The organism is Microbacterium panaciterrae (genome assembly GCF_039541635.1).
Taxonomy (GTDB): domain Bacteria; phylum Actinomycetota; class Actinomycetes; order Actinomycetales; family Microbacteriaceae; genus Microbacterium; species Microbacterium panaciterrae.
The window spans coordinates 54,810-110,535 of sequence record NZ_BAABGP010000016.1 but is presented as its reverse complement, the minus strand read 5'-3'; the positions used below and the strand labels follow the sequence as shown (position 1 = coordinate 110,535).

The 55,726-nt window shown below is 71.2% G+C and carries 54 protein-coding genes and 2 tRNA genes (2 of these 56 only partly in view); 26 read left to right on the top strand and 30 right to left on the bottom strand.

Annotation, left to right across the window (positions count from 1 at the left end; all coding sequences use genetic code 11):
- From ABD882_RS11920 to ABD882_RS11910, 3 genes are all read left to right on the top strand, one after another.
- Positions 1-36, top strand: the final stretch of a protein-coding gene (locus ABD882_RS11920; protein WP_345187207.1) for a type II toxin-antitoxin system RelE/ParE family toxin. It extends 243 nt beyond the left edge of the window; only the last 36 of its 279 coding nucleotides appear in the window; its start codon lies beyond the left edge, outside the window; its stop codon occupies positions 34-36.
- Positions 36-341, top strand: coding sequence for a HigA family addiction module antitoxin (locus ABD882_RS11915; RefSeq protein WP_345187205.1), 306 nt, complete (start codon positions 36-38; stop codon positions 339-341). Before ABD882_RS11920 ends, ABD882_RS11915 begins: the two co-directional genes overlap by 1 nt.
- 87 nt (positions 342-428) lie before the next feature.
- A complete protein-coding gene (locus tag ABD882_RS11910; RefSeq protein WP_345187204.1) occupies positions 429-1,796 on the top strand; it encodes an aspartate aminotransferase family protein in 1,368 nt (455 codons plus the stop codon).
- 136 nt (positions 1,797-1,932) lie between these two features.
- On the opposite strand, the gene ABD882_RS11905 is transcribed toward ABD882_RS11910, so the two are convergent.
- The 7 genes from ABD882_RS11905 to ABD882_RS11875 all read right to left on the bottom strand — a co-directional run bounded on the left by ABD882_RS11905 (position 1,933) and on the right by ABD882_RS11875 (position 8,128).
- Positions 1,933-2,508 (bottom strand): dihydrofolate reductase family protein, encoded by a 576-nt coding sequence (locus ABD882_RS11905; RefSeq protein WP_345187202.1) that lies wholly within the window; start codon positions 2,506-2,508, stop codon positions 1,933-1,935.
- Positions 2,509-2,581: 73 nt separating this feature from the next.
- Entirely contained in the window at positions 2,582-3,532 is a 951-nt protein-coding gene (locus tag ABD882_RS11900) for an RNA polymerase subunit sigma-70 (RefSeq protein WP_345187200.1), read from the bottom strand.
- 22 nt (positions 3,533-3,554) lie between these two features.
- The gene (locus ABD882_RS11895) at positions 3,555-4,475 is read right to left on the bottom strand and encodes an ABC transporter permease (protein ID WP_345187199.1); all 921 of its coding nucleotides are present in this window, start codon (positions 4,473-4,475) and stop codon (positions 3,555-3,557) included.
- Positions 4,475-5,362 (bottom strand): ABC transporter permease, encoded by an 888-nt coding sequence (locus tag ABD882_RS11890; RefSeq protein WP_345187197.1) that lies wholly within the window; start codon positions 5,360-5,362, stop codon positions 4,475-4,477. Before ABD882_RS11890 ends, ABD882_RS11895 begins: the two co-directional genes overlap by 1 nt.
- Positions 5,355-6,527, bottom strand: a complete 1,173-nt coding sequence (locus tag ABD882_RS11885; RefSeq protein ID WP_345187196.1) for a polyamine ABC transporter substrate-binding protein — start codon at positions 6,525-6,527, stop codon at positions 5,355-5,357. Before ABD882_RS11885 ends, ABD882_RS11890 begins: the two co-directional genes overlap by 8 nt.
- Positions 6,527-7,696 (bottom strand): ABC transporter ATP-binding protein, encoded by a 1,170-nt coding sequence (locus tag ABD882_RS11880; RefSeq protein WP_345187195.1) that lies wholly within the window; start codon positions 7,694-7,696, stop codon positions 6,527-6,529. The genes ABD882_RS11885 and ABD882_RS11880 overlap by 1 nt, the downstream gene beginning before the upstream one ends.
- Positions 7,697-7,855: 159 nt before the next feature.
- A complete protein-coding gene (locus ABD882_RS11875; RefSeq protein WP_345187194.1) occupies positions 7,856-8,128 on the bottom strand; it encodes a metal-sensitive transcriptional regulator in 273 nt (90 codons plus the stop codon).
- Between the two features lie 83 nt (positions 8,129-8,211).
- Between ABD882_RS11875 and ABD882_RS11870 the strand changes: the two genes are divergently transcribed.
- The 3 genes from ABD882_RS11870 to ABD882_RS11860 all read left to right on the top strand — a co-directional run bounded on the left by ABD882_RS11870 (position 8,212) and on the right by ABD882_RS11860 (position 10,898).
- On the top strand, positions 8,212-9,486 hold the full coding sequence (locus ABD882_RS11870) for a DUF445 domain-containing protein (RefSeq protein ID WP_345187192.1): 1,275 nt from the start codon (positions 8,212-8,214) through the stop codon (positions 9,484-9,486).
- Positions 9,487-9,615: 129 nt separating this feature from the next.
- Positions 9,616-10,518, top strand: a complete 903-nt coding sequence (locus tag ABD882_RS11865; protein ID WP_345187191.1) for an agmatinase family protein — start codon at positions 9,616-9,618, stop codon at positions 10,516-10,518.
- The gene (locus ABD882_RS11860) at positions 10,515-10,898 is read left to right on the top strand and encodes a YrdB family protein (RefSeq protein WP_345187189.1); all 384 of its coding nucleotides are present in this window, start codon (positions 10,515-10,517) and stop codon (positions 10,896-10,898) included. Before ABD882_RS11865 ends, ABD882_RS11860 begins: the two co-directional genes overlap by 4 nt.
- 45 nt (positions 10,899-10,943) lie before the next feature.
- Here the strand turns inward: ABD882_RS11860 and ABD882_RS11855 are convergent, their stop codons facing one another.
- On the bottom strand, positions 10,944-11,591 hold the full coding sequence (locus ABD882_RS11855) for an SDR family oxidoreductase (protein WP_345187187.1): 648 nt from the start codon (positions 11,589-11,591) through the stop codon (positions 10,944-10,946).
- A 104-nt stretch (positions 11,592-11,695) separates the two neighbouring features.
- Between ABD882_RS11855 and ABD882_RS11850 the strand changes: the two genes are divergently transcribed.
- A complete protein-coding gene (locus ABD882_RS11850; RefSeq protein WP_345187185.1) occupies positions 11,696-12,457 on the top strand; it encodes a LamB/YcsF family protein in 762 nt (253 codons plus the stop codon).
- Positions 12,458-12,464: 7 nt separating this feature from the next.
- Complete coding sequence (locus ABD882_RS11845) at positions 12,465-14,033, top strand: 5-oxoprolinase subunit B/C family protein (RefSeq protein WP_345187183.1); 1,569 nt, start codon at positions 12,465-12,467, stop codon at positions 14,031-14,033.
- A 6-nt stretch (positions 14,034-14,039) separates the two neighbouring features.
- On the opposite strand, the gene hutI is transcribed toward ABD882_RS11845, so the two are convergent.
- The 3 genes from hutI to hutH all read right to left on the bottom strand — a co-directional run bounded on the left by hutI (position 14,040) and on the right by hutH (position 18,508).
- Entirely contained in the window at positions 14,040-15,203 is a 1,164-nt protein-coding gene (hutI, locus tag ABD882_RS11840; RefSeq protein ID WP_345187181.1) for an imidazolonepropionase, read from the bottom strand.
- Between the two features lie 100 nt (positions 15,204-15,303).
- Positions 15,304-16,974, bottom strand: coding sequence for a urocanate hydratase (gene hutU, locus ABD882_RS11835; protein WP_345187180.1), 1,671 nt, complete (start codon positions 16,972-16,974; stop codon positions 15,304-15,306).
- Positions 16,967-18,508: a histidine ammonia-lyase gene (gene hutH / locus ABD882_RS11830; protein ID WP_345187178.1), complete on the bottom strand. Its 1,542-nt coding sequence runs from the start codon at positions 18,506-18,508 to the stop codon at positions 16,967-16,969. The genes hutU and hutH overlap by 8 nt, the downstream gene beginning before the upstream one ends.
- 52 nt (positions 18,509-18,560) lie before the next feature.
- On the opposite strand from hutH, the gene ABD882_RS11825 reads away from it, so the two are divergent.
- From ABD882_RS11825 to ABD882_RS11815, 3 genes are all read left to right on the top strand, one after another.
- Positions 18,561-19,364, top strand: a complete 804-nt coding sequence (locus tag ABD882_RS11825) for an IclR family transcriptional regulator (protein ID WP_345187260.1) — start codon at positions 18,561-18,563, stop codon at positions 19,362-19,364.
- A 59-nt stretch (positions 19,365-19,423) separates the two neighbouring features.
- The gene (locus tag ABD882_RS11820) at positions 19,424-20,896 is read left to right on the top strand and encodes a glycosyltransferase family 39 protein (protein ID WP_345187177.1); all 1,473 of its coding nucleotides are present in this window, start codon (positions 19,424-19,426) and stop codon (positions 20,894-20,896) included.
- Between the two features lie 93 nt (positions 20,897-20,989).
- Complete coding sequence (locus ABD882_RS11815) at positions 20,990-22,342, top strand: HNH endonuclease signature motif containing protein (RefSeq protein ID WP_345187175.1); 1,353 nt, start codon at positions 20,990-20,992, stop codon at positions 22,340-22,342.
- Between the two features lie 19 nt (positions 22,343-22,361).
- Here the strand turns inward: ABD882_RS11815 and ABD882_RS11810 are convergent, their stop codons facing one another.
- Entirely contained in the window at positions 22,362-23,147 is a 786-nt protein-coding gene (locus ABD882_RS11810) for a helix-turn-helix transcriptional regulator (RefSeq protein WP_345187173.1), read from the bottom strand.
- 85 nt (positions 23,148-23,232) lie between these two features.
- Here ABD882_RS11810 and ilvD point away from each other — a divergent pair, with 85 nt between their 5' ends.
- On the top strand, positions 23,233-25,089 hold the full coding sequence (gene ilvD / locus ABD882_RS11805) for a dihydroxy-acid dehydratase (RefSeq protein WP_345187171.1): 1,857 nt from the start codon (positions 23,233-23,235) through the stop codon (positions 25,087-25,089).
- A gap of 154 nt (positions 25,090-25,243) precedes the next feature.
- Here the strand turns inward: ilvD and ABD882_RS11800 are convergent, their stop codons facing one another.
- Positions 25,244-26,818, bottom strand: a complete 1,575-nt coding sequence (locus ABD882_RS11800; RefSeq protein WP_345187170.1) for a glycosyltransferase family 39 protein — start codon at positions 26,816-26,818, stop codon at positions 25,244-25,246.
- 119 nt (positions 26,819-26,937) lie between these two features.
- Here ABD882_RS11800 and ABD882_RS11795 point away from each other — a divergent pair, with 119 nt between their 5' ends.
- Both ABD882_RS11795 and ABD882_RS11790 read left to right on the top strand, forming a co-directional pair.
- A complete protein-coding gene (locus ABD882_RS11795; RefSeq protein ID WP_345187168.1) occupies positions 26,938-29,460 on the top strand; it encodes a CDP-glycerol glycerophosphotransferase family protein in 2,523 nt (840 codons plus the stop codon).
- Between the two features lie 90 nt (positions 29,461-29,550).
- Positions 29,551-30,078, top strand: a complete 528-nt coding sequence (locus ABD882_RS11790) for an FHA domain-containing protein (RefSeq protein WP_345187166.1) — start codon at positions 29,551-29,553, stop codon at positions 30,076-30,078.
- Between the two features lie 30 nt (positions 30,079-30,108).
- Here ABD882_RS11790 and ABD882_RS11785 read toward each other — a convergent pair whose 3' ends face one another.
- From ABD882_RS11785 to ABD882_RS11760, 6 genes are all read right to left on the bottom strand, one after another.
- Positions 30,109-30,783 (bottom strand): histidine phosphatase family protein, encoded by a 675-nt coding sequence (locus ABD882_RS11785; protein WP_345187164.1) that lies wholly within the window; start codon positions 30,781-30,783, stop codon positions 30,109-30,111.
- 43 nt (positions 30,784-30,826) lie between these two features.
- Complete coding sequence (locus ABD882_RS11780; RefSeq protein ID WP_345187163.1) at positions 30,827-31,168, bottom strand: YidH family protein; 342 nt, start codon at positions 31,166-31,168, stop codon at positions 30,827-30,829.
- Positions 31,165-31,527, bottom strand: coding sequence for a YidH family protein (locus ABD882_RS11775; protein WP_345187161.1), 363 nt, complete (start codon positions 31,525-31,527; stop codon positions 31,165-31,167). Before ABD882_RS11775 ends, ABD882_RS11780 begins: the two co-directional genes overlap by 4 nt.
- Positions 31,524-32,522 carry a formylglycine-generating enzyme family protein gene (locus tag ABD882_RS11770; protein ID WP_345187159.1) on the bottom strand — a complete coding sequence of 333 codons (999 nt, stop codon included), beginning with the start codon at positions 32,520-32,522 and terminating at the stop codon, positions 31,524-31,526. The genes ABD882_RS11775 and ABD882_RS11770 overlap by 4 nt, the downstream gene beginning before the upstream one ends.
- A 118-nt stretch (positions 32,523-32,640) precedes the next feature.
- Positions 32,641-32,716, bottom strand: a tRNA-Ala gene (locus ABD882_RS11765).
- Between the two features lie 85 nt (positions 32,717-32,801).
- Complete coding sequence (locus tag ABD882_RS11760) at positions 32,802-33,668, bottom strand: hypothetical protein (protein ID WP_345187157.1); 867 nt, start codon at positions 33,666-33,668, stop codon at positions 32,802-32,804.
- Between the two features lie 129 nt (positions 33,669-33,797).
- Between ABD882_RS11760 and ABD882_RS11755 the strand changes: the two genes are divergently transcribed.
- Complete coding sequence (locus tag ABD882_RS11755; RefSeq protein WP_345187156.1) at positions 33,798-35,174, top strand: MFS transporter; 1,377 nt, start codon at positions 33,798-33,800, stop codon at positions 35,172-35,174.
- Positions 35,175-35,181: 7 nt separating this feature from the next.
- Here ABD882_RS11755 and ABD882_RS11750 read toward each other — a convergent pair whose 3' ends face one another.
- Positions 35,182-35,823: a GNAT family N-acetyltransferase gene (locus ABD882_RS11750; RefSeq protein ID WP_345187154.1), complete on the bottom strand. Its 642-nt coding sequence runs from the start codon at positions 35,821-35,823 to the stop codon at positions 35,182-35,184.
- Between the two features lie 17 nt (positions 35,824-35,840).
- Positions 35,841-36,728 (bottom strand): UTP--glucose-1-phosphate uridylyltransferase GalU, encoded by an 888-nt coding sequence (gene galU / locus ABD882_RS11745; RefSeq protein WP_345187152.1) that lies wholly within the window; start codon positions 36,726-36,728, stop codon positions 35,841-35,843.
- 97 nt (positions 36,729-36,825) lie between these two features.
- Between galU and ABD882_RS11740 the strand changes: the two genes are divergently transcribed.
- From ABD882_RS11740 to mscL, 3 genes are read left to right on the top strand one after another with little or no spacing between them, the layout of a single operon-like run.
- Positions 36,826-37,416, top strand: a complete 591-nt coding sequence (locus ABD882_RS11740; protein WP_345187151.1) for a 5-formyltetrahydrofolate cyclo-ligase — start codon at positions 36,826-36,828, stop codon at positions 37,414-37,416.
- 29 nt (positions 37,417-37,445) lie between these two features.
- Positions 37,446-37,721 (top strand): FmdB family zinc ribbon protein, encoded by a 276-nt coding sequence (locus tag ABD882_RS11735; protein ID WP_345187149.1) that lies wholly within the window; start codon positions 37,446-37,448, stop codon positions 37,719-37,721.
- 26 nt (positions 37,722-37,747) lie between these two features.
- Positions 37,748-38,128: a large conductance mechanosensitive channel protein MscL gene (mscL, locus tag ABD882_RS11730; protein ID WP_345187148.1), complete on the top strand. Its 381-nt coding sequence runs from the start codon at positions 37,748-37,750 to the stop codon at positions 38,126-38,128.
- A gap of 204 nt (positions 38,129-38,332) precedes the next feature.
- Here the strand turns inward: mscL and ABD882_RS11725 are convergent, their stop codons facing one another.
- Positions 38,333-38,533, bottom strand: coding sequence for a hypothetical protein (locus ABD882_RS11725; protein ID WP_345187147.1), 201 nt, complete (start codon positions 38,531-38,533; stop codon positions 38,333-38,335).
- A complete protein-coding gene (locus ABD882_RS11720; RefSeq protein WP_425563363.1) occupies positions 38,526-42,185 on the bottom strand; it encodes an AAA family ATPase in 3,660 nt (1,219 codons plus the stop codon). Before ABD882_RS11720 ends, ABD882_RS11725 begins: the two co-directional genes overlap by 8 nt.
- Before the next feature lie 199 nt (positions 42,186-42,384).
- Between ABD882_RS11720 and ABD882_RS11715 the strand changes: the two genes are divergently transcribed.
- From ABD882_RS11715 to ABD882_RS11700, 4 genes are all read left to right on the top strand, one after another.
- Positions 42,385-42,942 carry a methylated-DNA--[protein]-cysteine S-methyltransferase gene (locus ABD882_RS11715; RefSeq protein WP_345187143.1) on the top strand — a complete coding sequence of 186 codons (558 nt, stop codon included), beginning with the start codon at positions 42,385-42,387 and terminating at the stop codon, positions 42,940-42,942.
- Between the two features lie 133 nt (positions 42,943-43,075).
- On the top strand, positions 43,076-43,930 hold the full coding sequence (locus ABD882_RS11710; RefSeq protein ID WP_345187140.1) for a LuxR C-terminal-related transcriptional regulator: 855 nt from the start codon (positions 43,076-43,078) through the stop codon (positions 43,928-43,930).
- 126 nt (positions 43,931-44,056) lie between these two features.
- On the top strand, positions 44,057-44,413 hold the full coding sequence (locus ABD882_RS11705; RefSeq protein WP_345187138.1) for a histone-like nucleoid-structuring protein Lsr2: 357 nt from the start codon (positions 44,057-44,059) through the stop codon (positions 44,411-44,413).
- A 104-nt stretch (positions 44,414-44,517) separates the two neighbouring features.
- A complete protein-coding gene (locus tag ABD882_RS11700; RefSeq protein WP_345187136.1) occupies positions 44,518-46,167 on the top strand; it encodes an MFS transporter in 1,650 nt (549 codons plus the stop codon).
- Between the two features lie 24 nt (positions 46,168-46,191).
- On the opposite strand, the gene ABD882_RS11695 is transcribed toward ABD882_RS11700, so the two are convergent.
- The 5 genes from ABD882_RS11695 to ABD882_RS11675 all read right to left on the bottom strand — a co-directional run bounded on the left by ABD882_RS11695 (position 46,192) and on the right by ABD882_RS11675 (position 50,015).
- Positions 46,192-46,268: transfer RNA gene (locus tag ABD882_RS11695), tRNA-Arg, on the bottom strand.
- Positions 46,269-46,300: 32 nt separating this feature from the next.
- Positions 46,301-46,798, bottom strand: coding sequence for an HNH endonuclease (locus ABD882_RS11690; protein WP_345187135.1), 498 nt, complete (start codon positions 46,796-46,798; stop codon positions 46,301-46,303).
- Positions 46,799-47,107: 309 nt separating this feature from the next.
- A complete protein-coding gene (locus tag ABD882_RS11685; RefSeq protein ID WP_345187133.1) occupies positions 47,108-47,950 on the bottom strand; it encodes a M23 family metallopeptidase in 843 nt (280 codons plus the stop codon).
- Between the two features lie 238 nt (positions 47,951-48,188).
- Positions 48,189-49,034: a M23 family metallopeptidase gene (locus ABD882_RS11680; RefSeq protein ID WP_345187130.1), complete on the bottom strand. Its 846-nt coding sequence runs from the start codon at positions 49,032-49,034 to the stop codon at positions 48,189-48,191.
- A gap of 288 nt (positions 49,035-49,322) precedes the next feature.
- A complete protein-coding gene (locus ABD882_RS11675; RefSeq protein ID WP_345187129.1) occupies positions 49,323-50,015 on the bottom strand; it encodes an iron-dependent transcriptional repressor DtxR in 693 nt (230 codons plus the stop codon).
- A 158-nt stretch (positions 50,016-50,173) separates the two neighbouring features.
- Between ABD882_RS11675 and serC the strand changes: the two genes are divergently transcribed.
- The gene (gene serC / locus ABD882_RS11670; protein ID WP_345187127.1) at positions 50,174-51,286 is read left to right on the top strand and encodes a phosphoserine transaminase; all 1,113 of its coding nucleotides are present in this window, start codon (positions 50,174-50,176) and stop codon (positions 51,284-51,286) included.
- 81 nt (positions 51,287-51,367) lie between these two features.
- On the opposite strand, the gene ABD882_RS11665 is transcribed toward serC, so the two are convergent.
- The gene (locus tag ABD882_RS11665; protein WP_345187125.1) at positions 51,368-52,021 is read right to left on the bottom strand and encodes a DUF3027 domain-containing protein; all 654 of its coding nucleotides are present in this window, start codon (positions 52,019-52,021) and stop codon (positions 51,368-51,370) included.
- Positions 52,014-52,394, bottom strand: a complete 381-nt coding sequence (locus tag ABD882_RS11660) for a cold-shock protein (protein WP_345187124.1) — start codon at positions 52,392-52,394, stop codon at positions 52,014-52,016. The genes ABD882_RS11665 and ABD882_RS11660 overlap by 8 nt, the downstream gene beginning before the upstream one ends.
- 114 nt (positions 52,395-52,508) lie before the next feature.
- Between ABD882_RS11660 and ABD882_RS11655 the strand changes: the two genes are divergently transcribed.
- The 3 genes in view from ABD882_RS11655 to ABD882_RS11645 are tightly spaced (at most 45 nt apart) and all read left to right on the top strand, a layout consistent with a single transcriptional unit that may run on beyond the window.
- Positions 52,509-52,784, top strand: coding sequence for a multidrug ABC transporter ATPase (locus ABD882_RS11655; RefSeq protein WP_345187121.1), 276 nt, complete (start codon positions 52,509-52,511; stop codon positions 52,782-52,784).
- Between the two features lie 21 nt (positions 52,785-52,805).
- Entirely contained in the window at positions 52,806-54,572 is a 1,767-nt protein-coding gene (locus ABD882_RS11650; protein WP_345187119.1) for a helicase-associated domain-containing protein, read from the top strand.
- A gap of 45 nt (positions 54,573-54,617) precedes the next feature.
- Positions 54,618-55,726: the 5' portion of a DNA repair helicase XPB gene (locus tag ABD882_RS11645; RefSeq protein WP_345187117.1), read on the top strand. The gene runs 535 nt beyond the window's last position; only the first 1,109 of its 1,644 coding nucleotides appear in the window; it begins with the start codon at positions 54,618-54,620; its stop codon lies beyond the right edge, outside the window.

Below are 55,726 nucleotides of genomic sequence, written 5' to 3'. Positions count from 1 at the left end.
GATGCCTACATCCTGAATTACGAGGATTACCACTGATGAACGATCTCGCCCCCATGCACAACCCGCCCCACCCCGGCGAGCTCATCGTCGACGTGTATCTCTCCGCGTTTGCCATGAGCGGACGGGAACTCGCGATCGAACTCGACGTCGCGCCTTCGACGCTGAGCCGCGTCCTCAATGGCCGTAGCCGGGTCACTCCGGAGATGGCGCTCCGCCTCTCGAAGGCACTCGGAAGGTCCGCCGAGAGCTGGTTGGCGATGCAAGATGCCCACGACCTCTGGGTTGCTCGTCAAAGCCTCGATCTCGGGAACGTCGGGCGCGTCGAGCGGTCCGTCGCCTAGGCATCCAACCTCGGAATCCGCAGGATCGACCGATATTTACCTACGGTTTCTGTTGTCATTTTGGATTTCGAGTGACAAGATCGGAACATGAGCGCCGATCTGCAACAGAAAGCACACGATCACCTCTGGATGCACTTCACCCGGCAGTCCACGATGGACCGCGCCGGAGTGCCGGTCATCGTCCGGGGTGAGGGCCACCACATCTGGGATGACAAGGGCAAGCAGTACATCGACGGGCTCGCGGGCCTGTTCGTGGTCAACGCGGGCCACGGCCGCAAGCGCCTCGCCGAGGCCGCCGCGAAGCAGGCGGAGCAGCTCGCCTTCTTCCCGCTGTGGTCGTACGCGCACCCCTCCGCGATCGAGCTCGCGGATCGCCTGGCCGGCTACGCCCCCGGCGACCTGAACCGCGTGTTCTTCACGAGCGGCGGCGGCGAAGCCGTCGAGACCGCCTTCAAGCTGGCCAAGCACTTCTGGAAGCTGCAGGGCAAGCCCATGAAGCACAAGGTGCTCTCCCGCGCGATCGCCTACCACGGCACCACGCAGGGCGCCCTCGCGATCACGGGCATCCCGGGGATGAAGGCGATGTTCGAGCCGGTCACCCCCGGCGGATTCCGGGTGCCGAACACGAACATCTACCGCGCCGCCGAGATGGGCGCACCGACGGATCCCGAGGCGTTCGGCCTCTGGGCCGCCGACCGGATCGAGGAGATGATCCAGTTCGAGGGCCCCGACACCGTGGCCGCGATCTTCCTCGAGCCTGTGCAGAACTCGGGCGGCTGCTTCCCGCCCCCGCCCGGATACTTCCAGCGGGTGCGCGAGATCTGCGACCGCTACGACGTGCTGCTCGTCTCTGACGAGGTGATCTGCGCGTTCGGACGGATCGGGCACATGTTCGCGTGCGACGCCTACGACTACGTGCCCGACATCATCACCTGCGCCAAGGGCATGACGAGCGGCTACTCCCCGCTCGGCGCAGCGATCGTCAGCGACCGGATCTACGAGCCGTTCGCCCACGGCGACATGGTCTTCCCGCACGGCTATACCTTCGGCGGGCACCCGGTCTCGGCCGCGGTCGCACTCGAGAACCTGAACATCTTCGAGGAGGAGAAGCTCAACGAGCGCGTGCGGGAGAACTCGCCGCTGTTCCGCGCCGAACTCGAGACCCTGCTCGACCTGCCTCTCGTCGGCGACGTGCGCGGCGACGGCTACTTCTTCGGGATCGAGCTCGTGAAGGACAAGGCCACGCGCGAGACGTTCGACGAGGACGAGTCCGAGCGCCTGCTGCGCGGTTTCCTGTCCGGCGCGCTGTACGAGGCCGGGCTGTACTGCCGCGCCGACGACCGCGGCGATCCCGTGATCCAGCTCGCCCCGCCGCTCACGATCGGGCCGGCCGAGTTCCGCGAGATCACCGGGATCCTCCGCGGTGTGCTGAAAGAGGCCGAGTCGGTCCTGTGAGGCCCGACTGGGGTCGTTGAGCGAGGACGGAGCGCCAGCGACGACCGAGACGAAACGTGGTTTCCCGCAGGATCACCGCGTTTCGTCTCGCTCCTCCTTCGTCGGTGCTCGCTCAACGACCCCGAGACATGCTCGCTCAACGACCCCGATCGGGCCGGGACGGCGTCGCGATCACCAGACTCGTCGGCCCCATCTGCTCGACGCTCACGAGGTCGAGCGCCGCGCCGTCGGGGAACAGCCGGCGACCCGCCCCCGTCGCCGTCGGGAAGACGCGCAGGCGGTACTCGTCGACGGCCCCCGCCCGGACGAATGCGTCGACGAGGGATCCGCTGCCGATCAGGATGACGTCGCGCTCCTCGGCGGTGTTCCGCGCCCAGCCGATCGGATCCGCCGCGATCCGTCTCGAGTTCTGCCAGCGATCGAGGTCGATCTCGCCCCCGGTGACGACGGCCTTGTCAGCCGCGTTCAGGGCGCGCGCGAACGGATCCGTCGCTTCGCGCGGCGGCCAGAGCGCCGAGAACGCCTCCCAGGTGCGCCGCCCGAACAGGAAGACGCCGGTCTGCAGGATCGGACCGTAGTGGAACTTGTCCCCCGCGATCGCCTCCATGCCGTGCCGGAAGGCCCAGCCGCCGAACGGGGTGCCGTCGGATCCGTCCGGATCCTCCACGACGCCGTCGAGGGTGATGAACTGCGCCACGATGATGCGTGCCATGCCGTGCTCCCTTGTTCCGCCCCGCTCGTCTGCGAGAGCCTTCATCACGGTGTACGGACGGGATCCGCGAAACTCATCGGTCGGAAGCGAATTCGTCGGCGACGATCCCCTCCCGCTCGAACAGCGCGAACAGCGCCTCGTCCCGGTAGACCAGCACGTGGCCGATCCGCTTGCCGCTCGCGTCGGCCTCGAACAGCTGCACGGTGTGCGGCTGGGCGCCCTCGTCGGTGACGTGCAGGAGCAGGATCCCGTGCTGCCCGTTGGCCGAGATCGGCCGGGTCTGCCAGCGCGTGCCCTGCCACTCGAACAGGAACCGCATGAACGCGGCGTAGGTCTCCCGGCCGATCGACCAGTATGGCACCGGCGGCATCTCGAACAGCACGTCATCCGCGACGAGTGTGGCGAGCGTCGCCGCGTCCCCCTGTTCGATCGCGCGGGCGTAGCGCTCCACCGTCTCGCGGCGCAGCGGGGCCGGCCGCGACGAACGCTCGGCCACGGCGGTCCGTGCGCGCTGCAGCGCGGAGTTCACCGACGCCACGCTGGCCTCCAGGATCTCGGCCGTCTCACCCGCGGAGTGGCCGAGCACATCGCGCAGGATGAACACGCCGCGCTGCTTGGGCGGCAGCGCCTGCAGCACGAGCGTCACCGCGAGCCGCACCCCTGAGGCTTCCGCGACGGCCCGCTCCGGCTCGGATTCGCCCCACCAACTCGACGGAGCGGGCATCAGCCACGGCACGTCCAGCGCCGGCACCAGGGGCGCGCCCACGTCGATCCCCGGATCCGTGAGGTCACGCGGCAATGGACGGCGCGGCGTCTCGCGCAGCCGATCCACGCACACGTTCCGTGCGATCCGGTACACCCAGGTGGACAGTGCCGCGACGGCCGGGTCGTACGACTCCCGCGCCCGCCAGGCCCGTTCGAGCGCGTCCTGCACTGCATCTTCGGCGTCGAACGGCGAGCCCATCATCTGGTAGCAGAAGGCGAGCAGGCCGCCGCGCAGCGCGGCGAGGTCGGAGGGGTTCACGCAGGTCAGCGTACGACCAGGGTCAGCCGCCGGCCATCGTTCGGGCGATGTCGGCGGCCGAGTCGCCCGCGCGCTTGAGCACCAGAGCCACCAGCCCCAGGGCGCCGAGCGTGAGCACGAGCATGATCGTCGAGACGGCCGCGATCTCGGGCCGCAGGCCGCTGCGCAGCGCGCTCAGCACGTACACCGGCCACGGCGTGGTCCCCGAGACCTGCACGAACGCCGAGACGATCGTGTTGTCCAGGCCCAGCGTGAACGAGAGCAGGAAACCCGCGAGCACGGCGGGCATCGCCAGCGGAAGCGTCACCTTCATGAACGTCGCGAACGGCTTCGCGTAGAGGTCGGCCGAGGCCTCCTCCAGCCGCGCGTCGAGGCCCACCAGCCGCGCCCGCACGATGTACGACACGATCGCGACGGAGAACAGCGACTGGCCCACCACGAGCCGCACGGTCCCGTCGTTGAAGATCGACAGCCCCAGGTCCTGCCCGAGGAAGACGACCCACGGCAGCAGCGCGACGGCGTCCACGATCTCCGGAGTGACCGAGACGAGCAGCAGCAGCCCGAGGAACCAGAGCACCCACTTTCCGGGCGTGCGCGCCATCGCGATTCCGGCGAGGGTGCCGAGCACCGTCGCCAGCACGGCCGCGATCAGGCCCGTGCGCAGCGACACCAGCACCGCGTCGCGCACGGAGGGCTTCGTGACGATCGCCGCGAACGAGTCGAAGCCGAAGTGGTCCCACGAGATCAGCAGGCGGCCGACGTTGAACGAGTACACGATGACGATGGCGATCGGCAGGAACAGGAAGACGAACACGATCGTCGCCCACAGCGGCAGCAGCCAGCGGCTGACGTTGCGCGGCGCCTTTGCGCGCGCGGCGCCCGCTCCCGGCGCGGACGAGGAAGGATCCGCCTGCTCGGCGGGGCGTTCCGTGAGAGTGGTCATCATGCCTCCTCGAGCGTCAGGCGGTAGCTGCGGCGGATCGGTATCGTGACGAGCCAGCCGATCGCGGCCGCCACGGCGATCGACAGCGCGATCGTGAGGATGAGCAGCACCGCCATCGCCGACCCCAGCGCCCAGTTCTGCGCGGTCTGGAACTGGCTCGCGACGATCTGCCCAACCATGTTCCCCTTCGCGCCGCCCAGCACCGTCGCGGTGATGTAGTCGCCCATGAGCGGGATGTACACCAGCAGCACGCCGGCGATGATGCCGGGCTGCGCCAGCGGCACGGTGACCCGCAGGAACGTCTTCCAGCTGCCGGCGCCGAGGTCCTTGCTCGCCTCGCGCAGCGGCCCGCTCACGCGGTCGAACGCCACGAACAGCGGCAGGATCATGAGCGGCAGGTAGTTGTAGACGACGCCCAGCAGCACCGCGCCGCGGGTGTTCAGGATCCCGAGCGGTCCCGGGATCACCCCGAGGAACTGCAGCGCGTGCGAAAGCCAGCCCTCGGGGGCGAGGATGATCTGCCAGCCGATCGTGCGCACCAGGAAGTTGGTCCAGAACGGCACCATCACGAGCACGAGCAGCGTGCCTCGCCGGTTCGGTGCGGCCTTGATCGCGATCCAGTAGGCGACGGGCGCGCCGATCGCCAGGCACAGCAGGGTGCCGGCGATGCCCACCCAGAGCGTGTTCTGGAAGGTCGCGAAGAACGTCGGCGAGAGCGCCTCGACGTAGCGGTCGAAGGACAGCTTGTCGTTGGCGTTGGTCGCGAAGATGCTCGGCTTGTAGCCGAAGCTGTACCAGATCACCACGCCGATCGGGACGACGAAGAACACGAGCAGCCACGCCCAGGCCGGCAGCGCCAGGCTGAAGCGGATCCTGAGCCTACGCACCGGCGGCCGCCTTCGTCGCGTTCCAGATCGCCACGATCCGCTCCTGTGCGCTCGTGAACTTCTGCTCGTGCATGGTCTTCACCTGCGCGTCGTCGAAGTAGACCATGTCCAGGCGATCCAATCCGGCCTCCTCGGCCATCTGCTGGGTGCCCTGCACGCCGGTGTCGTAGCCGATGTAGTCGACCTGGGCGAGCTGCACGTCCGGCGCGATGATGTAGTTGATGAAGGCGTGCGCGGCCTCGGGGTGCGGGGCGCCCTTCGCGATCGCCCAGTTGTCCATCCACAGCTCGGTGGCCGGGGCGCCGAGCACCCACTGCCAGCGATCCGGGTTCTTCGACTGCGACATGCCGGTGCGTGCATCCCCGCTGTACGACTGCACCAGGGCCGCGGTGGCCTGCGGGATGACCTGCCCGCCGGGGGCGGAGTCGAATGTGGTGATGTGCGGCGCGAGCTGCTTGGTCATGAAGGTCTCGCAGGCGTCCATGTGCTTCTTGTCGGTGGTGTTCCAGTCGATGTCGTGCGACCAGAAGTAGATGCCGCAGAGCGGCGCCGGGTCGTCCAGCACCGCGGTCTTGCCCGACGCCTCGTTCTGCGCCGCGTCGACGAAGTCGGCCCAGGTGCGCAGTTCGCGCGTGATCACGGTCTTGTCGTAGACGTAGCCGGTGGTGCCCCACGCCTTGCAGATCGAGTACTCGTTCTTCGGATCGAACGAGCGGTGGATGAAGTTCGGATTCATCGTCGCGAAGTTCGGGATGAGCGAGAGGTTCAGCTTCTCGAGCAGGCCGTTCTCGGCCATCGGCATGATGAACAGCCCGCTCGGCACGACGATGTCATAGCCCGAGGTGCCGCGCGCGGCGACGAGCTTCGCGATGAGCTCCTCGTTCGAGTTGAACGCATCGACGACGATCCTGGGCCCCTTCTTCTTCGTGAAGGCGCTCAGCAGCTGGGGGTCGTCGTAGTCGCTCCAGGTGTAGATCGAGAGCTTGTCCTCGAGCGGGCCGCCATGCGCGTCGGACGCGGCGGATGCCTTCCCGGGAGCGCAGGCGGTGAACAGCACCGCTCCGGAGGCCGCGATCGCGGTCGCGAGGAATCCGCGCCGGGTGAGCTCCGATCTGATCTTGCGCGCCGAGGCGCCGTTCGCGAGGACCCGGACCGGATCCGCCATCAGGCCGCGTCCTTCGGGAGGGCGATCACGTGCGTCGCGGTCTCCGGGATCCCGTCGCCGGCGAAGATGCGCACATCGGACGGATTCCAGGTGCAGCGCACGGCATCGCCGACCGCGACCGCCGGAGCACCGGGAGCGGGGATCCGCACCAGGAACGTCTGCTCGCGGCCCACGTCGACGGCCACCTGCAGGGTCTCGCCGAGGTGCGAGACCCCGAGCACGGTGCCGTTGACGCCGGGCCCGTCGACCGCTCCGTCCGACGGCGAGGCCAGGCGCATGAACTCGGGCCGGATCGCCGCGACGGCGGCCGATCCCGGTGCGCCCTGGATGCCGCCCCAGCGTCCGCGCAGCGTTCCCGCGAACGTGTCGACCGCGTCATCGCCCACGGCCGTTCCGTGCAGGAAGTTCTGCTGGCCGATGAACGAGGCGACATAGGCCGAGGCGGGGTCGGCATAGATGTCGGCGGGAGCGGCGAGCTGTTCGATGCCGCCCGCGCGCATCACGGCGATCCGGTCGCTCATCGACAGCGCCTCCGCCTGGTCGTGCGTGACGAAGACGAACGTCGTGCCGAGCCGCGACTGCAGCAGCTTGAGCTCAAGCTGCATCTCTTCGCGCAGCTGGCGATCCAGAGCCGCGAGCGGCTCGTCCAGCAGCAGCACGGCCGGCCGGTTGATCAGGGCGCGGGACAGCGCGATGCGCTGCTGCTGCCCGCCGCTCAGCTGGGTGGGCTTGCGATCGGCGAAGCGCCGCAGCTGCACCATGTCAAGGGCCTCGGCGACGCGCTGGCGCTGCTCGGCCTTCGGCACCTTGCGCTGCTGCAGGCCGTACGCGACGTTCTCCGCCACGGTCATATGCGGGAACAGCGCGTACGCCTGGAAGACGGTGTTGACCTCGCGCTTGTTCGGCGGCAGTCCGAGCACGCTGCGTCCGGAGAGGTGGATGTCGCCCTCATCGGGGTGCTCGAAGCCCGCGATCATGCGCAGGGTCGTCGTCTTGCCGCAGCCGGAGGGGCCCAGCAGGGAGAGGAACTCCCCGGGCTGGACGGACAGCGTGAGCCGGTCGACGGCGACGGCCTCGCCGTACCTCTTGGTGACGTCGGTGATCTCGACCCCGCCGCGCGTCGGGGCGGCGGCCGAGCTCTGAGCCAGTACGGGCGCTGGAGCGCTCATGAAACCTCCACAGTGAGTTCTTCGCTGCGGAGAGTCTGGCACAGGATCCGGCCCGAGTACAGTGGAAAACGAAGGGATTCTGGATACTCGCGACGATATCCGTTGCGAAGGATGCGATCCTCAACGAATATGATGCGTCCGGATCCGCTGGCGCGTTGGCTACTTCCCCTGGAAGTCGAACGCCTTCAGCAGCTCCTCGATGGCCTGTTCGCGCGGATCGCCGCCCTCGTCGAACATGTGCGCGACGTGCGTGCGCAGGTGGTTCTCCAGCAGCAGCTTGTTGAGGGACTCGAGGGACCGCTGGATCGCCCGGGACTGCGTGATGATGTCGATGCAGTAGTCCTCGTTCTCGATCATCTTCGCGACGCCGCGGAGCTGACCCTCGAGGATGCTGGTGCGGTGCAGCGCGCGCTTCTTGATGTCTTCGATCACGTGGTCGAGAGTACCGCCCCGGGGTCGCCGGGACGCGGCCGGGTCCGGCGGGATGATGCGGGCCGCGGTGGCAGGATGGGCGCATGGCGTCCGCTCGTGAAGCACTGCTGTCCCCTGCGGACCGGGAGCGCCTGCGGGCGCTGCGCCGGATGAAGGCGGTGGCTCTGGCGGCGCTCGGGGTGATGGCGGTCGCGTTCGTCGTCGCGTTCTGGCTGGAGGGGCGCAACCCGTGGCTCGCGTACGTCCGCGCCGCCGCGGAGGGCGGCATGGTCGGTGCGCTCGCCGACTGGTTCGCGGTCACCGCGCTGTTCCGCCGTCCGCTCGGCCTGCCGATCCCGCACACGGCGATCATCCCGAGCCGCAAGGACGAGATCGGCCGCACGCTGGGCGAGTTCGTCGAGACCAACTTCCTCTCCGGAGAGGTCGTGCGCACCAAGCTCTCCGACACCGCGATCGCCCGCCGGCTGGGCGACTGGCTGCGCGTGCCCGCCCATGCGGAGCGCGTCACCGCGGAGGGATCGACGATCGCCGCCGCGGTGCTGCGCGCGCTCAGCGACGACGACGTGAAGGACCTCATCGCCGATCTCGCCCGCGAGCACCTGGTCGAACCCGAATGGGGCACTCCCGCGGGCGCGTGGCTGGAGCGGATCGTGGACGCGGACGCGCATCGCGGCGCGGTGGACCTCGCCGTGGACAGCATCGCCACCTGGCTGGACGGCAATGCCGCCGCCTTCCGGGGGCTGCTCTCCCGGCGCCTGCCCGCGTGGGTGCCGCGCCTCGCGCACCGTTTCGTGGACGAGGCCGCGTACAACGAGGCGGTGCGGTTCGTGCGGGCCGTGCAGGCGGATCCGCGGCACCCCGCGCGCCGCGCCCTCGACGGCTACCTCGGCCGGCTCGCCGCCAACCTGCAGCACGACGCGGCGACGCGCGCGAAGCTCGAGAACGCGAAAGCCGCCGTGTTCGACAGCCCACGCGTGGGCGCGCTCGCCGCGGAGGTGTGGAACACGGCGAAGGCCGGGCTGCTGGCCTCCCTCGCCGATCCCGACAGCGGGCTGCGCCGCCGGGCCGCCGCCGCGATCGCCGACATCGGACACCGCCTCGGCACGGAGCAGGCGCTGCAGCACCGCGTGGACAGCTGGATCACCGACGCCGCCGTCTTCCTCGTCGAGCACTACCGGCACGACATCGCGTCGATCATCACCGACACCGTGGAGCGCTGGGATCCGGCCGAGACCACGGAGAAGATCGAGCTCATGGTGGGCCGCGACCTGCAGTACATCCGTCTGAACGGCACGGTCGTCGGCGCCCTCGCGGGGCTGGCGATCTTCGCCGTGGCGCACGCGCTGATCCCGGTGTAGATCGCGGGACGCCCCGTTCGTTGTCTCGTGGACCAGACAGCGGGAATCCGCGCCGCCCGGCCGTGGGGCGTGGGTCGTGGCACGCTGGTGAGCGGACGCCGATCGCGCGTCCGAGAAGGGACTCCCCCCATGGCGCTGTCGTACGATCCGCTCTGGCCCCGCGGGGGCGACTGGCCCGCCTTCGACACGCGCGCGGACGCGATCCTGCTCGGCGTGCCCACCTGGCGCACCTCGCTCTCGCCCACCGGGGCGCACGCGACGCCCGCCGCGATCCGCGAGGCGCTGCGCCGGTACAGCCCGACCCTGGTGGGTCCGCCCGCCGTCGATCTGAACGAGGTGCTGCGGATCGCCGACGCCGGAGACGTGCACGAGCCGGACGGCGACGAGGGCGTCGCGCGGGCGATCGCGCGGGTGTCCGAGCTGTCCGCGGCCTCGCGGCTGGTGATCGCGCTCGGCGGCGACAACTCGCTGACCTACCCGGTCGCCCTGGGCGCCGCGGCCACGGGCCTGATCACGATCGACGCGCACTTCGACCTGCGCGACGGCGTCTCGAACGGATCCCCGGTGCGCCGGCTGGTCGAGGACGCGCCAGAAGGATCCGCGATCGACCCGACCCGGATCGTGCAGATCGGGATCGCCGACTTCGCCAACTCCGCCGCCTACGCCCGGCGGGCCGCGGACTGGGGCATCCGCGTGATCACCCTGGACGAGGTGCGCCGCCGCGGCATCGACGACGTCATCGCAGAGGCGGTCGAGATCGCGGGCGCGGGCGACGCCGCCCGGGTGCATCTCGACATCGACGTCGATGCGTGCGATCGCGCCGCGACGCCGGGCTGCCCGGCCAGCGTGCCCGGCGGTTTCGCGGCGTGGGAGCTGCGCGCGATCGTGCGCGGCATCGCCGCCGATGCGCGCGTGGTCAGCGCCGACATCGCCGAGGTCGACGCCACCGCCGACGACGAGGACGCGCGCACCGTGCGCCTCGCCGCGCTGTGCGTGCTGGAACTGCTCGCGGCGCTCGCGGAACGCGCATGAGCGCGGACCCGGCAGGATCCGGCGCGCCGGATCCGTTCCTCGACGGAGGGCCCGCGCTGCGCACCGCGCTGGTCGTGCGCTTCCTGCTCGAACTCGCCCTGCTCGCCGGGGCCGCGACCGCGGCATGGCGGCTGGTGCCGGGCGAGGTGAGCTGGCTCGCCGCATCGGCGACCATCATCGCGTTCGCCGTGGTGTGGGGCCTGTTCCTCTCTCCCAAGGCGAAGATCGGCATACCCCCGGCCGGCCGGATGTGCCTGGAGATCGTTCTGTTCGGCGGGGTGGGAGCGGCGCTGTGGGTGACCGGGCTCGGCGGGGCGGGCGCCGTGCTCGTCGTCATCTGGATCCTGGATCTGGTCGCGCTGGCGGTGCTGCAGCGCTGACCGCACTGATCGCGGGGCCCCTGCGGCCCCTGCGACCGCGCGGGGTCAGTGCTCGCGAAGCGCGGACTCGATCGGCTGGTCGCCGGCGTTGAAGCGGATCGTGCGTCTGATCGTCGCCGGTTCGACGAGCGTGCCGGCGATCACCCGCGCGACATCCGCGCGGGAGACCTCGTCCGAGTTCTCCGACGTGACGTCGATCAGGCCCGTCGGCGCATCGAATGTCAGGCGGCTGGGGGCGAGCACCGTCCAGTCCAGCGCGGTCGAGCGCAGGTACTCGTCGGCGTCGGCCTTCGCCTGGGCGTAGGCGTGGAACGAGTTCGAGGCCGGGATGCCGTGCTGCGGCGAGGACCCGAAGTACGACACCATCACGTAGCGGCTCACGCCGGCGTCGGCCGCCGCGTCCATCGACCGCACTGCTGCCTCGAAGTCGACGGCGCGCGTGCGCTCCGGAGTGCCGCCGCCAGCGCCCGCGGACCAGACGACCGCGTCGTGCCCCGCGATCACCTCGGCGATGGCCTCACGGCCGGCCGCCTCGATGTCGAACACGAGCGGCGTCCCGCCCGCGTCGCGCACATCGGCGGCATGGTCGGGGTTGCGGATGACGGCGGTGACGTCATCCCCGCGCGCGGCGAGCAGAGGTTCCAGCAGCAGGGCGATCTTGCCGTGTCCGCCGATGATCAGGATCCGAGCCATGCCTCCACGCTATGCCCGATCGGGCCGCAGTGGGGCATAGACCGAGGAGGCATCGGGGTCTGCTCTACGCTGGTCGTCAGGACCACGGGGAAGCGGGGCCGACGATGACTCTCGATCTGAACAGCGACCTGGGCGAGGCCTTCGCCGCCTGGCCGATGGGCGACGACGAGGCGATGCTGCAGGTCGTGACGAGCGCGAACGTCGCGTGCGGCTTCCACGCCGGCGATGCGGTCACCGCACGTCGCACGGTCCGTCTCGCCGCCCGGCACGGCGTCGCCGTCGGCGCGCACGTCGGCTATCGCGATCTCGCGGGGTTCGGCCGGCGGTTCCTGGATGTCGATGCCGGCACGCTAGCCGACGAGACGCTTTATCAGATCGGCGCGCTGCGGGCCCTCGCCGCCGCCGAGGGCGTGCGGGTCACGTACGTGAAGCCGCACGGGGCGCTCTACAACCGCATCGTGCACGACGAGGTGCAGGCCGCCGCCGTGATCGACGGGATCCTCGCGGCCGGTGACGACCTCGCCATGATGGGCCTGCCCGGATCCCGTGTGCTGCAGCTGGCCGCCGACCGCGGACTGCGGGTGCTCCGGGAGGCGTTCGCCGACCGCGCCTACCGCGCTGACGGCACCCTCGTCCCCCGCTCCGAGCCGGGCGCCGTGCTGCACGACGCGGAGGCCATCGCCGCACGCGTCGTCGGGCTGGCGACGACCGGCACGATGACCGCGATCACCGGGGAGAGCATCGCGATCGACGCGGACAGCGTGTGCGTGCATGGCGACACCCCGGGCGCCGTCGCGATCGCGCGCGCCGTGCGCACCGCGCTCGAGCGCGCCGGCGTCAGCATCGCTCCGCCCGGCGCCGCCTGATCCGACCATGCGCATTCTCACCGCCTCCGACCACGCCCTGCTCGTCGAGGTCGACGATCTCGACGAGGCGATCCGGCGACATCTCGCCTGGGGCGACGTCCCCGGTGTCGTCGAGCTGGTGCCGGCCGCGCGCACGGTCCTGGTCCGATACGAACCGGCGCGCACGTCGGCGGCGGCACTGAGCGCGCGGCTGCGCTCGTGGCCGGCGCCGGAACAGGCGGCGACCGCGCAGGGCGAGGTCCGAATCCCGGTGCGGTACGACGGCGAGGACCTTCCTGCGATGGCGGAGCTCCTGGGCGTCTCCGCCGACGAGCTCGGCGCCCGCCACCGGGCGGCGCGGTGGCGCGTCGCCTTCTCGGGCTTCGCACCCGGGTTCGGGTATCTCGTCGGATCCGATCCGCTCTTCGACGTGCCCCGCCGTGCCACCCCGCGCACCAGGGTCCCGGCGGGATCCGTCGGGCTCGCGGGCACCTTCACGGGCGTGTATCCGCGGGAGAGCCCGGGCGGCTGGCAGCTCATCGGCCGCACCGATGCGGTGGTCTGGGATGCCGATCGGGACCCTCCGGCCCTGCTCGCGCCGGGGAGGGGGGTGCGTTTCACGCTCGCCGCGCGTCCGCGGATCCTCCTGCCCGGGGCGGGGCCGACCGCCGAGCACGGCCCGGTCGGGGCCGCGCCGCTGCGCGACAGCCCGCGCCTGGTCGTCGCGGAATCGGCCTTCCCGATCCTCATCCAGGACCGTGGGCGACCGGGCCGCGCCGCGCTCGGCGTCTCGGGTTCGGGTGCGGCGGACCGCATCGCCCTCCGCGACGCGAACGACGCGGTCGGCAATCCGGCGGGATCCCCGGTGCTGGAGCTGACGGGCAGTGCACGGCTGCGGTTCGAGGGTCTCGGCGGGGGCGACGTCGCCGCGGTCGCCGGCGCCGACGGGCCGCTCCTGCTCACGGGCGCCGATGGCGAGGAACACGAACTCGAGCGCGGCGTCCCGTTCCCCCTCTCCGACGGTGACGAGCTGGAGGTGGGATTCCCGACGCGGGGGCTGCGCTGCGTTCTCGCCGTGCGCGGCGGATTCCTGGTCCACCCCACGCTCGGAAGCGCCTCGACCGACACGCTCGCGGGGCTCGGTCCGGATCCGCTCCGGGCCGGCGATGCGCTCGGGATCGGCGATCCGCACCTCGTCCGCACCGCGGTGCAGCCGTTCCCGATCGCGCGGACGCTCCCTGCGCCGGGCGATGTCGCGGTGCTGCGGATCACGCTCGGCCCGCGCGAGGACTGGTTCACGGCGGACGCCGTCGAGGCGCTCCTCGGTCAGGAGTGGGAGGTGACGCCGCACTCCGATCGCGTCGGGCTGCGCCTGCACGGCGACACTCCCCTCTCACGCGCGGAGCTCGCCGAACTGCCCAGCGAGGGCGCCGTCACGGGATCGATCCAGGTGCCCGCCGACGGTCAGCCGGTGCTGTTCCTGCCCGACCACCCGCTCACCGGCGGATACCCCGTCATCGGCGCGGTCGTCGACGCGGACCTCGATCTCGCCGGTCAGCTGCCGCCCGGATCCCGGATCCGCTTCGCGGTCGGCTGACGCCGTTCAGGAGAAGCGGACGCCGTCCTTCCACACCGCGTCGACGAGCGGCACGCCGGGGCGGTACGCGAGGTGCACTCTGCTCGGCGCCTTCAGCAGCACGAGGTCCGCGCGCATGTCCGGCGCGATGCGGCCGATGTCGTCGCGACGCAGGGCCGCGGCTCCCCCGGCGGTCGCCGCGTGGATCGCCTCGGCGACGGTCATCCGCATGTCGCGCACGGCGACCGCGATGCAGAACGGCATCGACGAGGTGAAGCTCGAGCCGGGGTTCGTGTCGCAGGCGAGCGCCACGGTCACGCCGGCGTCGATGAGCCGCCGCGCATCGGGGTACGGCTGCCGGGTGGAGAACTCCACACCGGGAAGCAGCGTGAGCACCGTGCCGGATCCGGCGAGCGCCGTCACGTCGTCGTCGGTCAGGTACGTGCCGTGGTCGATCGAGGCGGCGCCGAGCTCGACGGCGAGCTGCACACCCTCGCCCGGGCCGAGCTGGCTCGCATGCACGCGCGGCTGCAGCCCCCGGGCGATGCCGGCCTCGAGCACGCGGCGCGACTGCGGCACGGTGAACGCGCCGGTCTCGCAGAACACGTCGATCCACTTGGCGTGCGAGGCGCAGGCGTCGAGCATCGCACCCGTGACGAGGTCGACGTAGGCATCGCCGCGGTCGGCGTATTCCGCGGGCACCACGTGAGCGCCGAGGAAGGTGACCTCGGGCGTGACCTCGGCGGCGAGGCGGACCAGACGCTGCTCGGTCTCGACGTCGAGGCCGTAGCCGCTCTTGATCTCGACCGTGGTGGTGCCCTGGGCGAGCATCTCGTCGAGGAAGCCGCGCAGGCGGATCCGCAACTCGTCGTCAGTCGCGGCGCGGGTGGCGGCGACCGTGGATCGTATGCCGCCGGCCGCATACTTCTGCCCGGCCATACGCGCCTCGAACTCGGCGGCGCGGTCGCCGCCGAAGACGAGATGGCTGTGGCTGTCCACGAAACCGGGGATCACGGCGCGGCCGGCAGCGTCGATGACCTCGTCCGCGGCGGGGGCATCGACTGCGGGGCCGACCCAGGCGATCCGGTCGTCCTCGATGAGCACGGCGGCGTCGTGCAGCGTGCCGCAGAGGTCGTCGCCCGCCGGGGCGTTCGTCGTGAGCTCGCCGATGTTCGTGATCAGGATCCGCATGTCCTCAAGCCTTCCGCAAAGTGTCGCGTCCCGCTCTTCGCTCCCCCATCCCCCGATGAGGCGCGAAGAGCGGGACGCCGTCTGTGTTCGAGCCCCGGGCTCAGAGTCCCATCGGGACCTTGAGACCGCGCTCGCGGGCCACGTCCTTCGCGTGGTCGTAGCCCGCGTCGACGTGCCGCATGACGCCGGTGCCGGGGTCGTTGGTGAGCACGCGCTCGAGCTTTTCCGCAGCGAGGGCGGATCCGTCGGCGACGGTCACCTGACCGGCGTGGATGGAACGGCCGATGCCGACGCCGCCGCCGTGGTGCAGCGACACCCAGCTCGCGCCCGACGCCGTGTTCAGCAGGGCGTTCAGCAGCGGCCAGTCGGCGATCGCGTCGGAGCCGTCCTTCATGGCCTCGGTCTCGCGGTACGGGCTGGCGACGGATCCGGAATCGAGGTGGTCGCGACCGATCACGATGGGTGCGGACAGCTCGCCCGAGGCGACCATCTCGTTGAACTTCAGGCCCGCCAGGTGGCGCTCCTTGTAGCCGAGCCAGCAGATGCGCGCGGGCAGGCCCTCGAAGTGCACCTTGTCCGCCGCCTTCTCCAGCCAGCGGTGCAGGGCGGCGTCCTCCGGGAAGAGCTCGGCGATCGCCCGGTCGGTCTTGTAGATGTCCTCCGGATCGCCGGAGAGCGCAGCCCAGCGGAACGGGCCGCGGCCCTCCTCGAACTGCGGGCGGATGTACGCCGGCACGAAGCCGGGGAAGTCGAAGGCGCGGTCGAACCCGCCGAGCTTCGCCTCGGCCCGGATCGAGTTGCCGTAGTCGAAGACCGCGGCGCCCGCGTCCTGGAACGCGACCATCGCGGCGACGTGCGCGGCCATCGACTCGCGCGAGCGGCGGGTGAACTCCTCCGGATCCGCCTCCGCGGACGCCTTCCAGTCCGCGATCGAGATGCCGATCGGCAGGTACGCGAGCGGGTCGTGCGCGCTGGTCTGGTCGGTGACGATGTCGATCGGCACTCCCCGGCGGAACAGCTCGGGGAACACCTCGGCGGCGTTGCCGACGATGCCGACGGAGAGGGCCTCGCCGGCCTCCTTCGCGGCGACCGCGCGGGCGATCGCCTCGTCGAGGTCGGTGTAGTACACGTCCAGGTAGCCGTGGTCGACCCGGCGCGCGAGGCGCGACTCGTCGACGTCGACGATGAGCACGGCCCCGTCGTTCATGGTGACGGCGAGCGGCTGCGCGCCGCCCATGCCGCCCGCGCCGCCGGTGAGGCTGAGCGTTCCGCGCAGCGACTCCTTGCCGAGCGAGCGGGCGACGGCCGCGAACGTCTCGTAGGTGCCCTGCAGGATGCCCTGGGATCCGATGTAGATCCAGGATCCGGCCGTCATCTGGCCGTACATCATGAGGCCGAGCTGCTCGAGCCTGCGGAACTCGGGCCAGGTGGCCCAGTCGCCGACGAGGTTCGAGTTGGCGATGAGCACGCGCGGCGCCCACTCGTGGGTGCGGAACACGCCGACCGGCTTGCCGGACTGCACGAGCAGGGTCTCGTCGGGCTCGAGTTCGTCGAGGGTGCGCACGATCGCGTCGTACGCCTCCCAGCTGCGCGCGGCGCGGCCGGTGCCGCCGTAGACGACGAGGTCTTCGGGGTGCTCGGCGACCTCGGGGTCGAGGTTGTTCATGAGCATCCGCTTGGCGGCCTCGGCGCCCCAGCTCTTCGCGGTGCGCTCGTTGCCGCGGATGGCGCGGATCCGGCGGGTCGGGTCGGACAGGGTCAGGTCAGTCATTCGCGTGCTCCTTCGCAATCGCAGCGATCTGGCCGGACTGCACGAGCGCGGTCACGGCCTCCATCTCGGGGCTGAGGAATCGGTCGGGGCCGGGGCCGCCGGCGACGGTGCGGACAAGGTCGCGCACGGCACCGGTGGCGGGTCCGGCCTCGAGCGGCGCGCGCAGGTCGAGCGCCCGGGCGCCGGTGAGGATCTCGATCGCGAGCACGCGCCCGAGACCGTCGATCGCGCGGCGCAGCTTGCGGGCTGCGGCCCAGCCCATCGAGACGTGGTCCTCCTGCATCGCCGAGGACGGGATCGAGTCGACCGAGGCGGGCACCGCGAGGCGCTTGAGCTCGGAGACAATACCGGCCGCCGCGTACTGGGCGATCATCAGACCGGAGTCGACGCCGACCTCGTCGGCGAGGAACGGCGGCAGGCCGTGGCTGCGGGCCGGATCCAGCGCACGGTCGGTGCGGCGCTCCGCGACCGACGCGACGTCGGCGACCGAGATCGCGAGGAAGTCGAGCACCGCGGCGACCGGGGCGCCGTGGAAGTTGCCGTTCGACTCGATGCGGCCGTCGCTGGTGACGACGGGGTTGTCGACGACGCTGGACAGCTCGCGCTCGGCGATCGAGGTCGCATACGCGGCGGTGTCGCGCGCGGCGCCGTGCACCTGCGGCGAGCAGCGCAGCGAGTACGCGTCCTGCACGCGGCCGTCATCCGGGCCTTTGTGGCTCGCGACCATCGGGGAGGATCCGAGGAACGCGCGCAGGTGCGAGGCGGAGACGGCCTGCCCGACCTGGGGGCGCAGAGCCATGAGGTCGGCGGCGAAGACCGCGTCCGTGCCCAGCTGCGACTCGATCGACATGGCCGCGGAGATGTCGGCGGTGATCAGAAGCTCATCGAGGTCGTGCAGCGCCAGCACGAGCATGCCGAGCATGCCGTCGGTGCCGTTGATGAGGGCGAGTCCCTCCTTCTCGACGAGCTGGAGCGGCTCGATGCCGGCGCTCGCGAGCGCGTCTGCGGCGGGCACCAGGTCGCCGGCGGCGTTGCGGACGTCGCCCTCGCCCATCGACGCGAGCGCGACGTGGGCGAGCGGAGCGAGGTCGCCCGAGCAGCCCAGCGAGCCGTACTCGCGCACGATCGGGGTGATCCCGGCGTTGAGCATCGCGGCATAGGTCTCGACGACCGCGGGGCGGACGCCGGTGTGGCCGGACGCGAGGGTCTGCAGGCGCAGCAGCTGCAGCGCACGCACGACCTCGGTCTCGACCTCGGCGCCGGTGCCCGCGGCGTGCGAGCGGATCAGGCTCAGCTGCAGCTGGCGGCGACGGTCGGGGGCGATGAACGTGGTGGCGAGGGCACCGAAACCGGTCGAGACGCCGTAGTGCGGGCGGGGATCGGCGGCCATGCCGTCGATCACTCCGCGGGCGGCCGCGACTCGGTCGAGGGCACCGGCGTCGATGACGATCTCGGCGTGGTGGCGGGCGACGGCGACGACATCCTCGGGGCGCAGCGGCGCCGCACCGACGATGACGGGAGAAGTGTGGGGCATGAGTCGATTCCACACCCTGCCCTACCGCTCGGGCAGGGTGATCTGTCAGAGTGTGTCTGTGATACCAGACAGCCAGCCGTCGGCCCCGGAGCGGTCGGCGCCGCAGGTTCCCGCCGCCGACCAGACCCTGCGGATCCTGCGATTCCTCGCCCGGCGCGCCGGCCCGGTGGCCGCTTCGGCGCTCGCGAGGGAGCTGGGGATCCCCCGCTCCACCGTCTACCACCTGCTCGCGACGCTGGAGGCGCACGGGTTCGTCGTGCACCTGCCGCAGGAGCGGCGCTGGGGGCTCGGCACGAGCGCGTTCGAGCTCGCCGGGGGCTACGCGCGGCAGGAGCCGCTCGCCCGGCTCGGTCGCCCGCTGCTCGCCGGCCTCGCCGACCGCCTCGGCGAGAGCGCGCACCTCGCGGTCATGACCGGGCGCGACGTGCTGTACATCGTCGAGGAGCGCGCCCTGCGCCGCCCGGCCCTCATCACCGACGTCGGCGTGCGCCTGCCCGCGCATCTCACCGCGACCGGACGGGCGATGCTCGCCGCGCTCCCCCGCGCGCAGGTGCGCGCGCTCTATCCGGACGCCGGATCCTTCGCCGAACGCACCGGGCGCGGGCCGAGCACGCCGCGAGAGCTGCGCGAGGTGCTGCGCGACGTGCGCCGCGAGGGCTTCGCGCGCGAGGACGGCGAGGTCACCGCCGACTTCCGCTCGGTGGGGGTCGCCGTGCGCGATCACGTGGGCTGGCCGGTCGCAGCGGTCGCGATGACCTGGACCGACGAGGCCCCGATCGACGAGGCCGGGATCGTCGCCGCGGTCGCCGAGACCGCGCAGCAGCTGCAGCGCCGGCTCGGCTACGGCGGACGGTGAGCGTTCGACCGCCGCCTCGGCCGAGGCGGGTTCACAGCGGCGAACGCCAGGATCGATCTGTGCCCCCGTCCCCCCGATCGCGCCTCTGGCGGGTCGCGCTGATCGCGGGCGTCGTCGGCGCCGTCGCCGGCACGCTGGGATCCTGGATCCCGTCGTTCTGGGGCGACGAGGCCGCGAGCGTCATGTCGGCCTCGCGCACCTGGCCGGAGCTGTGGCGGATGCTGCAGACCGTCGACGGCGTGCACGGCGCGTACTACGCATTCCTGCACGTGTGGACCGGGCTGTTCGGCGCGAGCGAGTTCTCGGTGCGGCTGCCGAGCGCGATCGCGGCCGGGTTCCTGGCGGCCGGCACCGCGGCGCTGGCCGGTCGCTTCGGCGGCGCGCGGCTCGCACTCGCCGCCGGGCTCATCGCCGGCCTGCTGCCGCGCACCGCCGTCATGGCCGCGGAGGCCCGCTCGTATGCGATCGGCTCCGCGATCGCGGTGTGGCTGACCGTGCTGCTCATGGATCTGCTCTCCCGGCGTCGCGCCTGGTGGGTGTGGGCGGCGTACGCGGTCGGTTCCGCGGTGGCGATCTACGTCTTCCTCTACCTCGCCCTGCTGCTCGTCGTGCACGGGCTCTTCGTGCTGCTCTTCCACCGCCGCTCGCTCTGGCGCTGGGCGGCGTCGGCGGTGAGCGGCGTCGTGCTCGCGCTGCCGATCGTGCTGCTCGCGGCGGCCGAGCAGAACCAGATCGGCTTCCTCGCGTACCGCGACTACATCACGCCGCTCAACGTGCTCGCACTGCAGTGGTTCGACCCGGTCACCGCCTGGCTGTGCGGGGCGCTCATCTTGATCGGGCTGGTCGCCATGCTCGGTGCCCGGCCGCGGGAGGCGGATCGCCTGCGGCTGAGCGCGCTCGCGCTGATCTGGCTGGTGCTGCCGACGGCCGCGGTGCTGATCGGCAGCGTGCTGATCGCGCCGATGTACACCGTGCGATATCTGTCGTTCTGCACGCCGGCCGCCGCGATCCTGGTGGCCGTCGGTGTCCTCGCCGCCGCGCGCGGGATCGCTCAGCGCCCCCCGGCGCGCATGGTCACGGCCGGAGCGATCCTGCTCGCGGTCGTGCTCGCCGCCTTCGTGCCCAACCTGATCGTGCTGCGCGGTCCTTACGCGAAGGACGGCAGCGACTGGCGCGAGGCCGCGTCCTACCTGCACGCGCACGCGCAGGCGGGGGACGCGGTCGTCTACGACGATCGTCCGAAGAACTCGGAGGAGCCACGGCTGATCCCGGCTGTCTACCCGGCGGACGTCGAGGGGCTCCGCGACCCCGCGCTCGTCACGCCCTTCCGGGTGCGCGCGGGGCTATGGGATCGCACCCGCCCGAACGACCGGCTCACCGTCACCGACCTCGGATCCTCCGTCTGGGCGCTCGAGCGCGGCCCGGACCCCGCGCACTCCCCCGACGTCGCGCACCTGCAGGCGCTGGGCTTCCGGATCGTGTCGGCGCACCGGATCAACGTCACGACCGTGCTGCATCTGGTGCACGGCTGAGTCCGTCGCGGAACGCCCGACTATCCCGATGAGAAGCCTTTTTCCTTTGCTTCTCACACTTCCCTTTCTCGGACTTTTGTTCTATACTGAGGTATGGCGTTCGACACCACTCCCCACCCCGCCGGCAACGGCGATCTCGTGGACGAGTGCGCGCGGATCGACCGCGAGATCGCGGCGCTGGAGGCACGAAAGGCAGATCTGCTCGGCGAGCGGGTTTGCCGCCTGCTGGCCGAGGTCGCACCGGGTGCGGCCGGGTTCGAGGCGGCCGAGCGGTCGATGTTCGCGGAGGTCTCCGCCGCCCTGCACATCACCAGGAACGCCGCAGCGCGACAGCTGGGTGTCGGGTGGGCGCTGCAAGGTCGGTTCCCGGCGACGCGGGCGGCATTGGCCGCGGGCGACATCTCCCTCCGGCACGCGACCTCGATCGTCGCCGCAGCCGCACCGATCGGGCTCCACGACACCGCATCGCTCGCGGCGTTCGAGGAGCAGATCCTCCCCTACGCCGCGGCGGAGACCGTTCCTCGCACCGAGGCGTTCGCGCGTTCCCTGGTCGCGGCCATCGTCCCGGAGACCGTGGTGACTCGCCATCGGCGCGCCAGGGATGAGCGCCGGGTGACCGTGGTCGACGTGGAAGACGGGATGAGTCTGTTCCAGATCCTGATGCCCACACCTCTCGCGCAGGCCGCCTACGATCGGGTGACCCGGATCGGCCGCGAGATCAAGACCATCATCGCGGCCACGGCGTGCGGCGGATTCGACGGTCCGCGCGCTCCCCAGCCCGGATGCGAGCTCACCGACGAAGACCTCGAACGGCTCACCGGGTTCGAGAGCATGGCCGAGGAGATCGGCGAACCGCTTCCGGACGAGCGCACGCTCGATCAGATCCGCGCCGACCTCGTCATCGACATCCTGCTCAGCGGGTGCGGCGACATCCTGACGGAGAACGGGCTCGACGGAATCCGCGGCACGGTTCAGGTCACCGTCGCCGCGACCACCCTCATCGGCGACGACGACCGCCCGGCGGAGCACGACGGGCACGGGCCCATGGCCCCGGACATCGCACGCTCCCTCGCCGGCGACGCCGCGCAGTGGGAACGCCTGTTCCTCGACCCGTCCGGAATGCTCATCCGCACCGACAGCTACACGCCGACCGAGCGGATGAAGAAGCACCTGCGCGCCCGCGACCGGCACTGCCGGTTCCCCGGTTGTCGGCTTCCCGCTCGGAACTGCCAGATCGACCACACCTTCGACCATGCAAGAGGCGGCCCCACCGAGATCGGCAACCTCGCCTGCGTCTGCGTCGGACACCACTCCCTGAAGCATCCGGATCTCGACCGACGCTGGCGCTGGACTGCCGCCCAGAGACCGGGCGGCATCGTCGAATGGACCAGCCCCACCGGCCGCGTCTACACCGACACCCCGCCTCCGCGCGTCCAGTTCGTCTGAGAGTGTGCGGCGGCCCGTCTCAGACCGGCACGTACATCACGACGGTGAGCCCGGGAGCATCTGAGGGCACCAGACTGTGGTGCTCGAACACCCGGCGACCCTGGGTCGGGTGTTCAAAGACCCGCTGCCGGGAGGCGAAGCGCTCCACGGCGTGCTCCGCCCACTGGATCCGGAAGTCCTCGCTCGCCTCGAGCAGCCGGCCGATCAGCGCCCGGTGCCGGTCGGAGCTCAGCCGCACCCCCGACTCCGCGCGGAACTCAGCCAGGAACCGCCTGCTCTCCTGATCCCAGTCGGGCAGCATCCGGCGCAGTCGCGGGTCGGTGTAGATGAGCCAGAGCAGGTTCCGGTCAGCGCGATCCAGCCCGGCGATCGGTGCGTAGAGCCCCGCGTACGGAGCGTTCCAGCCGACGATCGCCCAGTCGCTCGCGACCACGAACGCGGGGAACGCGAGGGCATCCACCAGGCGCTGCAGGTGATCCGGGATCCGCTCCGCGTCCTCGGCCGGGGAGTCCTCGGCAGGCCCCGCGAGACGCACCACGTAATCGACCTCGGCCGCGCTGAGCTGCAGCACGCGGGCCACCGCTGCAAGCACCTGACGGGAGACGCCGATGTCGCGGCCCTGCTCGAGCCAGGTGAACCAGCTCGCGCTGACCCCGGCGAGCGCTGCCACCTCTTCGCGGCTGAGACCGATGTCGCCGCGCCGTGCGGCCTGCGGCAGGCCCAGGGCGGAACGACTTGCGGCGCGGCGGCGGGAGGCGAGGAACTCCCCCAGCTGCTCGCGGCGGGGAGTGCGCGGACGGATCATGATGAAACAGTACTCCGAGTACTAGTACAAACCCTCCTCGCTCCAGGGCTCGGCAACGGCCCGCGACAGGTCCACAATGGTCACCATGGTCGCTTATCGCTCTCGCACGGTCACCCACGGACGCAACATGGCGGGCGCGCGCGCCCTCTTCCGCGCCGCCGGCGTCAACGGCGCCGACCTCGGCCGGAAGCCCATCATCGCCGTCGCGAACTCGTACACCGAGTTCGTGCCGGGGCACACCCACCTCGCCCCGGTCGGACGCATCGTCGCCGAGGCGATCAACGAGGCCGGCGGCATCTCCCGCGAGTTCAACACGATCGCGGTCGACGACGGCATCGCGATGGGCCACGGCGGCATGCTCTACTCGCTGCCCTCGCGCGACCTCATCGCCGACTCGGTCGAGTACATGGTCAACGCGCACTGCGCCGACGCCCTGGTCTGCATCTCGAACTGCGACAAGATCACCCCCGGCATGCTGCTCGCCGCCCTCCGCCTGAACATCCCGACCGTGTTCGTCTCGGGCGGCCCGATGGAGGCCGGCCGCGCCACGCTCGTCAACGGCACGGTGCGCTCCCTCGACCTCGTGGACGCGATCAGCGACGCCGTGAACGAGAACATCTCCGACGCCGACATGCTGCGCATCGAGGAGTCTGCGTGCCCGACCTGCGGATCCTGCTCCGGCATGTTCACCGCGAACTCGATGAACTGCCTCACCGAGGCGATCGGCCTCTCGCTGCCCGGCAATGGCTCGGTGCTCGCGACCCACACCGCGCGCAAGGCGCTGTATGAGAAGGCCGGATCCCTCGTCGTCGACATCGCCCAGCGCTACTACGAGGGCGACGACGACAGTGTGCTGCCCAAGAGCATCGCCACGCACGCCGCGTTCGGCAACGCCATGGCCCTGGACATCGCGATGGGCGGATCAACCAACACGATCCTGCACCTGCTGGCCGCCGCGCACGAGGCCGGCGTCGACTTCGGCCTCGCCGAGATCGACGAGATCTCGCGCCGGGTGCCGTGCCTGGCGAAGGTGGCGCCGAATTCCGCGGGCGGCCGCATCTACTACATGGAGGACGTGCACCGCGCCGGCGGCATCCCGGCCCTGCTCGGCGAGCTGCGCCGGGGCGGCCTGCTCGACGACCAGGTGCACACCGTGCACTCCGCGACCCTCGGCGAGTGGCTGGACGAGTGGGACATCCGCAGCGGATCCGCCTCGGCCGAGTCTGAGGACCTCTGGCACGCGGCCCCGGGCGGCGTGCGTTCGTCCACCGCGTTCTCGCAGTCGGAGCGCTGGGCCACCCTCGACACCGACGCCGAGGGCGGCTGCATCCGCGACGTCACCCACGCCTACTCGAAGGACGGCGGCCTGGGTGTGCTGCACGGCAACATCGCCGAGAACGGCGCCGTCGTGAAGACCGCCGGCGTCGACGAGTCGATCTGGACGTTCTCCGGCCCCGCCGTGGTCTGCGAATCGCAGGACGAGGCGGTCGAGAAGATCCTGAACAAGCAGGTGAAGGAGGGCGACGTCGTCGTCATCCGCTATGAGGGCCCCAAGGGCGGCCCCGGCATGCAGGAGATGCTGTACCCGACGTCGTTCCTGAAGGGCCGCGGACTCGGCAAGGCCTGCGCGCTGATCACCGACGGGCGCTTCTCCGGCGGCACCTCCGGCCTGTCCATCGGACACGTCTCGCCCGAGGCCGCCGCCGGCGGCATGATCGCGCTCGTCGAGGACGGCGATGTCATCTCGATCGACATCCCCACCCGCAAGCTCGAGCTCGACGTGCCGTGGGATGAGCTGGAGCGCCGCCGCGAGCACCTCGAGGCGAACGGCGGCTACCGCCCCAAGAACCGCGTGCGCGAGGTCAGTCCCGCGCTGCGCGCCTACGCGCACTTCGCGCAGTCCGCCGACAAGGGCGCGATCCGCATCGTCCCGGAGCTCTAAGGCTCCCCGCCCCCACCCACCCCTCCGCGAGACTCCACTATTCGCACGAGACGCCGCTGCTGCAGCGGAGTGTCACGCCAGAAGTGGAGTCTCGCGGTCAGTGCACGATGCGCGGTCGCGGCACAAACGCGCGACACAGGGCTTCCCTGCCGCGTCAGCGGCTGTCGGTCGCCGTGCGCTCGTAGAGCAGGATCACGCTGCCGTAGCCTTCGACGCGACGGACCGCGTGGAAGCCGAGGTCGGTCAGATCCCTGAGCCCCCAGCTGTCCACCGCGCCCTCGAACTTCAGCTCGACCACCCACACCCGGCTCACGCCGTCGAACCGGCCGAGCTGGGCCGCATGCGGAATCGAGTACGTCTGGTCGTACCAGGTGTACGAGTTCTGGAACGGGGTCTTCAGCAGCAGATCGGTGACGTCGCGGAAGGCCGACGGATCCGTGTCCTTCGCCAGCCGGGTGCGCTGCGAGGGCCGCGCGCCGTCGTCGAAGACGATCCCGTCGCCGGCCTTCGCGTTCGTCCGAATGAAGGTCGAGACGTCGTTCCAGTCCGAGGCGTTCTTGGAGTACGGCCCGCGCTGCGAGATCGCGACCGGGACCGCCGCGATCAGCACCGCGGCGACGGCGAGCCCGGCAAGGCCGACGACCCATCGCGACCGGCCGAGGCGGGCCAGCCGGCGCACGCCGAGGGCCATCATGATGGCGACCGCCGGGGCGGAGAAGGTCCCGTATCGCGCGGTGTAGCCCGCCACGAACGGGCTCGCCACGAGCAGCAGCCCCATCGGCACGCTCATCCAGGCCAGCGCCACGGTCTCCAGCCGCAGCCCCAGCCGCCCGCCCGCGCGGCGGATCCGCACCGTCTCGATCACGAACGGCACGACCGCCACCAGGACGACCACCCAGGCGATCACGGCGAACCACCACTCCTGGAACCACATGTCGCTGAGTACGACCTTGGGCGTGATGGTCTCGCGGATCGCGAGGAAGGCGATCTGACGGCGCTGCAGGAACCCGAACCAGGCCAGCGGCGACGCGAGCACCAGCGCGATCCCCGTGCTCACCGCCCACGCCCGCCACCGGCGGCGCAGTGGCGCCGAGCACGCCACGACGACGGCGAGCGCGGCCACCATCAGCGCGAAGTAGAGGAAGACCCAGATCGCGACCGTCAGCACCGCTGTGTAGGCGATCCAGCCGCCGCGCGCGCGGCCCTCACGGCGGGCGATCTCGACCAGGATCACGACCAGCACGGCGGCGAGGGCGGCTCCGGTCGCGTAGGAGCGGGCCTCCTCCCCCGCGAAGATCAGCCGGGGCAGAGTAGCTGTGAACACGCCGGCGAGGATCGCGAACCGGATCGTCCCGAATCGCCCGCACAGCCAGACCACCGCGGCGGCGCAGACGCCGATCGCGAGGGCCGAGGGGAACCGGATCGAGAACGCGCTCGGTCCGAACACGTCGATCCACGCGTGCAGCCCGAGGTAGTAGAGACCGTGCACGGAGTCGACGTAGCTCAGCATCGGCCAGAGCGTGCCGAGCGGACGCGTGGCCGACATCAGACTCGCCGCCTCGTCGCCCCACAGCGAAGGGATCCAGCTCCCGGCGGCGCTCACGGCCACCGCGAACAGGCCCACGATCACCGCCCAGCGCGCGAGGTGCCGAGGGTTCGGCGTCTCCCCGGCCGCGCCCGAGGGGAGGTTCGGCCGCTCCGGAGCACTGAGGACGGCGGAGGAGGTCACAGCCCCCGAGCGTAGCCGTCGGGATTTGGCGCCGGCTCCGAGATCCCTGTCATCGCGCCGATGACGGCGTCCGCGTCGCTGTGAGCATTCCCTCGGGAGCGGGCGAATATCCTGGATCGGTGCCCCTCCCCTTTCCTGTGCGGCGTCTGCGGACCACCGCCCGCCGTCTGAAGCGCGCCGTCGAGGCCGAGCGCATCGCCTTCTGGCGCTCGCGCCCGCTGCGCTCCGATCAGGTGCTGTACGAATCGTTCGCCGGCAACGGCGTGCTCTGCAACCCCGAGGCGATCTTCCGCCACCTGCTGGCCGACCCCGCGTACGCGCATCTGACGCACGTCTGGGTGATCGCGGACGACGCCGCCCTCGCCCGGTTCCGCGCCGAGTTCGACGGACATGCACGGGTGTCGTTCGTGCGCCGCGGATCCGCCTCCTACCGGCAGGCGCTGGCCGTCAGCGGGTGGCTCGTCAACAACGCCACGTTCCCGAGCTGGTTCGGCAAGCGGCCGGGTCAGGTGTACCTGAACACGTGGCATGGCACCCCGCTGAAGCTCATGGGCTTCGACATGCCGAACGGCGCGGTGCAGTCCGGGAACACGCTGCGCAACTTCCTGATGTCCGACTATCTGCTCGCCGCCAACCCGTTCATGGCCGAGACCATGTACGAGAGCGCCTACCGGCTGACGAACGTGTACCCCGGCACGATCATCGAGGAAGGCTACCCGCGCATCGACCGGCAGCGCCTCGACGCCGACGCCGAGGCCGCCGTGCGCGCCGAGCTCGAGCAGACCGGCGTCGTGCTCGACGGCCGCGCCATCGTGCTGTTCGCGCCGACCTGGCGCGGATCCTCCTTCGACGACCCCGAGGACAACATCGATGAGCTGGCAGCCCAGCTCGCGGCGCTGCAGGAGGGCGTGGGCCCCGACCGCGTCGTGGTGCTGAAGACGCACCAGATCGTGCACGCGCACGCCGCGGAACGGCCGGAGCTCGCCCGTTCCCTGGCCCCCAACACGATCCCGACGAACGTGCTGCTGGGCGCGGCGGCCGGTCTCGTCACCGACTACTCGTCGATCTTCTTCGACTACCTCGCGACCGGCCGGCCCGTGGCGTTCTTCACCCCCGACGCCGATCTGTACTCGTCGGGCCGCGGCACCTACATGCCGCTGGACACCCTGCCCGGCCCGGTGTCCGCAGATGCCGCCGAGACCGGCCGGGCGCTGAGTGCGCTGCTCGCGGACGGGGCGGATCCGCACCCGCAGTACGCGTCGTGGGTGCAGCGTTTCGCGCCGTTCGACGACGGCGACGCCACCGCGCGCGTGGTCGACATCGTCTTCGGCGGGCGCCGCGACGGCTACCGGGCTCGGCCGACCGCGCACGACGGCCGCACCCGCCTGCTCGTCTATCTGGGCGGCATGAAGCCGAACGGCATCACCACCGCGGCCCTGAACCTGCTGGGGGCGCTGGATCACTCGAAGTACGACGTCACGGCGCTCCTGCCCAAGCGACGCCTCTCCACCGACCCGCTGACGCAGGCGCGGATCCCCGCCGAGGTGCGACAGGTGTTCCGGATCGGCGGGATGAACGGATCCAAGGTCGTGCACCTGCGCCGTCGCATCGACGACTGGCGCGGCTCCCCCCGGCAGCCCGGCACGGAACCCTGGCACGAGAACATGTGGCGCGCCGAGTGGGCGCGCGTGTTCGGCGACTCCCGCTACGACTGGGTGGCCGACTTCAGCGGGTACGGCCCGATGTGGACGAGCCTGCTGCTGCACGCCCCCGCGCGGGACGCCGCCGGGACGCCGCCGACACGTGCGGTCTGGATGCACAACGAGATGGCGGCCGACCGGGAGCGCACCGTCAACGGCAAGGCGCGCATGCGACGCAGCCTCGGCGCCGTGTTCGCGATGTACCCCGAATACGACCAGCTCGTCTCGGTGTCGCACCAGCTCACCGAGCTGAACCGCATCGAGCTCGCCGAGTACGCCCCCGCCGACCGGTTCCGCACGGTGCGCAACTTCCCGGACGTGGAGCACGTGACCCGCGGCATGCTCCGTCCGCTCAGCGCGCTCTTCGAGGGCGATCCCGACACCGAGGGCGAGCGTGAGCCGGCTCCCGCCTGGTTCGAGGCCCTGCAGGACGACGAGGGCGAGCTGCGCTGGTTCATCACGGTCGGCCGGCTCTCCCCAGAGAAGAATCACGCACGCCTGATCCGCTCCTTCCTCACCGTGCACGCCGCGCACCCGGAGACCCGGCTGCTGATCGTCGGCGGCGGCCCGCTGCGCGCCGAACTGCAGCAGCAGATCGACGAGGCCGGAGCGACGGACGTGGTGTTCCTCACCGGCGTCCAGCGCAATCCTTACGCGCTGCTGGCCGCCTCGGACTGCTTCGTGCTGTCCAGCCTCTACGAGGGCCAGCCGATGGTGCTCATCGAGGCGGCGATCTGCGAGCTGCCGATCGTGTCGACGTCGTTCGGATCCGTCTTCGGGGCGCTCCCCGAAGGATCCATCCGGATCGTCGATCAGGACGACGGCGCCCTCGCGGCCGGCATGACGGCGTTCCTGGACGGCGAGGTGCCCCCGGCGCAGCTGGATGTCGACGCGTATCGCGCGGACGTGATGGCCGAGTTCGAGGCCCTGCTCGAGAGCTGATCGCCGGGCCCGCCCCCGTTCCGCCGAAACCGGCGACCGCGCCTCCCAGCGGGGTTACGATCACCGCAGGGGTGCAAAGGAGGAAGGATCATGGATACCCGATCACGGCCGATGGGCACCACGACGCACGCCGAGTGGGGCGCCGGACATCCCCGCCTGCTGATCAGCTCCGACGAGACGCGCCTGGTGCACGACATCACCGCCGACGAGACGCGCATCGGATCCGCGCCCGACTGCGAGGTGAGCCTGCCCGGGCTGGCGCCCGTGCACGCGATCATCCGCCACGATGGGCACGATGACTACGACCTCGAGCTGATCGGCGCGGGTGAGACCAGTGCGAACATCGGCAAGGCTGCCGAGGAGGAGGGCCGCACCGCCGAGACGCTGCACACCGGCGCGCGCTTCACCGCGGACGGCTGGCGCTTCGTCTTCGTGCGCGACGAGTACGCCGATCACGGCCGCCCCTACGGCGGACGGCTCGGCGGCGAGGGCGCCCACCAGCGTCGCCAGCCGCCGCGCCCCGACTACGAGCGCGAGGGGCACACGGGCGCCGTGCCGCTTCCTGACGCGCCGGACGACGAGACGCTCGCCGAGCAGCGGAACCGCCTCGCCGACTGAGTCATCTGTGGCGGTCGAGGCGGCTGATGCTCAGGACTCCGACGGGACCAGCGGCAGCTGCGGGCCGTGGTTCCAGGCCAGGATCGCCGGCTCCTCGCGCGAGAAGCCGAGCACCGAGACGGATCCGGCATCGAGCGTGATCGCCGCGCCGAAGCGCGGAGCCAGCCGCAGGAACACCGCGGTCAGGATCCGCAGGTAATGCCCGTGTGCGATGAGCGCAACATCGCCGGTGGCCATCGCCGGAAGCACCCGGGTGAGCACCCGGGAGGCGCGCGCGGCCACCTCTTCCACGGTCTCCCCTGGGGTCTCGCCGCGGATCACGCCGTGCGTGAACGCGCTCCAGTTGTAGCCGAGTTCGGCGCGGATGTCCTTCGTGGTGCGGCCCTCGTAGCCGCCGTAGTCCCATTCGACGAGCAGCGAGTCGACCTCGGCGTGCAACCCCGCGAGCTCCGCGGTGCGCCGGGCGCGCTGCAGCGGCGAGGAGAGCACGAGACCGAAGTCGTAGCCGGTGACCAGGGATCCGGCCAGGCGCGCCAGCTCCTCGCCGCGCTCAGTCAGCGGGATGTCGGTGCGACCGGTGTGCCGCCCGCTCCGCGACCACTCGGTCTCGCCGTGCCGCAGCAGCACGAGCTTGCCCTGCGGGTTGTCCGGCGCCGGACGGTCGGGCAGCGGGTCGAGGGTCGGCGGCAGCTCGGGATTCTCCACGTCGCCACGCTACGCCCTCGGCCGCGGTTTCCCGTCGGCGACGTCACGCCCGGACGAGCACGAACAGCAGGCACAGCACGCCGACGAGCAGGGTCGCCGCCGTCAGCGCGACGACGGGCCACCCGGAGCGCAGCACGACGGGCTCGGTCGACGTGAGGGCGCGGTGCTGGCGCATGTATCTGCGGTGCGAGCCGACCAGGACGACGAGAGCGAGCGCGAGCCCCGCGAAGCCGAGCACGAGCGCGGCCGCGCCGATCACCGAGGGCAGGATCCGCATCACGATCACGGACCCGCCGGCCAGCGAGAGCGCCGTGCGGCGCCAGGCCAGCGCGGTGCGCTCGGGCTGCAGTCCGGGGTCGAAGACCCGCTCGCGGTCGCCGGTCACGCCAGGAGCACCCCGAGCAGCACAAGGACGCCGGTCGCGACGACGACGACCGCCAGCGGGATCGCGATCCACGGCGGTGCGAGCGGGGTCGACTCCCGCAGCGACCGCTCCGTGCGCATCCAGCCCAGCCAGGCCTGCACCGGCGTCAGCAGGCCCGCGACGATGAGCAGGATCGACGCCGCGTGCCGGAAGCCCGGGTGCATCCCGAGTCCCAGCGCCTCGAGCGCGACTCCGCCCGCGAGCAGCGCGAGCGAGGTGCGGATCCAGGCGAGGAAGGTGCGCTCGTTCGCGAGCGTGAACCGCGCGTCGGGTTCCTCGCCGCGGTCGTAGACGTGCCGGGGGAAGCGGCTGGTGCTCATGCGTTCTCCGTTCGGAGCGAGACGGTGCGGAACCCGGCGTTGCCCATCGACGAGTCGGGGGTGTTCGAGCTGCGCGCGGAGTTGCGGTAGCGGTTGCAGTAGGAGATGTGGCACAGGTAGCTGCCGCCGCGCAGCAGCCGGGCCGTCCCGTGCGACGGACCTCGGGGATCCACCACCGCCGCATGCTCGTAGGCGCGTGGATCGAACCAGTCCGCGCACCACTCCCACACGTTGCCGACGGGCTGGTGGAGCCCGTACCCGTTGGCGGCGAAGGCACGCACCGGGGCGGTGGTCAGCCAGCCGTCGTCGAGGGTGTTCTCCCGCGGGAAGGATCCCTGCCAGATGTTCGTGCGCCAGCCGCCGTCGTCGGGTTCCTCATCGCCCCACGGATACTTCGCGCCGTCGATCCCGCCGCGCGCGGCATACTCCCACTCCGCCTCGGTGGGCAGGCGCCGGCCGGCCCAGTCGCAGTAAGCGAGCGCGTCGTTCCAGCTCACGTGCACGACGGGATGGTCGTCCAAGCCGTCCAGATCGGACGCGGATCCGCCCGGGTGCGCCCAATCCGCTCCGCGCACCCCGTACCACCACGGCGTGCCGGCGGCAGGACCCATGATGTCGGCGTCAGGCGCGGTCACGGCCAGGTGGAACACGGCGGAGAACCCGAACGTCTCCGCCTCGGTCCGATAGCCGGTCGCGTCCACGAAGCGGGCGAAGTCGGCGTTGGTGACCGTCGTCGCATCGATCTCGAACCCCTCGAGCTCGACCCTGTGCCGCGGCGTCTCGCCGTCACCGCGGTTCTCGTCGCCCGAGGAATCGCCCATCAGGAACGAGCCGGCGGGGATCCGTGCTTGCACGATCTCGTGACGGCCGCGCCGATCCCGGTCCTCCCCACCCGTCGAGCGGAGCAGTGGTAGCGCGATGCGCTCGCCCGCTAGCACCTCGCGCGCCGGCGCACCGCACGCGCAGTCGGGACCGCAGGAAGTCGATTCACCCATGGGATCCATCATCGTCGCTCGCGGGCATCCTGACGAAACGCGCGCGACCGCGGGGCGTGGAGGACGACATCTCCAGGACAGAGAGAAGCCCCGAGCATCTGCTCGAGGCTTCTCGTTTTGGTGGACCCAGGGGGATTCGAACCCCCGACCTCTTCATTGCGAACGAAGCGCGCTACCAACTGCGCCATGGGCCCGTGAACTCGAACAGCCTAACATGAGGGTGCGCGTCGGCCGCTCATCCGCGGCCGGCACCGCGTCGGTCGGGCGTGTCGAGATCGCTCAGCCGGCGGCGCGCTGGGCGAGCAGCTGACGCACGTGCGCCTCGATCTCGGCGTCGTCGACGTAGCCCATCTGGGCGTAGGGCGATTCCGATGCGGCCGCCGCCGCGGCGAGCTCGGCCGGAGCCGGCGGTGCCATCAGCTCGGCCCGGCGCTGCAACTCGGCCGCGCGGGCGGCTTCGCGGGCGAGGGCCTGCGCGTCGATCGTGGCCCGAGCGGCGTGCGCGCGGCTTCCGGTGACGGAGACGAGCGGTTCGGGGAGGGTGCGCGGCGACCACGTGCGCGGCCCCTGATCGTGCAGTTCCGGCGCCTCGACCGGCACCGGCGCAGCCGGAGCGGCCGCAGCGGGTGCGGCGCGGAGCGCGGCCCGGGCGGACACGGCCGACATGCGCTGCAGGGTGAGCGCCGCGAGCACGAGCACCGATCCCCCGGCCCACAGCAGCATCGGGTTCCCGACGCTCAGCTGCTGCCAGACGCCGACGCCCAGTGCGGCGAGCGCGAGCACCATCAGGGCCGTGGCAATCAGCCGGGTGCGCCGGCGGGCGCGGGCGCGACGGAACGCCGGATCCGCGTGCGTGGCGGCGAGCTGCTCCCGGAGGCGCTGCAGATCGGCTTGCTCCCGATCGGCCTGCAGCCTCTTCGCGAGCTTCTGCTGGGCGAGAGCCGTGCGGGCGGTGAGCTCCAGCTGCACCTCGCGCGGCGCCTCGCTGGTCTCGGCGAGCACGCGCAGCGCGCGGTTCAGCCGCAGCGCGTTGCGCTCCGCGGCGTCGTACTGGTTCTGCCCGCGCCAGGAGGGCAGGAAGTACAGCAGCCACAGCAGCACCGCGACCAGGACGATCACGCCCCCGCTCAGCACCGGCCCGTTCATGCGCTCCACGGTATGCGACGCCGAGCCCGCCGGCCTGCCGACACGCGCACGTGACGCGCGCGCCGCATCAGATTCCCGAGGATCCGGCGAGCGGGCCCCGGTGTCCGCGCATCCGGGTAGGGTCGGCTCGTGACCTCGTTCACCCCTCTGCATCGCCTTGTCATCGCGGTCGCCGTGCTCGCCTCGTTCGTGACGTTTCTGGACGGCACGGTCGTCACGGTGGCCCTGCCCGCGATCAGCCGCGAGCTCGGCGGAGGCATCACGACCCAGCAGTGGACGGTCGACGCGTATCTGATCACGCTCAGCGCGCTGATCCTGCTCGCCGGTTCCGTCGCCGACGCCTATGGACGCGTGCTGGTGATGCGGATCGGACTGATCGCGTTCGGCATCGCCTCGATCGCCGTGGCCGCGGCGCCCACCCCGGTCGTGCTGATCATCGCCCGCGCCGCCCAGGGCGCCGCCGGCGCCCTGCTGGTGCCGAGCTCGCTCGCGCTGATCACCGCGGTGATGCGCGGCGAGGTGCAGTCGCGGGCGATCGGCGTGTGGACGGCGTTCACGACAGCCGCGCAGCTGGTCGGCCCGCTGCTGGGCGGCCTGTTCGTCGACTTCATGTCCTGGCGATTCGTGTTCCTCATCAACGTGCTGCCGATCGCCGTCACCCTGTTCCTGCTCGCCCGGCTGCGCCTGCCGGAGCAGGCGCGCACCACCGGGGTGGACTGGCTCAGCGGGGTGCTCTGCGCCGTCGGCCTGGGCGGCGTCGTCTACGCCCTGATCGAGCAGCCGCATCAGGGCTGGTCGTCCCCCCTGATCCTCGTCACCGCGATCGGCGGCGCCGTGCTCCTGATCGTGTTCCTGCTGCGCCAGCGCCGACCGCAGCCGCTCATGCCGCTGTCGCTGTTCCGCGTGCGCAACTTCGCGTGGGGAAACCTGGCGACGCTGTTCGTCTACGCCGCGCTCTCCCTGAACGGCTTCGTGATCGGCGTCTACCTGCAGCAGGGCGCGGGACTCAAGGCGACCGTCGCGGGTCTCGCGAGCCTGCCCATCACGATCCTCATGATCCTGCTCAGCTCGCGCGCCGGACGCCTGTCCGGCCGGTTCGGTCCGCGCGTGTTCATGGCCGCAGGCCCCCTGATCATGGCCGTCGGCGCGCTGCTGCTCCTGTTCGTGTCCGAGCAGTTCGACTACTGGTGGCAGGTGCTGCCGTCGATGATCGTTCTCGGGATCGGCCTGTCGCTGACGGTGGCGCCGCTCACCTCGGCGATCCTCGGTTCCATCGACGAGTCCCGCTCGGGCATCGCATCCGCCGTGAACAACGCGGTGGCCCGCGTCGCCGGCCTGCTGGTCGTGGCGATGCTCTCGACGATCGTCGGCGGTACCCTGAACCTGGGCGGCTTCCACGACGCCGCCCGAGTGACGGCGGCGCTCATGGCGATCGGCGGGATCGTGTCGTGGATCGGGATCCGCCGGCCGGTCGCTCAGCGCGAGAATGAGCCGGTAACGGGCTGAGCCCAGCTCAGCCGGGCAGATCGGCCGACGGCAGATCCGTCGGGGGCACCGCTCCCCATTCCGCGGGCACGCGGCCCTGCGCCCAGCGTGCGAGCACACCCTCCGGCACGTCCTCCTTGACGAGCGAGAACGCCAGATGATCGCGCCAGTCGCCGTCGATATGGATGAAGCGGCGGCGCACCCCTTCGTACCGGAAGCCGAGCTTCTGCACCACGCGCAGGCTCGGCCGGTTCTCCGGGCGCAGGCAGATCTCCACGCGATGCAGGCCGAGATCCGCGAAGGCCAGATCCGTCGCCATCGCGACGGCCGCCGGGGTGATGCCGTGTCCGGCGAACCGCTCGCTCACCCAGTAGCCGATGGTCGCCGAGCACAGCGATCCGCGCATGACGCCCCAGATGTTCAGCTGGCCAGCGATCTGTCCGCCGTACTCCATCACGAAGGGGTAGCCGGTTCCGTCCCGGTGCTGCTGCAGCAGGCGGCGGATGCTCACGCGCATGTCGATCCCGGTCTGCATGCCCGGCAGCGTCGCCTCCCAGGGCTGCAGCCAGCGCCGGTTGGTGAGCAGCTCGTGCTGCAGGGCACGCGCATCCTTGGGTCGGATCAGCCGCAGCTCGACCGGTCCGTGTCGCATCGTCACCGTGGTGTCCATCGTCGTGCTCCGCGGGCTCACAGCCGGTCCGCGAACTCCTTCAACCATCCGCGCAGCTCCGGCCCCAGGTCGTCCCGATCGACCGCGAGCTGCACGATCGCCTTGATGTACTCCACCCGGTCGCCGGTGTCGTAACGGCGGCCGCGGAAGATCACTCCGCGCACCCCGGGGCCGTCCGCCTCCGCAGCGAGTTCCTGCAGCGCGTCGGTCAGCTGGATCTCCCCGCCCTTGCCCGGCGGGGTGCGCTCCAGCACGTCGAACACGGCCGCGGGCAGCACGTAGCGCCCGATCACCGCGAGATTCGACGGCGCCTGCTCCTTGGCCGGCTTCTCCACGAGTCCGGTCACGCGCACCATATCGCCGTCGACGGGCCCCTCCACCGCGGCCGTGCCGTACAGGTGGATCTGGTCAGGATCCACCTCCATCAGCGCGATCACCGCCGCCCCTGTGCGCTCATGCTCCTGGATCATCGTGGTCAGCAGCGGGTCGGTCTCGTGGATGAGGTCGTCGCCGAGCAGTACCGCGAACGAGTTGTCGCCGACATGGGTGCGCGCTCGCAGCACCGCGTGACCGAGGCCCTTCGGCTCACCCTGGCGCAGATAGTGGATGTCGGCCAGGTCGCTCGAGGCGACGACGCGCGCGAGCCGTCCGTGGTCGCCCTTCTCGACGAGTCGCGCCTCCAGCTCGGGGACGGCGTCGAAATGGTCGGAGATCGCGTTCTTGTTGCGCCCGGTGATGACCAGGATGTCGTCGATCCCGGCCGCGACCGCCTCTTCGACCACGTACTGGATCGCCGGCTTGTCGACCACCGGGAGCATCTCCTTCGGCATCGCCTTGGTGGCGGGCAGGAAGCGCGTGCCGAGGCCGGCCGCGGGGATGACGGCTTTGATGCGTGGCTTCGACATGCGCTCAGCTTAGTCACGCGATCCGGCCCGGACCCCGCGAAGAGGCGCCGACCGGCTCCCCGCCTCCGCGCAGCCCGGCGACGATAGAATCGGGTCCATGCCGGGCGAGATCGACCACGCGAAACGCGCGCTGCGGGCCGACCTCCGGGAGCGGCGAGCGCTGCTGTCCGACGCGCAGCGCGCCGCCGCCGAGGCCGCCCTGACCACCCGGCTCGATGAGCTGCTCGCCGCGACCGGTGCGCGATCGGTCTCCTGCTTCCTGTCCACGACGACCGAGCCCGGCACGCGCGCCTTCATCCGCGACGCGGTGGCCCGGGGCGTGCGGGTGCTGCTGCCGATCACCCGCGAGGACGGACTGCTCGACTGGGCGGTGGCCGGATCCGACGACGAGATCGCGACCGGCCTGCACGGCCTGCCGGAGCCGACCGGCGAGATCCTCAACCCGATGGTCCTCGACGAGGTCGATCTGCTGCTCGTTCCCGCCGCGGCCGTCGACCGCAGCGGCATGCGGATGGGCTGGGGGCGCGGCTACTTCGACCGCACGCTCGGCTCGATGCAGAAGTGTCCGCCGGTCTACGCCGTGGTGTTCGACTCCGAGATCCTCGACGAGGTGCCGCGCGACGTGCACGACCAGCCCGTCACGGGAGCGGTCACGCCGCTGCGCACCGTCGTCTTCCCGCTTTCCTGAACCTTCCGAACCGAGATCTGCGAGGCCCCATGCCCACCTACTCCTACGCCTGCACCGAGTGCGGACACCGTTTCGATGCCGTGCAGGCGTTCGCCGACTCCGCGCTGACGGAGTGTCCTGCCTGCCTGGGCAGGCTCCGCAAGGAGTACGGATCGATCGGCGTGACATTCAACGGATCCGGATTCTATCGGAACGACTCGCGGGCGGGATCTGGTGATTCTTCGTCCGCTCCGGCATCATCGAAATCGGAATCCACGACGAGTGCGAAATCCGCACCCGCCGCCACAACGGCCTCTGCATCCTGAGGCCGGCTCTCAAGGGAGAGATTGAAATGATCAAAGGCTTCAGAGATTTCATCGCACAGGGCAACGTCATCGATCTCGCGGTCGCGTTCGTCATCGGTGTTGCCTTCTCGGCGATCATCGGCGCGATCGTCGACAACCTGATCAACCCGCTCATCGGTCTGCTGTTCAACGCGCAGGACCTCAACGGCTTCAAGATCGGCGTCTTCGGGATCGGCGCCGTGATCGGCGCGATCATCAACTTCCTCGCGATCGCGCTGATCGTCTACCTCGTGTTCGTCGTGCCGATGAACAAGCTGAAGGAGCGCCAGGCCGCGAAGAACCCCGTCGTCGCGGAGGTTGCCCCTCCGAGCGAGCAGGAGCTGCTCACCCAGATCCGCGACCTGCTCGCGAAGCAGCAGTCGGTCTGACCGGATCGATTTCCGAAGCCCCGGCGCCTTGGCGACCGGGGCTTCGTCGTTCCTGGGCTCCCCACCAGGCTCGCGCTGCACTTCCCTGGCAGCGCTGCACCGTTCTGCGCGCTTGGCCACTCGCGCTGCAGTTCCCTGAATGCGCGGCGACGATATCGAGCGCACCTTCAGGAAAGAGCAGCGCGGGCGTTTCGTCGCGGGTGATCAGTAGTGCGGCGGCACCTCGCGGCGCATCCGGTCGTCGTTCGGACCGCCGGTTTCCTCCGCGGCGGCGGGCCCCTCACGGTCGCGCTCGTCCGGCTCGGCGTGAGTGCCGGGAGCCGCGGTCAGCTGCGCGCGCCGGGATCCGCGCACGCGGACGACCCGCTGCCGGTCCGCACCGTCACCGGCGGCTTCCTCAGGCATCCGGCCCGTCGATCGGCTGGGTGTCTCCGTCCACGTGTGGCGCGTCGTTCGGCACGTCGAGCACCTCGCCGATGCGGCGCGCGACGCCCGCCGGATCGCTGTACAGGTCGAAGGCGTGCACGCGGATGTAGTGCCAGCCGAGGCGCCGGAGCACCTGCGGACGCAGTCGCAGCGTCTCGCGCAGCGACTCCGGGCGGGATTCGGGATCCGGCTCGATGACGACGGCCTTGCCACGGTGCTGCGCGACCAGCGGCAGCAGACCGCGGTAGTCGACATCGACCGACACCCCGATCCGGCGCAGCTCCCGTGCCAGCGCGAGCGTGAGCGGATCCGCCTGATCCTCGGCGCGCTCCTCGCGGGCGTGCCCGGCGAGGTCCCCGAGGATCGACATGAGGGTCGCGGCCCCATGCTCGAGGCGCCCCTCATCGAATGAGGACGGACGGATCGATGACACGATCACCATCGAGCGACGCGCCCTGGTCATCGCGATCGTCAGCAGGCGGTCGCCGTCGGGCGTGGACAGATCCCCGAAATCGCTGAGCACTCTGCCGTGCTTGGTGACGCCGAAGCCGAGCGAGAGGATCACGCGATCGCGGCTCTCCGCTGCGGCCTCCTCGAGGGTCAGCACGACGAACGGCTCCTGCGTGTCGCGGCCCACGAAGTCGGCGACGTCCGAGCGGCCGGCGAAGGCCGCGGACACGGCGCTGAACACGCGCTCGGCGTGCGTGCGGCTGGCGGTGACCACCATGAGCGTCTCGGCGGGGCGGTGCACGGCGTGCTCGACGACGAGCGTGACCACGCGCGCCACCTCGGCCTCCGGGCTCTCCATCGCCCCCGTGACCGGGTGCGGGATCCCCACGCCGCCCTCGACGTAGTCGACCGCGAGGGATCCGCGGCCGAGGTACGAGCCCGCCCAGGGCAGCGAGACGATCTCGCCGCCGTAGAACGCGTCGTTGATGAGCTCGGCCAGGTCTTCGCCGCCCGCCCGGTAGCTGCGGGTCAGCGTGACCACGGGCAGCAGTTCGGAGAGCCGCTCGAACACCGACACGTCGTCGAACTCGGCCTCCTCGTCGCGATCCTCCGCCGGGACGGTCGCGACGTCGAACGCGGTGGGCTTCTGCGCGACGGGGTCGCCGAAGGCGACGACCTGGCGGGCCCGGCGGATCGCCGGTGTCGCCTCCGCGAGGTTGATCGCGGCGGCGTCGACGAGGATCACGGTGTCGAATCCGGCCGTGTCGGGGATGTCCGGCACCTGGTACGGCGAGGCGATCCAGACCGGGGCGAGCACGCGCATCAGGGTCGGCGCGGCGGTCATGAGCTCGGCCACCGTGGTGCGGCTGTTCGTCAGGCCGTGCCGCAGGTTCTGCGCCTCGGTCGCCTCGTCCACGATCGCGATCCGCCACTGCCCGCTCAGCTGCCAGGCCAGCAGCGGGCCGGACGCGGCCGCGTGGGCCTCGTCCACGAGCCGGAAGTCGCGTTCGAGGCGGTCGACGACCGCGGTGTTCGCGCCGAGCAGGGAGCGGTTGTTCTGCAGCGCCTGTTCGAGCAGCGACTGCCACCACGCGAACTCGAGTTCGGGGCCGACCCTGTCCTCGGCGAGGTGCCGGGTGGACAGGTCGATCAGCAGCGGCTCCAGGCCGAGGGCGGCGAGCTCGTCGCGGATCTGCGCGCGCTCGATCAGGTTCTCGAAGACGTCCGACTTGGCGGCGAGGCCGGCGAGGGTGCGCACCAGGCGGGCGACCGGCAGAGACGCGAGCGGCTCGCGGCGGCCCAGTGCGACGTCGAGCTCGGCGAGTTCGGCATCCACCTGCTGCGAAGCGACGGAGACGTCGGCCAGCCCGAGCGGGACTTCGGGCGCGACACCGGCGTCCACGTAGCGCTGCCATTGCGTGCGCTGCGACTGGATCCGGCTCAGCGCCTCATGCATGTCGCCGACGTGCGCACCCGGCCGCACGTACTCCTTCGCGAGCTTGCGCAGCCGGCGGCGATTCGGTCCGGTCATCGCGGCCGTGTCGCGACGGGCGCCGTGCGCCTTGATCAGCTCGCCCAGCGGCCGCTCGAAGACGGCGGGGGCGAAGCGGTCGAGGGAGTCACGGATGCCCTGCATCAGCCGCAGGTAGTCGCCGAGCTCCGAGATCGTCGCGAACGGACGCATCCGGGTCTGCGCGACGAGCTCGTAGCCGCGCTCCAGCAGGGCGGGCACGGTGCTCGCATGCAGGCGTTCGGCGAGCGCGTGCACCTTCCGCGCTTCCTCTGTGGAGGCGAACGTGACGCCGTACCAGGGCGAATCGTCGGGACCGAAGCGGAACTCGCCCAGCCGCGCCGCCTGCCGCAGGATCTCCGCCGCATGCGCGCGGTCGTCGGCGAGGCTCTGCAGGGCCTGCCGTCCGAGGCGCGCGGACGTCGACGGCGGCACCGGAAGCAGCGCCAGCCGGGTGAGCATGCGCGTCGCGTCCAGCACGCTGGCGTCGAGGGCCGGATCCCGCGCGGTGAGCGCTCGGCGGTAGTCGCGCAGCACGGTGCGCAGGCGCAGCAGCGCATCGTCGATCTCGGCCAGCTTGGGCGGCGTGGCCTTCTCGTTGCGGCCGATCGCGCGCACCAGATCGCGCCGGACCGAGGCGGGCGAGACGGCGAATCCGTCCAGCCCGATGCCGCTCAGCCGGTGCCGCACGCCGTCGAGGGTGGACCGGCGCGGCGAGACGACGAGCACGCGCTTGCCCGCACGCACGAGTTCGCCGATCGCGTTGATGACGGTCTGCGTGCCGCCGGTGCCCGGCAGCGTGGAGATGGTGAGCGAGTGCCCGGCGGCGATCCGGGCGAGCACCTGCTCCTGCTCCGCGTCGGCGTCGAGGAGGAGGTTGTCGGAGGCGGGGGCGCGATCGTCCGGTCCGGCAGCGGACGGGGTGGGTCCGGGTGACGTCACCCGCTCCCGATCGGCGACGTGGCCGGCGAGCGCATTCAGCACGGGGTGATCCAGCTCGTGCGCGTCCCGCGCCATCGCGGTGCCGACATCGGCGAACGTGGACACCACCATGCGCGGCTGCACGGAGAAGGTGTCGATCGTCGCCGTCGCCGCGCGCAGCATGTCGATCGCCGCCTGCGGCGCGAACACCCCGTTCTGATAGGCGAGGGCGGAGAGGCGGGCGTCGTCGATCGTGATCCCGAAGTGGTCGCGCGCGATGCGCACCAGCTCGGGGTTGACGAAGAACTGCCCGTGCAGCTTCAGCTCGTAGTCCGCGTAGTGCCGGCGGATCGCGAGCGGGCGCAGCAGCATGGGCGCGGCATAGTCGATGCCGCCGATCCGCCAGGTCGTGAGCCCCACCGCGAGATGCACGGCGTCGATGCCGCGCACGGTGCGCAGTTCCGTGTGCTTCGCGGTGATCCGATCGGCCGCGAGCCGCGCGGTGCGCAGCCCGACCTCATCGCGGAACAGGTTCGACAGCAGTGTGGAGCGGCCCGTGATGAACTGCGGCAGGCTGCCGGGGTGCGCCCGGGAGATGTCGATCCCCGCGGCGGAGACGTCGCGATAGGCCGTCAGCGGAGACGGCCCGCCGAGTTCGGCAGCCTCGGCCCTGAGCCGTGCGCGCTCGGTCGTCGCCGCATGCGCGACATCGACACCCGGCTCGGCCACGCTGACGTCGCTGGGCGTCACGGACTTCTCCTCCGCCGTCTTGCCGTCACGTCGCCACACACGACAAAGACTAGGCGTGCCGCGCGTGTGGAACCGTCAGATCCGCCGAGTTTCGGCCATTTGCACCGCTTTCCTCCTCCACAGCGGGCCTTTTCTGCACGGATTCCCCCGATTGCGTGAGCGCACCCCGGCCGCGGGCGGCGTGACGCAGGATGGGGGCATGACGTTCCGCTACGACTTCGCCGACACCCCGTTCGGTGATGCCCTCGTCGTGTTCTCCGACGAGGGCGTCATCGCCTTCGATCTCCCGGAGGGGCTGCACCGTGACGCGCCCTGGGCTCTCGAGGCGGCTGCGCGGCGCCTGCACGCGCTGCCGGAACCGGATCCGGGTGCCGCCGCCGAACTCGAAGCGCTGCTGCAGGCGTATTTCGCCGGCGAGCCGGTGCGCTTCGACGATCATCTCCGCCTGGACTGGCGGATGGTCGAGGGCTTCACCCGCGCCGCCCTGCAGGCCGTGTGCGAGATCCCGTGGGCGGAGAGCGCGAGCTACGGCGAGGTGGCCGCCCGTGCGGGCAGCCCCGGCGCCGCCCGCGCGGTGGGCACCGCCTGCCGCAACACCCCGTTCTCGATCATCGTGCCGGTGCACCGGGTCGTGCGCGCCGACGGTTCCGCCGGGCACTACGGGGCGCATCCGGAGCGCAAGCGGTATCTGCTCGATCTGGAGGCGGATGCGGCGGCCCGGCGGCGGCCCCAGAACGTCGTTCGCCCCGGCGTGTAGGCCGCCGGGGCGGGCGCGCACCTGCCCGCCATCGAATGCGATTGCGCGGCATTCGCACACGGCGGAAATGTGCCCGGTGCTAATCTCGACACGACAAAGGGCGGGGCCGTCGGGCCCGGGAAGCCGGTAGTGGGTGAACGCATTCGAACAGGTCGCGTCCGAGGCGGATCTGGTCGCGCAGGCGGTGCGCGAACTGGTGCGGCGCACCCGGTTCCCCGTCGCGTTCGGCGGACTGCTGTCTCGCGGCGAGGTCGCCGTCACCACCATTGTCGGAAATCGCACCGCAAGCCTGGAAGGCCTCAGGGTGCAACCGCAGCGCGGCCTCGGCGGCCGGGCGATGACCGAGCTGCGTCCGCGCATGACGCAGGACTACGGATCCTCCCAGCAGATCACCCACGACTACGACGGATTCGTGCTCGGCGAAGGTCTGCGCACCCTGCTCGCGATTCCCGTCGTGGTCGCGGGCCGTCCGCGCGGCGTCCTCTACGCCGGCGGCTGGGAGGCCGCTCCGGCGCGCGGCGTGGCCGCGGCGCCCGCGCTGCAGATCGCCGACGCCCTGGCCGCCGAGTTGCGCATCCGGGAGGAGGTGGAGCGCCGCCTCCACGCCGCGGACGCCCCGGTCCTGCCGATCGGGCTGAGCGCCGCGCAGCGTGAGGAGCTCCGGCAGAGCTATGCGGAACTGCGCAGCATCGCGGCGCTGGTGGGGGACCCGGCGGTGCGAGAGCGGATCGGAGAGGTCGAGCGGCGCATCCTGGCGCTCTCCTCTCCCCCGCCGGCGACGACAGCGCGCGCCACGCACCTGTCCCCCCGGGAGCGCGATGTGCTCGCGTGCGCCGCGCTGGGGCAGACCAACGCGCAGATCGCCGCGCAGCTCGGCCTGCGGGAATCGACCGTGAAGGCGTATCTCGGCACCGCGATGTCGAAGCTCGACGCACCGACCCGGCACGCCGCCGTCGCGCGCGCTCGCCGCGACGGCCTGATCCCCTGAACGGTGAGCCATCACGGCGTGGGATCCTGCTGATCACCTCGGGAATGCATGAGGCCGTGCTCATCGACCCCGGACACGAATGACATTCCGGCAATGCAATGATTGCCAGTTGCAATTCGTCCGCATATGTTTGTCGTCATGGCACGCAAAATCATTCATCAGCTCGTCGACGATATCGACGGTTCCGTCCTCGAAGTCGGAGAAGGCGAGACTGTTCATTTCTCTCTCGACGGCAACGCATTCGAGATCGACCTCACGGACGCACATGCCGCAGAACTCCGCGCGGCATTGGCACCGTACACATCCACGGGTCGGCGCACCCAGCGCGCGGGCGGCGGACGCCCCGCCGTGACGTCAAAGCGCCCGAACCGCAACCCCGAGACCGCGTCGATCCGCACCTGGGCCGGCGCGAACGGCTACAAGCTGTCGGACCGCGGCCGCATCCCGGCCACGGTGATCGAGGCGTACCGCGCCGCGAACTGACCGCCTGCACGACGAAGGGGCGTCCTCGGGCGCCCCTTCGTCGTGTCGGGGCCGTCCATCGAAGGATGGATGCGCCCTGGCGCGAGGAACGATGTACTGATGTGATGACCGCTTCCGACCCCGAACAGACTCCCTCCGCCCGCACCTGGGCCGGTCTCGCGGTGCTGGCGGTCGGGCTCGGCATGATCGTGCTCGACGGCACGATCGTGGGCGTCGGGCTGCCCGACATCATCCGCGACATCCACCTCACCCTGACGGATGCGCAGTGGGTCAACAGCCTCTACGCGGTCCTGCTCGCGGCCCTGCTGCTGTCCACAGGCCGGCTCGCCGACCGGTGGGGGCGCAAGCGGCTGTTCCTGGTCGGCGTCGGCGTCTTCGTCCTGGGCAGCGCACTCGCCTCCGGGGCATCGGCGGCCGGTCCCCTCATCGGCGCGCGTGCCGTGCAGGCGGTGGGCGCCGCGCTGATCATGCCGTCGACGCTGTCGACCGTGAACGCGGTGTTCCGCGGGCGCAATCGCGCCGTCGCGTTCGGCGTCTGGGGCGCCGTGATCTCGGGTGCTGCCGCGATCGGACCGCTGGCCGGGGGCGCCTTGACGCAGTGGGCCTCGTGGCACTGGATCTTCCTCGTGAACCTCCCGCTCGGGGTGCTCGTGTTCATCGCCGGGCTGCTGCTGGTGCCGGAGACCCGTGGCACGAAGGGGATCCGGCCCGGCGTGGACGTGGACGGCGCGCTGCTCAGCGGGATCGGATTCGGCGCGCTGGTCTTCGCCGTGATCGAGGGTCCCGATCTCGGCTGGTGGACGCCGAAGACGGATCTCGTCCTGTTCGGCTGGGTCTGGCCGTCCACCGCGCCGATCTCGGCGGTCCCCGTCGCCGCGGCGATCGCCGTCGTCGCGATCGCGCTGTTCGTGCGGTGGGAGAACCACCGCGAACGGGTGGAGCGCTCCGCCCTGCTGGATCTGCGCCTGTTCACGCTGCCCACGTTCTCGTGGGGCAACGTGACGGCGGCCATGGTCGCGGTCGGCGAGTTCGCGATCATCTTCGTCCTGCCCCTGTACCTCATCAACGTGCTGGCGCTGGATGTGCTCGGCGCGGGCGTCGTGCTCGCGGCGATGGCCCTCGGCGCGTTCGCATCCGGTGCCGCCGCCCGGCACCTCGCCGCGCGTTTCGGCGCGCCCGGCACCGTGCTCATCGGCCTGACCATGGAGGTGGCGGGAGCTGCCGTGCTCGCGCTGATCATGCAGGCCACGACGCCCGCGTGGGCCATCGCGATCCCCCTCGTCGTCTACGGCCTGGGGCTGGGCCTCGCCTCCGCGCAGCTCACCGGGACGGTGCTGCGCGACGTGCCGGTCGGCATCTCCGGCCAGGGCTCGGCCGCGCAGAGCACCGTCCGGCAGATCGGGTCGGCACTGGGCACCGCCTTCGCCGGCGCCGCGCTCTCCGTCACGCTGAGCCTCACTCTGCCGACCGCGCTCGGCGCCGTGGGCGTGACCGGCAGCGCGGCGGACCAGCTCACCAGCGCCGCACGGCAGTCGGCCGGCACGAGCATCGCGCAGCTGCGCGCGCAGGGCGCGGCGAGCCCCCTCGGCGCGCAGACCATGGACGCCGTCGGAGCGCTGTCCCGGGGCTTCACCGAGGGCGTGCGCTGGTCGCTGCTCATCGCGGTGGCGTTCCTGCTGCTCGGGCTCCTCGGCGCCGCGATGCTGCGTCGTGCCGCGACGCGGACGGAGCGGGTGCAGGCGGTGCCGGCGTAGCAGCGGCGCCGATTCCCGTCGCGATGGTGCCCCCGACAGGATTCGAACCTGCGACCTGCCCTTTAGGAGAGGGCCGCTCTATCCGACTGAGCTACGAAGGCGCCCTCCCAGTCTAACGACCGGCGAGGAGGCACTACGCCGCCGTCGCCAGGTAGGGCTCCCAGCTGGGATCGCTGCGCTCCGCTCCCCGCACGGTCCAGCCCCTGCCGCGCGGAGGTGCGGGTGTCAGCCTCAGCTCCCACCCCATCTCCTGCGGGGTGCGGTCGCTCTTCACGTTGTTGCAGCGCAGGCAGCACGCCACCAGGTTCTCCCAGGAATTCTTGCCCCCGCGGGAGCGCGGCAGCACGTGGTCGATGGTGGAGGCGCTCTTGCCGCAATACCCGCAGCGGCTGCCGTCACGGCGCAGCACCCCGCGGCGGGTGACCGGTGCGTACCGGGCCCGCGGCATGCGCACGTACCGGCTCAGCACGATCACGGCGGGTCTGTCGTAGCTCCCGCTCGCCGCCCAGACGGGATCATCGTCGACGCATTCGACGACCGACGCCTTCTTGTTCATGACCAGCACGAGCGCGCGTCGGAACGACACGATCGCCAGCGGTTCGTATCCTGCGTTGAGCACCAGAGTGCGCATCCTGCATCCCTTCGATCCGACCGGGACGGCTTCCCGGTCTCTCGACCGTGCGCAGGCGGAGGGCCCGCAGGATGACGAAAGGCGCCGTCTACGAGAGACGGCGCCTTACGCGCGCGACGACCCACCGGAGAGGGGCGCCGTGCAGATCCTGCGGGCGATGCCGAAGAACGAGGCGACCGAGTGCGTCCGTGGTTCGGACGACCGGTATTCGCTCCATCGAGTTCCTCCACCCTTGCGACGACGGGATCAGGCTAACCCATTGCGCACCGACCACCCGGAGAACTTCCGGTGAACAGCATCCGTGTCGGCTCAGCGGACGTTGACCTCGAGCCAGGCGAGCGGATCGATCGGGGTGCCGTTGATCTGCACTTCGAAGTGCAGGCAGGATCCCGCCGTCCAGCCGGTGCTGCCCACCTCACCCAGGTACTGGCCCGCGGTGACGCACTGGCCGACCTGGACGGCGCGGCTGCCGTACGTCATATGCCCGTACAGCGTGGAGACGGCGTTGGCGCCGCTGAGCGCCGGGTGCGAGATCATGACCGTCACGCCGTAGCCGCCGTAGCTCTCCTGCGAGACGGTGACGCAGCCGTCGGCGGCGGCGTAGATCGGAGTGCCGACGGGCGCGGCGAAGTCCTGGCCCGTGTGGATGCGCCCGCCGTCACGGGGAGCCCCGTAGCCGTCGGTGAGCGTGTAGGAGCCGGCGGCCATCGGATAGATGACCTGACCCGGTTGCGCGATCGGCGCCATCGAGGTGCGCAAGGAGGTCGTCGCCGGGCGCGCGGCGGCGGCCTCGGCAGCGGCTTTCGCCGCTTGAGCGGCGGCGTCTGCGGCCTTCTTCTGCGCGATCTCATCCGGCGTGGTCGCGGTGAAGGCGCTGCGCTCGTCCGGGGCCGCCGTCGCTTCGGACGCGACCACGATCGACTGCGCGTGCCCCGCCGCGAGCTGCTGCGACGTCACCGCGGCGGCCTGCGTCGTGGGCGCGCCGGAGGCGAACGCCGGCAGGGCGATCGCGGCGACCAGGGCGCCCACCGCGCTGAGGATCACCACCGTGCGCATGGTGCGCACGACGCCGCCGGCGGAGCGATTGTGCTTCGGGCCGCGGGTCGGGGGCGCGGCGACGGACTTCTCGGACGGTTCGAGTTCAGCGGCCAAAAGGTTTCTCCTGGCCTCGGCGCAGGCGCCACTCGTCCTCATTGTTCGGTGCACACTCGCGTCGGGACACACGTGCACGAATCAGCCGGTGACGGCGACGAGCCGGGAGGCAACCGTCATGGCGATCGTCGACGGGCTTCTCGCCGACGATTCTTCGACGTTACCCGAACGTGACGTTCATGTCATCCCTGGAACCTGAGGATCCCCCGGACGCCGTGAAAGCGTCCGCTGTCGATGCTCAGCCGGCGTTCGCGGCGAGCCAGGACTCGGGATCCACGATGCCGCCGCCGATGTGCACCTCGAAGTGCAGGTGCGATCCGTACGAGTTGCCCGTGTTGCCCACCATTCCGATGAGCTGCCCCGCCGCGACCTGCTCGCCCTGCTGGACCAGCCGGCTGCCGTAGACCATGTGCCCGTAGCGCGATTCCACGCCCGTGCCGTTGATGTCGCTCTGGATGATGATGCACACGCCGTAGCCGCCGATGCTCTCGGCGGACCCGGTCACGGTGCCCGCCATGGACGCGTAGATCGGGGTGCCCTGCGGGGCGAGCATGTCCCAGCCCTGGTGCCCGCGGCCGGACCCCGGGCCCTCGCCGCTCGTGTAGCTGCCGGGCAGCAGCGGGTAGCGGATCAGGCCCGATCCCGGTGCGACCATCGCGTAGCCGGCATAGGACGGCGACGAGGCGGGCTGTGCGGCCCTGGCGGCCGCCGCGGCGGCGACTTCAGCCGCGCGGGCCGCCGCGGCGGCCTCGGCCTTCTTCGCCTCGATCTCGCCGGGCGTGGTCGCGGTGAACGTGCTGCGCTCGCTGGTCGCCTGCGTCGCCTCGGAGGCGACGACGATCGACTGCGCGTTGTCGGCGGCGATCCGCTGCGTCGTCACGGGTGCGGCACCGGCCGTCCCGTTCGCCGAGGCGAAGGCGGGCAGGGCGATGGCGCCGACCAGCGCGCCCACCGCGCCGAGGATGGCGATCGTCCGGACCGGACGCACCATGCCGCGGTAGCGGGATCCCGCAGCCGGACGCGTGGTCGCGCCCTCGCTGCCGACGACGGCGCTCTTCTTCTCGATCGGGTTCTGTGCTGACAAGACGGTCCTCCGGCCTCTGCGCGCGAGGCGCCGGTTCGTCGTCGTTCGGGTAGGCCCGCACAGGGCGCGGACACAGATCTCCCCACGACGGCGACGGACCGATGAGGCGAGCGCCGTGGAGGCCGACAGCGGGCTTCTCGCCGACGACCCTTCGACGCTATCGGAAAGTCACGATCATGTCACGCTCAGCAAAGGATCTGCTGATCGTTGATTCGGCGCAGGTCGACGCGGTCGCACTCAGGCGATGTCCAGACACGGATCCGTTCCGGCGACGCGCCGCGGATCCGTTCAGGCGACGAGGAAGATGTGCGAGGCCAGTTCGACGGGCAGCTCGAGTCCCTCATCCTTGCCGTCGACCTCGATGAGCACGTAGCCCTCGTTGAAGCGGAATCGGCCGCGTGCGCCCGGCACGACGCCCGCGTCCCGGAGCTGCTCCAGCAGCTCGGGATCGACCTGCGCGGGCTCCGCGAGTCGGCGCACGGTGCCCTCGGTCGGCGTCCCCACCGTGTTCATGTGCACGACGAGGCCGATCACGCCTTCGTCGAAGGTGCGGGACGGGGCTCCGCCGAGCTGGTCGAGTCCGGGGATCGGGTTCCCGTAGGGGGATTCGGTGGGGTGCCCGAGCAGCTCGACCAGGCGACGCTCCACCTGCTCGCTCATCACGTGCTCCCAGCGGCAGGCCTCCTCGTGCACGTACGCCCAGTCCAGTCCGATGACATCGGAGAGCAGCCGCTCCGCGAGGCGGTGCTTGCGCATGACGTCGACGGCCTTGCGGCGGCCGGCCTCGGTGAGCTCGAGCCTGCGGTCCTCGGAGACGACGACCAGGCCGTCGCGCTCCATCCGTCCGACCGTCTGCGACACCGTCGGCCCGGAGTGGCCGAGACGCTCGGAGATGCGCGCGCGCAGCGGCACGATGTTCTCCTCCTCGAGTTCGAGGATGGTGCGGAGGTACATCTCCGTGGTGTCGATCAGATCGGTCATGGATCCCCCTGTGCTCTCGGACACTCCGTCACGCTTTGTTAGGCAAGCCTACCTTCTGCCGCATGGCCGGGATCCCGGCCGTCGGCGCCCCGCGGGCAGCGCCGTCACAGGCTGTCACGCGGTCGGGCGGCAGCCATGCCGAACTCTAGACTCGGTGCATGGCGATCGAGATTCCCCGCGACCTTCTGCCCGTCGACGGCCGCTTCGGATGCGGTCCGTCCAAGATCCGCCCGGAGCAGGTCAGCGCTCTCGCGGCGGTGGGGTCCAGTCTGCTGGGAACCTCGCATCGGCAGGCTCCCGTGAAGAACCTGGTGCGCAGCGTCCGCGAAGGTCTCTCCTCGCTGTTCCGCCTGCCCTCCGGCTACGAGATCATCGTCGGCAACGGCGGCTCGACCGCGTTCTGGGACGCGGCCGCGTTCGGGCTCATCGAGAACCGCAGCCAGAACCTGGTCTCGGGCGAGTTCGGCGGCAAGTTCGCCGCCGCCGCGAAGACCCCGTGGCTGCAGGATCCCGATGTCCGCCGGGCCGAGCCGGGCACGCGTGCGGCCTGGGAGGTCGTCGAGGGCGTGGACGTGTACGCCTGGCCGCACAACGAGACGTCCACCGGTGTCGCCTCGCCCGTCGAGCGCGTGCCCGCCGACGGCGCCCTCACCGTGATCGACGCGACCAGCGCGGCCGGGGGCATCGAGGTCGACCTCGCCGAGACGGATGTCTACTACTTCGCGCCACAGAAGAACCTCGGTTCGGACGGCGGGCTGTTCTTCGCCGCGGTCTCCCCCGCGGCGATCGAGCGGATCGAGCGGATCGCGACCTCGGGGCGGTACATCCCGGAGTTCCTCAGCCTGAAGAACGCCGTCGACAACTCGCGCCTCGAGCAGACGCTGAACACCCCGGCGCTGGCGACCCTGCACCTGCTGGACTCGCAGCTGCAGTGGATCAACGACCAGGGGGGGCTCGCCTGGGCCGCCGCACGCACCGCGGAATCCTCGCAGGAGCTGTACCGCTGGGCGGAGGCGAGCACGGTGGCCACCCCGTTCGTGTCGGATCCCGCCGACCGCTCCCCTGTGGTCGCGACCATCGACTTCGACGAGTCCGTCGACGCCGCGGCGGTCGCGAAGACGCTGCGCGCGAACGGGATCGTCGACACCGAGCCGTACCGGAAGCTCGGCCGCAACCAGCTGCGCATCGCGACGTTCGTGTCGATCGAACCGGACGACGTGCGCCAGCTGATCCGCTCGATCGACTACGTGCTGGAGCACCAGGGGTCCTGACCCGGACCGTCCTGACATGAGAAAGGCGCCACCCGTGCGGGTGACGCCTTTCTCAGGTGTGCGGCGTGCGTGCCGCGCCGATCACTCCTCCTCGGAGTCGTGATCCGGCGCGAAGTCGTCGGCTGCGGAGTCGTCGAGCGCGGAGTCGTCGAGCTCATCGATGTCGACGCCGTCGAGGTCGCCGGCGTGCAGGTGCGGGGCGAGATCCTCGTCCTCGTCCTCGTCCAGATCGTCGTCATCCTCGAGGTCGGCGTCGAGGTCGTCGAGATCGTCGTCCGCATGCTCGTCCGATCCGTCGCCGTCCGTCCCGTCGGCGTCCGCGCCGGACTCGGCCTCGGCCGACGCGGCGAGTTCGGCCTGATGGGCGCGGTAGTCGGCGAGACGCTCGGCCCAGGGCACCCACTCCGGTGCGAGCAGCGCGCCGGCGCCGGGCAGCAGCTCGGCCTCGAGCACCGTCGGCTCCTCGTCGCCGACCTGGGCGAGGGTGACCGTCCAGTACCAGCCCGGGTAGCCGGCGAGGCGGTTCTCGAACCGCAGCGAGAGCACGCCGTCGGTCTCCGGCAGGTAGCCGGCGGCCGGGCCCACGGACGATGCCGGGGTGATCTCGTGCAGCGCGGCGAGCGCGAGATCCCGCGCGCCGAGCAGCCGTTCGCTGACGACGGGGGCAGAGACCGGCGCCGCCTCCTGGGCGGTCGTGGGCTCGGCCGATGCCGGCTCCGAGCCGGACTCAGGCATCGAAGTCCTCGGCCACCGTGCGCAGCATCGCCGCGATCTTGCGGCCGTGGCTGGAGGACGGGTACCGGCCGCGCCGGAGGTCGCCGCCGATGCCGTCGAGCAGCTTGACGAGATCCTCCACGATCACCGCCATGTCGTCTGCCGGCTTGCGCTTCGCCTTAGCCAGGCTGACCGGAGCATCGAGCACGCGCACCGACAGCGCCTGCAGACCGCGTTTGCCGTCGGCGACGCCGAACTCGACGCGGGAACCGGCCTTGACGGCGGTGCCGGCGGGGAGGGACGTGGCGTGCAGGAAGACGTCCTGGCCGTCATCGGTGGTGATGAAGCCGAACCCCTTCTCGTCGTCGTAGAACCTGACCTTGCCGGTGGGCATGGGAGAACCTCGCTGCGTGACTCGGGATGCCGGATCCGAAGGACCCGATCTGGGCGCGTGCGGAAGCCCGCACCCCACCAGCCTACCGGTCGCGGAGCGGGTAGGCTGGGACGGATGAGCACTCCGCCGCATGCCGACGAGCCAGAGATCCGCGCGATCGATCGGTTCCTCACCTTCGGCGCCCTCGCTCTCGCCGCGCTCTCCGTGATCTGCTTCTTCACGATCATCATCGGCACCGCCGTCGGGATGAAGCAGGCGGACTTCACGCACGGCGCCTGGCCGATCGTGGGCGTCTTCCCGTTCTGGGGTCTGCCGATCGCGTTCCTGCTGATCATCGCGCTGCTCATCATGAGTTCGGTGCGGAGAGGCCGCGCTGCCCGGCGTTCCTGACGCCGGCGAGCCGCTCGTGCCATGAGCACCCACGCGCGACTTCTCGCCGAGGCTCTCTCGGCGCGCACGGACGAGGACCTGGCCGCCCTGTTCGCCCGCCGCGAGGTACGCCCCGAGAACGGCTGGAACGACTTCTTCGACGCCGCAGAAGGGCTCCTCGACGCGGCCTCGCTGGCCCGGATCCTGCCGCGGTTGACCCGCGCCGAGGCGGTCGCGCTGAGCCGTGCCGCGAACGGAGCGGATCCGGGCGATGCCGCGAATGCCCTCCGCGACCTGGCGCTGCTGTCGCCGTCCGGCGGATCCGTTCCCCCTCCCGTCGCCGCCGCGGTCGCCGGACGAGAGGTCCCGGAGCCCGCTCCGACGGCACCGGCGGTGCCCGTCCCGGCCGACGAGTCCTCCTCCGCCAGCGCGGCGGAACGCGCCTTCACCACGGTCGCGACCCTGGCCGACGCTCTGCTGCTGGCCGAGGAGGCGCCGCTCGCGCTGCTGGCCGGCGGGACCGTGGGCCTGTCCGAGAAGCGCCGGCTGGTCGAACGCGGCCTCCCCGACGCGGTGCCGCTGCTCGACGACCTGCTCGCACTCGGGTCCGAGGCAGGCCTGCTGCGCCCCGTGGAGCGCACCCTCAGCCTCGCCGATGAGGGCGCCGCCTGGCTGCGGCTGCCCGGACCCGCCCGCTGGGCGCAGCTGGTCGCGGGTTTCCGCGCGGCGCTGCCGCCGGCGCTGCGTACCGCGGAGGGCGGCTGGATCCGGCTCGAATGCTGGCCGGGCGAGCACCCCTGGGATCCGGCGTGGGCGGCGAAGGCCGCATCGCTGGCGCGGCAGGCGCGCCTGCTCGGGCTCGTCGCGGATCAGGATGCCGGGTCGGGTGCCGACTCGGGTGCCGGAATCTCCGAGATGCCCTGGGCGGCAGCAGCGCGGCGCGGAGAAGACCCGGATCCGGCCGCGCTCGCCCCCTTCGTGCCGGCCGAGGTGGATCGGATCTTCCTGCAGAACGACCTCACCGCGATCGCCCCCGGTCCGCTGCTGCCCGCGCTCGACCTGCGCCTGCGCGGCATGGCGGCACGCGAGTCCGCCAGTCAGGCGTCGTCCTACCGGTTCACGGCCGATTCGCTCACGAGCGCGCTGTCGGCCGGCGAGCGCGCCGAGTCGATCATCGCCTTCCTGGAGGAGATCTCGCTGACGGGCGTGCCACAGCCGCTGCGCTACCTCCTCTCCCAGAGCGCCGCCCGGCACGGCCAGGTGCAGGTCGGCACCGATCCCGAGACCGGGCGCACCCGGATCCGCAGCGGCGACGTCCACCTGCTCGACGCGATCGGGGTGGATCAGGCGCTGCGTCCGCTCGGCTTGATCCCGGAGGACGATTCGCTCACCACCCGGGTCAACCGCGACACGGTGTTCTGGGCGCTCACCGACGAGCACTACCCCGCGGCGCTCGTTGACCGGCAGGGCGGTGTGGAGCGCCCGTCGCGCACGCACGCCACGGCTCCCGTCGCTGAAGAGCCGGCCGAGGTCCGGTATGCGCCGCTCATCGCGCGGCTGCGCGACGCCCGGGGAACGGATGCGGACGCCGCGTGGCTGGAGCGCGAGCTCGAGCACGCGGCGAGGCAGCGGGCCGTCCTCGCGGTCGCGGTGGCGATGCCGGACGGATCCACGCGCGAACTCGTGCTCGAGGTGACCGGGTTCGGCGGGGGCCGACTGCGCGGCAGGGACCGCGCCGGAGACGTGGAGCGCACCCTGCCGATCCGCTCGATCCTGTCCACTCGTGCCGTCGAGGAGCCGGGATCCTGACCGCCGCGGACCGACCGACACCGGCGACCGGTAGACTGGACCGCTATGTCTGATGGCCCGTTGATCGTCCAGAGCGACCGCACCGTGCTGCTCGAAGTCGCACACGCCGATGCTGAGAGCGCCCGGCACGAGCTGGCGATCTTCGCCGAGCTGGAGCGCGCGCCCGAGCACATCCACACCTACCGGATCACCCGGCTCGGACTGTGGAACGCGCGAGCCGCGGGGCACACCGCCGAAGACATGCTCGACACGCTCGACCGCTGGTCCCGTTTCCCGGTGCCGCCGTCGGTCTCGGTCGACATCCGCGAGACCGTGAACCGCTACGGCCGGCTCGTGATCGAGCGCGACAACGAGGGCCTGCTCGTGCTGCGCTCGACCGACCCGGCCGTGCTCACCCAGGTCGCCGGGAACAAGCGGATCCAGCCGCTGCTCATCGGGCACCCCACCCCCGACTCGTACGTCGTCGACGCCTGGGCGCGCGGCCAGATCAAGCAGGAGCTGCTGAAGATCGGCTGGCCGGCGGAAGATCTGGCCGGCTACACCCTCGGCACGCCGCACGAGATCGCGCTCGCGGAGACCGGCTGGGAGATGCGCCCCTATCAGCGCCAGGCCGTCGACGCCTACGAGAAGGACGGATCCGGCGTGGTCGTGCTCCCCTGCGGCGCCGGCAAGACGATCGTCGGAGCCGCGGCGATGGCGGCGACCAAGACCACCACGCTCATCCTCGTCACGAACGCCGTGTCGGCGCGGCAGTGGCGTGATGAGCTGATCAAGCGCACCAGCCTCACCGCGGAGGAGATCGGCGAGTACTCCGGGCAGGTGAAGGAGGTCAAGCCGGTCACGATCGCGACCTACCAGATCCTCACCGCGAAGCGGAAGGGCGAGTACGCCCATCTCTCGCTGCTCGACGCGATGGACTGGGGTCTGGTGATCTACGACGAGGTGCACCTGCTGCCTGCACCGGTGTTCAAGCTCACCGCCGATCTGCAGGCGCGGCGGCGGATCGGGCTCACCGCGACCCTCGTCCGCGAGGACGGCCGCGAGGGCGACGTGTTCAGCCTGATCGGGCCCAAGCGGTTCGATGCGCCGTGGAAGCAGATCGAGGCGCAGGGCTTCATCGCCCCGGCCGCCTGCTACGAGGTGCGGGTGGACCT

Excerpts from the sequence above, each read along its gene's own strand:
- hutH (WP_345187178.1), bottom strand. The coding sequence starts at position 18,508 with ATGCCCCACACTTCTCCCGTCATCGTCGGTGCGGCGCCGCTGCGCCCC.
- ABD882_RS11760 (WP_345187157.1), bottom strand. The coding sequence starts at position 33,668 with ATGAACGGGCCGGTGCTGAGCGGGGGCGTGATCGTCCTGGTCGCGGTG.
- ABD882_RS11690 (WP_345187135.1), bottom strand. The coding sequence starts at position 46,798 with ATGCGCACTCTGGTGCTCAACGCAGGATACGAACCGCTGGCGATCGTG.
- ABD882_RS11815 (WP_345187175.1), top strand. The coding sequence starts at position 20,990 with ATGGCGTTCGACACCACTCCCCACCCCGCCGGCAACGGCGATCTCGTG.
- ABD882_RS11650 (WP_345187119.1), top strand. The coding sequence starts at position 52,806 with ATGAGCACCCACGCGCGACTTCTCGCCGAGGCTCTCTCGGCGCGCACG.
- ABD882_RS11660 (WP_345187124.1), bottom strand. The coding sequence starts at position 52,394 with ATGCCCACCGGCAAGGTCAGGTTCTACGACGACGAGAAGGGGTTCGGC.
- ABD882_RS11715 (WP_345187143.1), top strand. The coding sequence starts at position 42,385 with ATGACGTTCCGCTACGACTTCGCCGACACCCCGTTCGGTGATGCCCTC.
- ABD882_RS11905 (WP_345187202.1), bottom strand. The coding sequence starts at position 2,508 with ATGGCACGCATCATCGTGGCGCAGTTCATCACCCTCGACGGCGTCGTG.
- ABD882_RS11770 (WP_345187159.1), bottom strand. The coding sequence starts at position 32,522 with ATGGGTGAATCGACTTCCTGCGGTCCCGACTGCGCGTGCGGTGCGCCG.
- ABD882_RS11855 (WP_345187187.1), bottom strand. The coding sequence starts at position 11,591 with ATGGCTCGGATCCTGATCATCGGCGGACACGGCAAGATCGCCCTGCTG.
- mscL (WP_345187148.1), top strand. The coding sequence starts at position 37,748 with ATGATCAAAGGCTTCAGAGATTTCATCGCACAGGGCAACGTCATCGAT.
- ABD882_RS11675 (WP_345187129.1), bottom strand. The coding sequence starts at position 50,015 with ATGACCGATCTGATCGACACCACGGAGATGTACCTCCGCACCATCCTC.
- ABD882_RS11860 (WP_345187189.1), top strand. The coding sequence starts at position 10,515 with ATGAGCGCGGACCCGGCAGGATCCGGCGCGCCGGATCCGTTCCTCGAC.
- serC (WP_345187127.1), top strand. The coding sequence starts at position 50,174 with ATGGCGATCGAGATTCCCCGCGACCTTCTGCCCGTCGACGGCCGCTTC.
- ABD882_RS11665 (WP_345187125.1), bottom strand. The coding sequence starts at position 52,021 with ATGCCTGAGTCCGGCTCGGAGCCGGCATCGGCCGAGCCCACGACCGCC.
- ABD882_RS11655 (WP_345187121.1), top strand. The coding sequence starts at position 52,509 with ATGAGCACTCCGCCGCATGCCGACGAGCCAGAGATCCGCGCGATCGAT.
- hutU (WP_345187180.1), bottom strand. The coding sequence starts at position 16,974 with ATGACTGACCTGACCCTGTCCGACCCGACCCGCCGGATCCGCGCCATC.
- ABD882_RS11705 (WP_345187138.1), top strand. The coding sequence starts at position 44,057 with ATGTTTGTCGTCATGGCACGCAAAATCATTCATCAGCTCGTCGACGAT.
- ABD882_RS11740 (WP_345187151.1), top strand. The coding sequence starts at position 36,826 with ATGCCGGGCGAGATCGACCACGCGAAACGCGCGCTGCGGGCCGACCTC.
- ABD882_RS11870 (WP_345187192.1), top strand. The coding sequence starts at position 8,212 with ATGGCGTCCGCTCGTGAAGCACTGCTGTCCCCTGCGGACCGGGAGCGC.
- ABD882_RS11880 (WP_345187195.1), bottom strand. The coding sequence starts at position 7,696 with ATGAGCGCTCCAGCGCCCGTACTGGCTCAGAGCTCGGCCGCCGCCCCG.
- galU (WP_345187152.1), bottom strand. The coding sequence starts at position 36,728 with ATGTCGAAGCCACGCATCAAAGCCGTCATCCCCGCGGCCGGCCTCGGC.
- ABD882_RS11700 (WP_345187136.1), top strand. The coding sequence starts at position 44,518 with ATGACCGCTTCCGACCCCGAACAGACTCCCTCCGCCCGCACCTGGGCC.
- ABD882_RS11775 (WP_345187161.1), bottom strand. The coding sequence starts at position 31,527 with ATGAGCACCAGCCGCTTCCCCCGGCACGTCTACGACCGCGGCGAGGAA.
- ABD882_RS11915 (WP_345187205.1), top strand. The coding sequence starts at position 36 with ATGAACGATCTCGCCCCCATGCACAACCCGCCCCACCCCGGCGAGCTC.
- ABD882_RS11750 (WP_345187154.1), bottom strand. The coding sequence starts at position 35,823 with ATGGACACCACGGTGACGATGCGACACGGACCGGTCGAGCTGCGGCTG.
- ABD882_RS11885 (WP_345187196.1), bottom strand. The coding sequence starts at position 6,527 with ATGGCGGATCCGGTCCGGGTCCTCGCGAACGGCGCCTCGGCGCGCAAG.
- ABD882_RS11725 (WP_345187147.1), bottom strand. The coding sequence starts at position 38,533 with ATGCCTGAGGAAGCCGCCGGTGACGGTGCGGACCGGCAGCGGGTCGTC.
- ABD882_RS11790 (WP_345187166.1), top strand. The coding sequence starts at position 29,551 with ATGGATACCCGATCACGGCCGATGGGCACCACGACGCACGCCGAGTGG.
- hutI (WP_345187181.1), bottom strand. The coding sequence starts at position 15,203 with ATGCGGATCCTGATCACGAACATCGGCGAGCTCACGACGAACGCCCCG.
- ABD882_RS11735 (WP_345187149.1), top strand. The coding sequence starts at position 37,446 with ATGCCCACCTACTCCTACGCCTGCACCGAGTGCGGACACCGTTTCGAT.
- ilvD (WP_345187171.1), top strand. The coding sequence starts at position 23,233 with ATGGTCGCTTATCGCTCTCGCACGGTCACCCACGGACGCAACATGGCG.
- ABD882_RS11865 (WP_345187191.1), top strand. The coding sequence starts at position 9,616 with ATGGCGCTGTCGTACGATCCGCTCTGGCCCCGCGGGGGCGACTGGCCC.
- ABD882_RS11810 (WP_345187173.1), bottom strand. The coding sequence starts at position 23,147 with ATGATCCGTCCGCGCACTCCCCGCCGCGAGCAGCTGGGGGAGTTCCTC.
- ABD882_RS11895 (WP_345187199.1), bottom strand. The coding sequence starts at position 4,475 with ATGACCACTCTCACGGAACGCCCCGCCGAGCAGGCGGATCCTTCCTCG.
- ABD882_RS11845 (WP_345187183.1), top strand. The coding sequence starts at position 12,465 with ATGCGCATTCTCACCGCCTCCGACCACGCCCTGCTCGTCGAGGTCGAC.
- ABD882_RS11850 (WP_345187185.1), top strand. The coding sequence starts at position 11,696 with ATGACTCTCGATCTGAACAGCGACCTGGGCGAGGCCTTCGCCGCCTGG.
- ABD882_RS11910 (WP_345187204.1), top strand. The coding sequence starts at position 429 with ATGAGCGCCGATCTGCAACAGAAAGCACACGATCACCTCTGGATGCAC.